The 57,671-nt window shown below is 67.3% G+C and carries 42 protein-coding genes and 2 tRNA genes (1 of these 44 running past the window's edge); 20 read left to right on the forward strand and 24 right to left on the reverse strand.

What is annotated here, in order from left to right:
• The first annotated feature begins 396 nt into the window (after positions 1-396).
• Entirely contained in the window at positions 397-1,638 is a 1,242-nt protein-coding gene (locus tag CAP_RS06855; RefSeq protein WP_044237580.1) for an IS110 family RNA-guided transposase, read from the forward strand.
• 64 nt (positions 1,639-1,702) lie between these two features.
• Here the strand turns inward: CAP_RS06855 and CAP_RS06860 are convergent, their stop codons facing one another.
• From CAP_RS06860 to CAP_RS06870, 3 genes are all read right to left on the reverse strand, one after another.
• On the reverse strand, positions 1,703-2,773 hold the full coding sequence (locus CAP_RS06860; RefSeq protein WP_052374368.1) for a serine/threonine-protein kinase: 1,071 nt from the start codon (positions 2,771-2,773) through the stop codon (positions 1,703-1,705).
• Positions 2,774-2,832: 59 nt separating this feature from the next.
• Positions 2,833-3,276 (reverse strand): hypothetical protein, encoded by a 444-nt coding sequence (locus CAP_RS06865; protein ID WP_044237583.1) that lies wholly within the window; start codon positions 3,274-3,276, stop codon positions 2,833-2,835.
• Between the two features lie 145 nt (positions 3,277-3,421).
• Positions 3,422-4,996: an aldehyde dehydrogenase family protein gene (locus CAP_RS06870; RefSeq protein ID WP_044237586.1), complete on the reverse strand. Its 1,575-nt coding sequence runs from the start codon at positions 4,994-4,996 to the stop codon at positions 3,422-3,424.
• A gap of 206 nt (positions 4,997-5,202) precedes the next feature.
• Between CAP_RS06870 and glgB the strand changes: the two genes are divergently transcribed.
• The 3 genes from glgB to CAP_RS43885 all read left to right on the forward strand — a co-directional run bounded on the left by glgB (position 5,203) and on the right by CAP_RS43885 (position 10,191).
• Positions 5,203-7,623 carry a 1,4-alpha-glucan branching protein GlgB gene (gene glgB, locus CAP_RS06875; protein WP_156040578.1) on the forward strand — a complete coding sequence of 807 codons (2,421 nt, stop codon included), beginning with the start codon at positions 5,203-5,205 and terminating at the stop codon, positions 7,621-7,623.
• Positions 7,624-7,722: 99 nt separating this feature from the next.
• A complete protein-coding gene (locus tag CAP_RS06880; RefSeq protein WP_052374370.1) occupies positions 7,723-8,511 on the forward strand; it encodes an SMI1/KNR4 family protein in 789 nt (262 codons plus the stop codon).
• A gap of 141 nt (positions 8,512-8,652) precedes the next feature.
• On the forward strand, positions 8,653-10,191 hold the full coding sequence (locus CAP_RS43885) for a serine/threonine protein kinase (RefSeq protein WP_052374372.1): 1,539 nt from the start codon (positions 8,653-8,655) through the stop codon (positions 10,189-10,191).
• On the opposite strand, the gene CAP_RS06890 is transcribed toward CAP_RS43885, so the two are convergent.
• From CAP_RS06890 to CAP_RS06905, 4 genes are all read right to left on the reverse strand, one after another.
• On the reverse strand, positions 10,178-10,843 hold the full coding sequence (locus CAP_RS06890; protein WP_044237590.1) for a hypothetical protein: 666 nt from the start codon (positions 10,841-10,843) through the stop codon (positions 10,178-10,180). The genes CAP_RS43885 and CAP_RS06890 overlap by 14 nt on opposite strands.
• Positions 10,836-11,567, reverse strand: coding sequence for a translation initiation factor IF-3 (infC, locus tag CAP_RS06895; RefSeq protein ID WP_081864639.1), 732 nt, complete (start codon positions 11,565-11,567; stop codon positions 10,836-10,838). The genes CAP_RS06890 and infC overlap by 8 nt, the downstream gene beginning before the upstream one ends.
• Before the next feature lie 340 nt (positions 11,568-11,907).
• Positions 11,908-14,001 carry a threonine--tRNA ligase gene (gene thrS / locus CAP_RS06900; RefSeq protein WP_081864640.1) on the reverse strand — a complete coding sequence of 698 codons (2,094 nt, stop codon included), beginning with the start codon at positions 13,999-14,001 and terminating at the stop codon, positions 11,908-11,910.
• Positions 14,002-14,077: 76 nt separating this feature from the next.
• A tRNA-Val gene (locus tag CAP_RS06905) sits at positions 14,078-14,149 on the reverse strand.
• Positions 14,150-14,441: 292 nt separating this feature from the next.
• Here CAP_RS06905 and yajC point away from each other — a divergent pair.
• From yajC to CAP_RS06945, 8 genes are all read left to right on the forward strand, one after another.
• A complete protein-coding gene (yajC, locus tag CAP_RS06910; protein ID WP_044237594.1) occupies positions 14,442-14,882 on the forward strand; it encodes a preprotein translocase subunit YajC in 441 nt (146 codons plus the stop codon).
• 48 nt (positions 14,883-14,930) lie between these two features.
• Positions 14,931-17,105, forward strand: coding sequence for a protein translocase subunit SecD (gene secD / locus CAP_RS06915; protein ID WP_044237596.1), 2,175 nt, complete (start codon positions 14,931-14,933; stop codon positions 17,103-17,105).
• 25 nt (positions 17,106-17,130) lie between these two features.
• The gene (gene secF / locus CAP_RS06920) at positions 17,131-18,372 is read left to right on the forward strand and encodes a protein translocase subunit SecF (RefSeq protein ID WP_044237599.1); all 1,242 of its coding nucleotides are present in this window, start codon (positions 17,131-17,133) and stop codon (positions 18,370-18,372) included.
• A gap of 117 nt (positions 18,373-18,489) precedes the next feature.
• Positions 18,490-20,274, forward strand: a complete 1,785-nt coding sequence (gene recJ, locus CAP_RS06925) for a single-stranded-DNA-specific exonuclease RecJ (RefSeq protein WP_044237601.1) — start codon at positions 18,490-18,492, stop codon at positions 20,272-20,274.
• A 65-nt stretch (positions 20,275-20,339) separates the two neighbouring features.
• Positions 20,340-21,119: an ABC transporter ATP-binding protein gene (locus CAP_RS06930; protein ID WP_044237603.1), complete on the forward strand. Its 780-nt coding sequence runs from the start codon at positions 20,340-20,342 to the stop codon at positions 21,117-21,119.
• 32 nt (positions 21,120-21,151) lie between these two features.
• Positions 21,152-22,255, forward strand: a complete 1,104-nt coding sequence (locus tag CAP_RS06935) for an MlaD family protein (protein WP_231511185.1) — start codon at positions 21,152-21,154, stop codon at positions 22,253-22,255.
• Positions 22,256-22,380: 125 nt separating this feature from the next.
• Positions 22,381-23,580, forward strand: a complete 1,200-nt coding sequence (locus tag CAP_RS06940; protein WP_044237608.1) for a pyridoxal phosphate-dependent aminotransferase — start codon at positions 22,381-22,383, stop codon at positions 23,578-23,580.
• Positions 23,581-23,637: 57 nt separating this feature from the next.
• Positions 23,638-23,712, forward strand: a tRNA-Val gene (locus CAP_RS06945).
• Positions 23,713-23,809: 97 nt separating this feature from the next.
• Here the strand turns inward: CAP_RS06945 and CAP_RS06950 are convergent.
• Entirely contained in the window at positions 23,810-24,724 is a 915-nt protein-coding gene (locus tag CAP_RS06950) for a hypothetical protein (protein WP_156040559.1), read from the reverse strand.
• Positions 24,725-24,893: 169 nt separating this feature from the next.
• The gene (locus tag CAP_RS06955; protein ID WP_044237613.1) at positions 24,894-26,435 is read right to left on the reverse strand and encodes a TIGR02266 family protein; all 1,542 of its coding nucleotides are present in this window, start codon (positions 26,433-26,435) and stop codon (positions 24,894-24,896) included.
• Between the two features lie 225 nt (positions 26,436-26,660).
• Here CAP_RS06955 and CAP_RS06960 point away from each other — a divergent pair, with 225 nt between their 5' ends.
• Positions 26,661-27,068 (forward strand): PilZ domain-containing protein, encoded by a 408-nt coding sequence (locus CAP_RS06960; protein ID WP_044237616.1) that lies wholly within the window; start codon positions 26,661-26,663, stop codon positions 27,066-27,068.
• A gap of 122 nt (positions 27,069-27,190) precedes the next feature.
• Here the strand turns inward: CAP_RS06960 and CAP_RS06965 are convergent, their stop codons facing one another.
• The 6 genes from CAP_RS06965 to pilB form a co-directional block, all read right to left on the reverse strand.
• Positions 27,191-28,966: a tetratricopeptide repeat protein gene (locus tag CAP_RS06965; RefSeq protein WP_044237618.1), complete on the reverse strand. Its 1,776-nt coding sequence runs from the start codon at positions 28,964-28,966 to the stop codon at positions 27,191-27,193.
• A 92-nt stretch (positions 28,967-29,058) separates the two neighbouring features.
• Entirely contained in the window at positions 29,059-30,207 is a 1,149-nt protein-coding gene (locus CAP_RS06970; protein ID WP_044237620.1) for an OmpA family protein, read from the reverse strand.
• Positions 30,204-30,488 (reverse strand): DUF4398 domain-containing protein, encoded by a 285-nt coding sequence (locus tag CAP_RS06975; RefSeq protein WP_231511186.1) that lies wholly within the window; start codon positions 30,486-30,488, stop codon positions 30,204-30,206. Before CAP_RS06975 ends, CAP_RS06970 begins: the two co-directional genes overlap by 4 nt.
• Before the next feature lie 347 nt (positions 30,489-30,835).
• Positions 30,836-31,516: a transcriptional repressor LexA gene (lexA, locus tag CAP_RS06980; protein WP_044237625.1), complete on the reverse strand. Its 681-nt coding sequence runs from the start codon at positions 31,514-31,516 to the stop codon at positions 30,836-30,838.
• A 165-nt stretch (positions 31,517-31,681) separates the two neighbouring features.
• Entirely contained in the window at positions 31,682-32,824 is a 1,143-nt protein-coding gene (locus CAP_RS06985) for a type IV pilus twitching motility protein PilT (RefSeq protein WP_044237901.1), read from the reverse strand.
• A gap of 29 nt (positions 32,825-32,853) precedes the next feature.
• Positions 32,854-34,551 carry a type IV-A pilus assembly ATPase PilB gene (gene pilB, locus CAP_RS06990; RefSeq protein ID WP_044237627.1) on the reverse strand — a complete coding sequence of 566 codons (1,698 nt, stop codon included), beginning with the start codon at positions 34,549-34,551 and terminating at the stop codon, positions 32,854-32,856.
• A gap of 98 nt (positions 34,552-34,649) precedes the next feature.
• On the opposite strand from pilB, the gene CAP_RS43890 reads away from it, so the two are divergent.
• Both CAP_RS43890 and CAP_RS49965 read left to right on the forward strand, forming a co-directional pair.
• On the forward strand, positions 34,650-35,864 hold the full coding sequence (locus CAP_RS43890; protein ID WP_052374374.1) for an FHA domain-containing protein: 1,215 nt from the start codon (positions 34,650-34,652) through the stop codon (positions 35,862-35,864).
• Positions 35,865-36,172: 308 nt separating this feature from the next.
• The gene (locus CAP_RS49965; RefSeq protein WP_156040560.1) at positions 36,173-37,237 is read left to right on the forward strand and encodes a serine/threonine-protein kinase; all 1,065 of its coding nucleotides are present in this window, start codon (positions 36,173-36,175) and stop codon (positions 37,235-37,237) included.
• A 1-nt stretch (position 37,238) separates the two neighbouring features.
• On the opposite strand, the gene CAP_RS07010 is transcribed toward CAP_RS49965, so the two are convergent.
• On the reverse strand, positions 37,239-37,547 hold the full coding sequence (locus CAP_RS07010) for a hypothetical protein (RefSeq protein WP_044237636.1): 309 nt from the start codon (positions 37,545-37,547) through the stop codon (positions 37,239-37,241).
• A 263-nt stretch (positions 37,548-37,810) separates the two neighbouring features.
• On the opposite strand from CAP_RS07010, the gene CAP_RS43895 reads away from it, so the two are divergent.
• Positions 37,811-41,155, forward strand: coding sequence for a hypothetical protein (locus tag CAP_RS43895; protein ID WP_052374376.1), 3,345 nt, complete (start codon positions 37,811-37,813; stop codon positions 41,153-41,155).
• 52 nt (positions 41,156-41,207) lie between these two features.
• Here CAP_RS43895 and CAP_RS07020 read toward each other — a convergent pair whose 3' ends face one another.
• The 8 genes from CAP_RS07020 to CAP_RS47665 form a co-directional block, all read right to left on the reverse strand.
• Entirely contained in the window at positions 41,208-43,403 is a 2,196-nt protein-coding gene (locus CAP_RS07020) for a M3 family metallopeptidase (protein WP_044237639.1), read from the reverse strand.
• A 55-nt stretch (positions 43,404-43,458) separates the two neighbouring features.
• The gene (locus CAP_RS07025) at positions 43,459-44,952 is read right to left on the reverse strand and encodes a PPC domain-containing protein (RefSeq protein ID WP_044237642.1); all 1,494 of its coding nucleotides are present in this window, start codon (positions 44,950-44,952) and stop codon (positions 43,459-43,461) included.
• Positions 44,953-45,315: 363 nt separating this feature from the next.
• Positions 45,316-46,947 (reverse strand): L-glutamate gamma-semialdehyde dehydrogenase, encoded by a 1,632-nt coding sequence (pruA, locus tag CAP_RS07030; RefSeq protein ID WP_044237910.1) that lies wholly within the window; start codon positions 46,945-46,947, stop codon positions 45,316-45,318.
• A 66-nt stretch (positions 46,948-47,013) separates the two neighbouring features.
• Entirely contained in the window at positions 47,014-48,300 is a 1,287-nt protein-coding gene (locus tag CAP_RS07035; protein ID WP_052374377.1) for a bifunctional metallophosphatase/5'-nucleotidase, read from the reverse strand.
• Positions 48,301-48,615: 315 nt separating this feature from the next.
• Positions 48,616-50,019: an amidohydrolase family protein gene (locus tag CAP_RS07040; protein ID WP_052374379.1), complete on the reverse strand. Its 1,404-nt coding sequence runs from the start codon at positions 50,017-50,019 to the stop codon at positions 48,616-48,618.
• 146 nt (positions 50,020-50,165) lie between these two features.
• Positions 50,166-51,710 (reverse strand): oligosaccharide flippase family protein, encoded by a 1,545-nt coding sequence (locus tag CAP_RS07045; protein ID WP_231511187.1) that lies wholly within the window; start codon positions 51,708-51,710, stop codon positions 50,166-50,168.
• Complete coding sequence (locus CAP_RS07050; protein ID WP_044237645.1) at positions 51,707-52,924, reverse strand: glycosyltransferase family 4 protein; 1,218 nt, start codon at positions 52,922-52,924, stop codon at positions 51,707-51,709. The genes CAP_RS07045 and CAP_RS07050 overlap by 4 nt, the downstream gene beginning before the upstream one ends.
• Entirely contained in the window at positions 52,924-54,102 is a 1,179-nt protein-coding gene (locus CAP_RS47665; RefSeq protein WP_044237648.1) for a glycosyltransferase family 4 protein, read from the reverse strand. The genes CAP_RS07050 and CAP_RS47665 overlap by 1 nt, the downstream gene beginning before the upstream one ends.
• A gap of 96 nt (positions 54,103-54,198) precedes the next feature.
• On the opposite strand from CAP_RS47665, the gene CAP_RS49970 reads away from it, so the two are divergent.
• The 4 genes in view from CAP_RS49970 to wecB are tightly spaced (at most 50 nt apart) and all read left to right on the forward strand, a layout consistent with a single transcriptional unit that may run on beyond the window.
• Positions 54,199-55,023: a class I SAM-dependent methyltransferase gene (locus CAP_RS49970; RefSeq protein WP_156040563.1), complete on the forward strand. Its 825-nt coding sequence runs from the start codon at positions 54,199-54,201 to the stop codon at positions 55,021-55,023.
• The gene (locus CAP_RS43905) at positions 55,023-55,742 is read left to right on the forward strand and encodes a class I SAM-dependent methyltransferase (protein ID WP_052374383.1); all 720 of its coding nucleotides are present in this window, start codon (positions 55,023-55,025) and stop codon (positions 55,740-55,742) included. Before CAP_RS49970 ends, CAP_RS43905 begins: the two co-directional genes overlap by 1 nt.
• A 19-nt stretch (positions 55,743-55,761) precedes the next feature.
• Entirely contained in the window at positions 55,762-56,652 is an 891-nt protein-coding gene (locus tag CAP_RS07070; protein ID WP_044237651.1) for a glycosyltransferase, read from the forward strand.
• A gap of 50 nt (positions 56,653-56,702) precedes the next feature.
• Positions 56,703-57,671, forward strand: the 5' portion of a protein-coding gene (gene wecB, locus CAP_RS07075) for a non-hydrolyzing UDP-N-acetylglucosamine 2-epimerase (RefSeq protein ID WP_044237920.1). It continues 150 nt past the right edge of the window; 969 of the gene's 1,119 nt are visible here — the first part of the coding sequence; it begins with the start codon at positions 56,703-56,705; the stop codon falls past the right edge of the window.

Below are 57,671 nucleotides of genomic sequence, written 5' to 3' on the forward strand. Positions count from 1 at the left end.
TTGGGCGCCCAAGTCGAGTCTAGTACTCCGTTTCGCAAGGTGGTCCCGGGTCCTCGGCTCGGCGTTCGAGCGAAGCAACGGGGGTAGCGACCATCGGGAGCGTAGGGACCGAAGGTCCCTGCTCCAGGGTACGCAGTACCATCGGGAGCGTAGTCTCGAATGGAGGCTGCGCCTCCACAGGGCCCGAGGAAAAGCGTTGAGGTGGCCGGGGCGGTAGACTCGGCGTTGCCGGCTACCAAACCCGACCACCCCAACGATGGGTAGCACCTCGCAGCGTAGTCTGGGTCCGGCGCGACGAATAGAGCCATGTAGCAGCCACGGTGCAAGCCGTGGTGAGCACGTAGAGCAGGATGTTTCTCATCGTCGCGTCCTTTGCGGCCGGAGCAAGGAGCACCGATGGACCTGTTGCATCCCGTGGCCGCGGGTATCGATATTCACCGAGACACGCTGGTAGTCACCATCCGCAAGGCGGAAGGTTCGACGAGAGGTTGGAAGGAGACACGCACCTTTGGCACCTTCGCCGACGACCTTCAGGCGTTGGTGGACTGGCTCAATGAGCATGAGGTGCCGCTGGTGGCCATCGAGAGCACGGGCGTGATGTGGAAGCCGGTCTACCGGCGCCTGAGCGCACCGGGCTCGCGGACGGTGTGGCTGATCAATCCCAACCACTGCAAGGCCGTTCCAGGTCGCAAGACGGACGTCAAAGACAGCGAGTGGCTCGCGCAGCTCGTGCAGTTTGGGCTGGTGATGCCGAGCTTCGTGCCGGACTGCGCACAGATGCAGTTGCGGGAGCTGGTGCGGCTGCGCAAGCAGCTGGTCAACGACCATAGCCGGCAGACCAACCGCATCATCCGAGACTTGGAGAGCCATGGAATCAAGCTGTCCTCGGTGCTCAGTGACGTGATGGGCAAGAGCGGCTACGCCATGGTCAAAGCGCTCCTGTCAGGGGACAAGAGCCCCGAGCAGATTGCGGACTTGGCGCGAGGCAAGCTGCGGAGCAAACGTGCGCAGATCATACGTGCGGTGAGTGCGACGCTGGACGCTACGTCTCGCTTCACGATTGGGGTTAAGCTTGCGTTGCGCGAGGGGTTGGACGAGCAGCTCAAAGCGCTGGACGCGCACATCGAGCAGCTCCTTGAGCCGATGCGCAAGCAGGTAGAGCAGTTGCTCGAAGTGCCTGGGCTGCAACGGACCATCGTTGCCGCACTTCTGGCAGAGATCGGGCCCGACATGAGCGTGTTCCGTTCGGCGGATGCGCTTGCCTCGTGGACCGGTCTCAGTCCCGGTAACTGCCGCAGCGCAGGCAAAAACCGGGACGTTGGCTGCCGCCGAGGAAGCCACTGGGTGCGGATCTTTCTGACCCAAGCCGCCTGGGCCGTGTCACGTAGCCGCAAGACCTTCTGGGGGCGCAAGTTCGCGACGCTGGCGGCACGCACCGGCCGTAAGCAGGCCATTGTCGCCATCGCCCGCAAAATGCTGGTGGTCATCTATTACATGCTGCGGGATGGACAGCCGTACCGTGAACTCGGCGCGAGCTACACGCCTCCGGCCCAGGTCACCTCCAGGATCCGCTACCACATGACCCAGCTCCGCCAGCTCGGCATCGACATCTCGCTCACGGGACCGAAGGCAGCCTGATTCTGAGAGGTTAGCGTTCTTTTCAGAGCAGGGACCGAAGGTCCCTGAGCCAGGGTACGCAGTACTAGGGCGGGGGCTGCTTGCCGAGGACGCGGTAGTAGTAGCCGGCGGTGTTCACCGCGAAGGGGGTCTGCGGCGCGTAGAGATCGGGCTCGTGGATGGGGGCGAGGGCTTGCGGTGGGCCGGCCGGGTGGGTGATCCGTTCGAGGTCGGCGACGAGCGCGCTCATGGAGGGGTAGCGGTTCTCCAGGCGCTTGCGCAGGGCCTTGAGGATCACGGCCTCGATGCGGGGGGCGATGCCTTCGGTGCCGAGGGCTGGCGGGGGAGGGTGGACGAGGAACTGGTGGGCGAGCAGCTCGCCGTCGCTGCGCATGGTGAAGGGGATGCGGCCGGTGAACATCCGGTACATCACCACGCCGAGGCCGTAGACGTCGGTCCTGACCTCGGCCGAGTCGCCGACGGCTTGCTCGGGTGCCATGTACTCGATGGTCCCCACTGCCATGCCGGCCTGGGTGAGGCCGCGGAACTCGGCGAGGCGCGCGAAGCCGAAGTCGACGACCTTGGCGGTGTGGGGCGCTCCCTTCTCGCCGATGAGGAAGACGTTCCCGGGCTTGATGTCGCGGTGGATGATGCCGGCGCGGTGGGCGGCGTCGAGGCCCGAGGCGATCTGGATGAGCAAGGGGATGGCGAGGGCTGGGGTCATGACCTTCTCGCGGCGGAGCCAGTCGGCGAGCGACTCGCCGGAGAGGTACTCCATGACCAGGTAGGGGGCGCCGTCGTCGCGCAGGCCCACGTCGAGGACCTTGAGGACGTTGTCGTGCACGATCTTGGCGCCGGCCGTCGCTTCGAGCATGAAGCGGGCCTTCTTCATGGGGTCCTTGAGGTGGCGCGCGTTCAGGAGCTTGACGGCGACGGGATCGCCGGTGGTCTTGTCCTGGGCGAGGAACACCTCGGCCATGGCGCCGGCGCCGATGAGGCCCCGCATCTGGTAGCGTCCGCCGACGATCTGGCCGACCTGCTCGGTGGGCTTGACCCGGATGCGGCGGATGTCCGGCCTCTCGGCGAGCTGCGCACCGTCGTGGGGGCAGAAGCGGTGCTGGTCGTCGTACCGCCGGGAGCAGCGAGGGCAGAGCATGGAGGTGCTCTTCCCGGATATCCCTTCGAGGCTTGGTTGCGCAAGCCTCGAGGCGGTGTTCAGTGCTCGTCGACCCCGGTGGTAGGCTCTTCGAGATCGTCGGCGGCCGCCGCGACCTGGTTGATTAGATCGTCGAGGACGTCGACCGTGAGCGCGACGAGGGGGAAGGAGTAGAAGAGTTCGTAGACGTCGTCGCTCGTGAGCGCGAGGGTGGCGACGGCGAGGTCTTCGTTGAGGCGGATGGCCTCCTCGAGGTCGAGCTGCTCGCGGCGGCACACCGTGCTGCGAAAGACGATCCAGGGGGCGTCGTCGGAGCGGTGGAAGAGGGAGACGCGGACCTGCTGGCTGCGCGGGGTGTCGGCCCAGAAGACGGTGGTGGCGAACCACCCCGCGCCGTCGGCGTCGAAGGCATAGCGTTCACGGGCGTGCGCGTAGAGGGCTTCCCAGGTGGGGAGCGGCTCGTTCCCGTCGCGTTCTTCGCTGTCGTGGTCGGGTCGGTCCATACGGGGAGGTGCGAGGGGTGGGACGCAGGTGAGGCGCGTGGGTTCAGGGATGGTGTGCGTCGCGTGTGTTGGTTGCGTTGCGTGTATTGCGTGCGTTGCGTGCGGCGGCGCGAGAGGTGCGACGCGGCGCAACGCATGCGGGGCGCTAGAACATGTCGCCGATGCGGCGGAGGATGTTGCCGCTGGAGAAGAGCGCGCGCAGGCCCTTCTTGAACCACTTGTAGGAGGTCTCGCTGTACGGATACCAGAGCGGGTCCTTGCCGGTCATGCGCACGCGGTCGGTGCTGATGTGGCGGACGTCGCACATCTCGCGGAGGGAGTCCTCGCCGAGGACCCGGCCGAAGCCGCTCTGCTTGATGCCGCCGAAGGGGGTCTCGGCGGTGCCGCCGTTCGAGAGAACGTCGTTGACGAGGACGCTGCCGGCCTGGACGCGCTCGGCGAGGCGGTGGCCGCGGTCGCGGTCGGCGGTGAAGACGTAAGCGTTGAGGCCGAGGTGGGACTCGTTGGCGAGCCGGATCGCCTCGTCCTCGGAGTCGACCTGCATGAAGGGGACGACGGGGCCGAAGATCTCCTGGGTCATCACGGTCATGTCGTGGCTGCAGCCGGCGAGGATGGTGGGCTCGAAGAACTGGCCCTCGCCCTTGCGGCGCTTGCCGCCCACCTTGAGGGTGGCGCCCTTCTCGAGCGCGTCCTTGATGTGCTTCTCGGCGACGTCGATCTGGTGGGGGAAGATGATGGCGCCGACGTCGACGAAATCCTTCGAGGGGTCGCCCTGGCGCAGGCCGCGGGTGATCTCCACGGCGCGGTCGAGGATGCGGTCGTGGACCTGCTTGTGGGCGTAGACGCGCTCGACGGAGATGCAGACCTGGCCGGCGTTGGAGAAGCCGCCGAAGACGATGGCCTGGGCGGTGCGCTCGATGTCGGCGTCGGCGCAGGCGATGAGGGGGGCCTTGCCGCCGAGCTCCATGACGCAGGGGATGAGGCGCTCGCCGCAGGCGGCGGCGACGCGCTTGCCGGTGGAGACGCCTCCGGTGAAGACGCAGAGCTGGATGCCGGCGTCGATGAGGGCCGCGCCCGTGGGGCCGTAGCCGGTGACGACCTGGAAGACGTCCTCGGGCAGGCCGGCGCCGTCCCAGACTTCCTTGGCCTTGAGGGCGATGAGGGGGGTGACTTCGCTCGGCTTGAGCACGGCGGCATTGCCGGCGATGACCGCGAGCAGGACGTCGCGGAGCGGGAGCTGGAAGGGGTAGTTCCAGGGGGAGATGACGCCGATGACGCCGCGGGGGCCGTAGTGAAGGAAGCTCCGGCGGTGCTTCATGAGGTGAAGCGGTACCTCGCGGGGCGCGAGCGCCTGAGGCGCGACCTTGGTGAAGAAGGTGGCGATGTCGGCGACGACCATGACCTCGTGCAGGAGCGCCTCGTGGCGGGGCTTGCCGCACTCGCGGGAGAGGAGGTCGATGATCTCGTCGGCACGGTCGACGATGGCGTCGCGGAACCGGAGCACGCGCTCGCAGCGCTCCTCGATGGAGAGCGCGCCCCAGGCCTCCTGGGCACGCTTCGCCCGCGCGACGATGGCGCGGACCTCGTCGGGGCCCATGTTGGGGGCCTCGCCGAGGAGCTCTCCCGTGGCGGGGGCATAGCTCTTCACTGTCGCGCTGCTCTGGCCGTTGGGGCCCGCCCCGTTGCCCTTGACCACTTGCTCGCTCGTCACCTGGCCCATGCTCGTCCTCCCGCTTTGATGCGGCGCGGCGCCGCCGGGCGACCCTAGCCCGGGTGGGGGGGATCAGCAATGCGTGCGCGTCATCGGCAGGGTCAAAGGCAGGGTGACGGGGCGAGGGAGGCGTGCACGCTGGGGGAGGGGAGGGTGACGACCCGGGGAGAGGGCGGTATAGGCGCTGCAAGACAGGCGCTGAAGAGATGGCGGAGATGGTGGATCAGCAGGAGATCGCGCGCGTCGCCGAGGTGGAGCACCAGGATCCGCACCGGATCCTCGGGGCTCACGAGGAAGGGGGGGGCGTGGCGGTGCGCGTCTTCCGGCCGGGCGCCACGGAGGTGGTGGTGCTGCCGGAAGACGCTGGGGTGGGGGCGCGGCCCGCGCAGCGCATGCGGCGCATTCACGACGGCGGGGTCTTCGAGGCGCACTTCCCAGGGGTCTCGGGGCGGTTCCGGTACCGGATCGAGGTGCGTTACGGGGAGCAGGCCTTCACGCTGCACGATCCGTACTCGTTCCCGCCGGTGCTCGGGGAGGTGGATCTGCACCTCGTGGCCGAGGGGACGCACGACGAGGTGTACCGGCACCTGGGGGCGCAGCCGCGGGTGCTGGAGGGGGTGCAGGGGACGTCGTTCGCGGTGTGGGCGCCCGCCGCGCGGCGGGTGAGCGTGGTGGGGGACTTCAACGGCTGGGACGGGCGCCTGCACGCGATGCGGAGGATGGGCCACGGGGTGTGGGAGATCTTCGTGCCAGGGGTGGGCGATGGGGCGCTCTACCGGTTCGAGATCAAGACGCCCTCCGGCGCGCACGTGCTGAAGATCGATCCGTACGGGCGGAGCATGGAGCTGCGGCCGCAGAACGCGTCGCGGGTCACGGAGAGGCGGTACGCGTTCGCGGACGAGGCATGGATGGAGGCGCGGCGCGCGGGGGATCCGCAGCGCAAGCCGATGAGCATCTACGAGGTGCACCTCGGGTCGTGGCGGAGGCTGCCAGGGAAAGGGCAGGATGGGGGGCGGAAGCGGTGGATGACCTACCGGGAGCTGGCCGAGGTGCTGCCCGACTACGTGGCCGACTTGGGCTTCACCCACGTGGAGCTCTTGCCGGTGATGGAGCATCCGTTCGACGGCTCGTGGGGCTACCAGGTGGTGGGGTACTTCGCGCCGACGAGCCGCTTCGGAGAGCCCGACGATCTGCGCTACCTCATCGATCGGTTGCACCAGCGGGGGATCGGGGTGCTGCTCGACTGGCCGCCCGCGCACTTCCCGAAGGACGCGTGGGCGCTCGGGCGCTTCGACGGGACGGCGCTCTACGAGCACCTCGATCCGCGCCAGGGCGAGCACCGGGAGTGGAAGACGTTCGTCTTCAACTACGGCCGGAACGAGGTGCGCAATTTCCTCGTGGCCAGCGCGCTCTACTGGCTCGACGAGTTCCACGTGGATGGCATCCGGGTCGATGCGGTCGCGTCGATGCTGTACCTGGATTACGGATCGAAGGGCCCAGGAGACTGGCTGCCGAACCGGCACGGTGGCCGGGAGAACCTGGAGGCGCTCAAGTTCCTGCGCGAGCTGAACGACCGGATTCACGCGCGCTTCCCGGGGGCCGTGGTGTGCGCCGAGGAGTCGACGTCATGGCCGGCGATCACCGGGGCGACGTACCTCGGTGGGCTCGGGTTCGACTTCAAGTGGAACATGGGGTGGATGCACGACTCGCTGAACTACTTCAAGCAGGACCCGGTCTTCCGCGCGTTCCACCACCACCTGCTGACGTTCGGGATCATGTACGCCTGGTCGGAGCGGTACCTGCTGCCGCTCTCGCACGACGAGGTGGTGCACCTGAAGAAGTCGCTCCTGTCGAAGATGCCCGGCGATCACTGGCACATGCTGGCGAACATGCGGCTGCTGTACGCGTACATGTGGGCGCACCCGGGCAAGAAGCTCCTGTTCATGGGGGGAGAGCTGGGGCAGCTCAGCGAGTGGAGCGAGAAGAAGGAGCTGGACTGGGGTCTGCTCACGCTGCCGGGGCACACGGGGGTGCTGCAGCTCTTGAAGGATCTGAACCGGGCGTACCAGGGGTATCCGGCGCTCCACGCGCTCGACGATCAGCCCGTGGGGTTTCGCTGGATCGACGCCAACGACAGCGCGCAGAGCGTGGCGTCGTTCATCCGCTACGGTGAGGGAGCAGGGCGGCCGGAGGCGCCCCGGGGGATACACGTGGTGTTCGTGGCGAACTTCACGCCCATGGTGCGGAGGGGCTACCGGATCGGTGTGCCGCGCCGGTGCGCGTACCTGGAGGTCGTCAACACCGACGGGGCGGTGTACGGGGGGAGCGGGGTGGGCAACTACGGCCGGGTCGAGGCGGAGGCCGTGCCGTCGCACGGGTTCGCGCAGTCGCTGGTGCTGACGCTGCCACCGCTGGGGGCGCTGTTCCTCGTGCCGGAGCGCGACGTGACGGAGGAGGAGAGCGCGGCGATCGAGGCGCAGGAGGCGGCGACGCGGGCGGCAGAGGCCGAAGCCGCGCGGCTGTCGGGGCCCTACGCCGAGCCCTCCGAGGACGCGCTGGCGCTCGCGGGCGAGACCGGGGCGGACGAGCCTGCCGACGATGAAGGCGACGCGGGAGGCGGGGCAGGGGAGGGATAGGAGCGGTCCGTGCGCGAGGTGGGTCAGGGCGTACTGGCGGCGCGGGGTGAAGCGCTGGTTTTTTGCCCGGTACAGGGGCCCATGCCTAGGTTCCCCGCCATGGAGTGGCTCGACGCGATCCGCAGCATCCGTGCGCTCAAGCTGGCGCTCGCGCGGAGGGACCCACGGCGCGGGTTGCCGGTGGCGCCTCCGGGTGGGGCGTCGGAGGAGGCGATCGCTTCCGCGGAGCGGCGCATGGGGATGCGGCTGCCTCCGAGCTACCGTGCGCTGCTCGCGATGCACGATGGCTGGCCGCAGATCTTCGGGGCGACGGGGCTGCTCGGTGTCCTGCCGCTCACCCGCGGGGCCTACCTGGGGGTGGCGCAGATGATGATCGAGGAGAACGAGGGCGCGGCTCGGCCCGAGAGCGCGCAGGGGGCGGGGGGCGTGGCGTCGCCGCGCGAGATGGCCGTCGAGGGAGGGCGGGGGCAGGGCGAGGGAGATGGCGCGCGTTCACGGGGGAGAATGCGCGCGGCGGGGCTCGTGCCCTTCGGGATCGACGCCGAGGCCGAGACACTGTTCGCGTGGGACCCGGAGTCGGTGCGCGCGGATGGCGAGATGGAGGTGGTGGTCTGGATGAGCGGGCTCGGGATGCGGCTCGGGAGCTTCCCGGAGTTGCTGGAGCTGCTCGTGGACATGCTCGCGGCCGAGCTGGAAGTGAACGTGGACGAGGGAGACGCCGCGGCCCTCAGCGTGACACCGGTGCCTCCGTCGAGCCACGTGAGGCAGGTGGGGGGGGCGGCGAGCGGCCTTGCGCGGTCGCCCTCACGGGTGGGGCAGGGAGCACCGCCGCCCCTTTCTCTCCGGCCGGCTCCTCGGCCCGCGGCGCGGACGGCGTTCCTCGGCTGAACCAGGGGGGCGGCGGGCCGTCCTTCAGCGCGTCCGGGCTGCCGCCCGAGTCGTACGGGGGGTCGCTCCCCGCAGGCGGAGTGCCAGCCTCGTGACCCCTGATTGGGCGGATGACGCCGGTCGTGGTGTACTAGGGACCGCATGACCGACCCCCACCAGCAACAGCGCTACCGGGTCATCGAGAAGCTCGCTTCCGGCGGGATGGCCGAGGTGTTCCTCGCGGAGAGCGCGGGGATCGAGGGGTTCAAGAAGCAGGTCGCGATCAAGCGCGTGCTGCCGGCGCTCAGCGAGAAGAAGCGGTTCATCGCCATGTTCCTCGACGAGGCGCGCCTGTCGGCGCACCTGTCGCACTCGAACGTGGCGCAGGTCTTCGACATCGGGGTCGGCGACAACGCCTACTTCATCGTGATGGAGTACGTCGATGGCGCCGATCTGAAGGCGATCATCGAGTGGATGAAGAAGAGCGGGCGGCCGATTCCCACGGAGGCGGCCGTCTACATCGCGGCGAAGATCTGCGAGGGGCTGACCTACGCGCACGAACTCAAAGGATCCGACGGTCAGCCGCTCAGGGTCGTGCACCGCGACATGTCCCCGCCCAACGTGCTGCTCACCAAGTTCGGTGAGGTGAAGATCGTCGACTTCGGCCTCGCCAAGGCGACCAGCCAGCTCGAGAAGAGCGAGGCAGGGATCATCAAGGGCAAGTACAGCTACCTGTCGCCCGAGGCCGCGGAAGGGCTGGATCTGGATCACCGGGCCGACATCTTCGCGGTGGGGATCATCCTGTGGGAGATGCTCACCGGGAAGCGGCTCTTTGCCGGAGAGAGCGACTTCCAGACGGTGAAGCTCGTGCAGAAGGCGGAGGTGCCGCTCGCCTCGGCGAGCAACAAGGGGGTGCCCGCGGAGATCGATCAGATCATCACGCGATCCCTCGCGCGGGAGCGTGACAAGCGCTACGCGTCCGCCCGCGAGTTCGGCAAGGATCTGTGGGACTTCCTGTTCCGCTTCGGCCGCAGCGTGAGCGCTTTCGACATCGCCGAGCTGGTGCGCGGTGCCATGAGCATGCGCAAGCGCGCCCCGGCGAGCGCGCAGGCGTCGCTCATCGACAAGCTGATCGAGGAGACCTTGCTGGAGTTCACCTCGCTGCAGAGCGAGGAGGAAAAGTCCCTGGTCGGAGTGCCCGAGGAGCCAGCAAAGCTGCCTGGGTTCTACGACATCAGCACGTGGGCCGACGAGGTGGGTGGGGATCAGGAGAGCGCGCGGAGGAACGCTCAAGGTGAGGAGGCGGGGAACTCCGAGGCGGTCGAGGGGGGAGGAGCCCAGCAAGGGATGCCTGCGTCGGCGCCGATGCCGCTGGTGGCGCGCCGGGTTTCGGAGCGGCCGCCGGCGAGGTCGGAGCGGCCGCCGGCGAGGTCGGAGCGGCCACCGGTGAAATCGGAGAAGCCCAGCACGGGGCATGACGACGCTGCGGGTGAAACGCCGGAACCGGAGCTGGAATCGGCTGTCGCCGCGAGACGACGAGAGGGTGTGCAGAAGAAGCGGACGGCCGCGGTGCCGCAGGCGGCAGCGCCCCTGGCCGCCGTGGCAGAAGGAGGTAGCGGGACCATGAAGGTGCTGCTGCTCCTGGCGACCCTCGCCATGCTGGCGGCGGGGGCTTACTTCGGGGGGGTCATTCCCCACTAGGGGGGCGCAGACGCGGTAGCTCCACGGTGACCTGGATGGGCTGGTCGCCACGCCAGACCACGGCGCCGAGCATCGGCGCACCCGCACGCAGCGCGCCCACGACTGCACCGATGACGGTGCCCGCGGACAGCGCCGGGGCACCGGAGATGTGGGTGAGCACGTCGCCATCGACGAGACCCGCCCCGAACTGGCTCACGCCCTGGAGGGTGAGGCCTACGGGTCTGGGGTCGCGGGCAGGGGTGGGGGTGCCGGTCGGTCTCGCTCCGCTGCGCGCAGCCCGGAGGACGGTGTCGACGCGGATGCGCAGTCCGCGGGTCTTGCCGGCCGACTGCTGTCTCGCACTGGGGGCCCGGGCGGCGGAGGCATGACGAAGCGCTGAGGCATCCGCCTCGGGTGGCTCGTCACGCACCGGCACAGGAGCCGGCGCGTCGAGGTAGACGGCGAAGGGTGACGGCGAAGGGGTTCTCCAGGCCTCGACGTGCGCCGTGAGGCCTGCGAGCTGAATGGCGCCTCGTCGTCCGAGGCCGTCGGCGAGGGCGCCCGTGGCGAGGGGGAGGAGCAGGAGAGGGGCGACGAGCGCGGCCACCAGCGAGAAGCGCAGCCAGCGCTGCGCTCCCTTCGCCAGGACGCGTTCGTCGCGCGCTTCAGCCACCCGCCTCGTCGTCGTCGTCGTCGTCGTCGTCGTCGTCGTCGCTGTCTTCGAGCTCCTGCTCGAGCTTCTCCAGCTCTTCATCCTCGGTCGTGACCGGCGGGGCAGCGCGTCCCTCCTGGATGGCCTTCTGGCGTGCCCTCTCGGCCGCCTGGCGCGCTTGCTGGACCTTCTGCATGACGGCGGGTTTCGGCGCCATGATGAGGGTCATCGTCCGCTGCTCCATCATCGGACGCACCTCGACGTTCGCGACCTCTTCGAGGGTCTTCACGATCCAGTCGAGCTGCTCCTGTGCCTTCTCGGGATGGGTGATCTCACGTCCGCGGAAGCGAACGGTGAATTTCACCTTGTGGCCCGCGGTGAGGAACCGGTGCGCGGCCCGAGCCTTGAAGTCGAGATCGTGGTCGTCCGTCTTCGGGCGGAGCTTGATCTCTTTGATCTCGACGACGCTCTGCTTCCGCTTCGCCTCGCGGGCCTTCTTCTTCTCGTCGTACTTGAACTTGCCGAAATCGAGGATCTTGCAGACCGGAGGCTCGGCCTTGGGGTTGACCTCGACGAGATCGAGCCCCTTTTCCTGCGCCCGGCGTAGCGCTTCGTTCGTCGGCATGATGCCGAGCATCTCGCCGTCGTCGCCGATCACGCGGATTTCCGGGACGCGGATGCGCTGGTTGATGCGGATCTGAGGTCCCCGCTGGGCCTGCCGAGGGTCGAAGCGTCTCATCGCCATGTGGTGTTCCGTTGCCTCCTTGATCTCCTGGTGTTCACGATATCTGCACGACGACCTCGTGGTCGTGGGCTCTCTCGGTCGTGCGTCGCGCGCGTCGCGCGAGGTCGCCGGAGGCCGGTGTGCGCTGTCCTCTTCAGGCCAATGTCGCCCGACTCGCTGCCGTAGGCAACGGCGCCGGCATACCAGCCACTCCGGGAGCGTTCCCTCTGCCGGTCAGGAGAGGGTCTCGGACCGGGGAGGGGAGTACCGTGAGGCTGGTCAGCCTGGCGGAATGGCGGGGGATGGGCGGGCTGCCTGTTGCTGCGGTGCGGCATCCAGCGCGGTATGGCGCTCGGAGCCCTCACGCGGGGCGGGCTGACTTCTGCAGGCGGGGCGGGATCGCCTCGGCTTGGAGCTTGTCGGCGAACTCTTCGAGGAGCATGGCGCCGAGGTCCTTGTTCAGGTCCCTGGAGCGCGGGGCGACCTTGCGCTCTGCGGCCTCCTTGTCCCCGACGACCACGACGTAAGGCACGCGGAGGAGGCGGGCGTTCCGGATCTTGGCGCCGAGCTTGTCAGAGCTCGTGTCGGCCCGGACCCGCAAGCGTCGGCTACGGAGCATCGCGACCACCTCGTCGGCGTACTCCGCCTGCTTCTCGCTCACGGTCACCACGACCGCTTGCTCGGGGGCGAGCCAGACGGGGAATGCTCCTGCGACGTGCTCCAGGTACACGGAGAGGAAGCGCTCCAGGGAGCCGAGGATGGCGCGGTGGAGCATCACGGGCCGGTGAGAGATGCCGTCGGAGCCGGTGAACTCGAGGTCGAAGCGATCCGGAAGCGCGTAGTCGACCTGGATGGTGCCGAGCTGCCAGCTCCGACGGAGGGCGTCCTCGACGTGGAACTCGAGCTTGGGGCCGTAGAAGGCGCCTTCCTCCGGTGCGACCTCGAAGCGGAGGTTGGCGCCCTTCAGCGCCTCGGCCAGCGCCGACTCGGCCGCGTCCCACTGCGCATCGCTCCCGATCCGCTTCTTCGGCCGGGTGGCCAGCTTGATGTCGACCTTCTCAAACTTGAAGGCGGCGTAGACCTCCTGGAGCAGGTCGAGGAAGGAGGCGATCTCGGACTGGATCTGGTCGGGTGCGCAGAAGATGTGGGCGTCGTCCTGGCAGAAGGAGCGCACCCGCGCGAGGCCATGGACCACGCCTCCGCGTTCGTAGCGGTGGAGCCTGCCGAAATCGGCCACCCGCCAGGGCAGCTCTCGGTAGCTGCGACGGCGCTGCCCGAAGATCAGGCAGTGGCTCGGGCAGTTCATCGGCTTCTGGGCGAGCTTCTCCAGCTCGCCGAGCTGCTGGATGACCGCTGCGTCACGCGCCGTGTCGGCCTCGCGGTACGCCTCGCCCTCTCCCCCGACGCCGAGCCGCAGCGCCATCCGGGCCTGATCGAGGTACTCCGCCGTCACCGGCAAGTACATGTTCTCGCGGTAGTTGGGCAGGTGGCCGCTGGTGTCGAACAGCTTCTTGTCGAAGATCTGCGGGGTGATGACCTCTTCGTAGCGGTAGTCGACGTAGAGGTCCCGCACGTAGCTCACGAGCGCGTTGTAGACGAAGGCCCCTCGCGGCAGGAGGAAGGGCATCGCCGGGGCGTACTCGTGGAACATGAACAGCTCGAGCTCTTTGCCGAGCTTGCGGTGATCCCGCTCCTTGGCCTCGGCGATGAGCTTGAGGTGCGCTTCCAGGGCCTTCTGACTCGGGAACGCCGTCCCGTAGATGCGCTGGAGCATCGGGTTGCGCTCGTCGCCGCGCCAGTAGGCGCCGGCCACGCTGACGAGCTTGATGGCGGCGAGGTACGAGGTGTCCGGCACGTGCGGGCCCTCGCAGAGGTCGACCCAGTCACGCGCACCATCGCTGTGGTGGTAGAGCGAGACGTCTTCTCCGACGGGGATGGCGTCGATGATCTCGCGCTTGTAGGTCTCACCCATCCCGGCGAAGAGCTGGTGAGCCGCCTCGCGGTCGACGAGCTCGCGCCGGAAAGGCTTTCCAGCGGAGATGATCTCGCGCATCTTCGCTTCGATCTTCTCGAGATCGTCGTCGGTGAACGGGCCCGAAGGCCTGTCGAAATCGTAGTAGAAGCCGGCTTCGATGGCGGGCCCGATGGTCACCTTGGTGCCCGGGAAGAGCCGCTGGACGGCGTCCGCCATGACGTGGGCCGTCGAGTGCCGGATGATGCGCAGGCCCTCGGGGTCGGAGGTCCTGATGGGCTCGACCTTGACCGAGGGATCGCGCTCGAAGGGCGTGTGCAAGTCGAGCACGCGTCCCCCGACCCGAGCACCCACGATGGTCCGATCCTTCGCGAGGAGGTCGGCGAGGACCTCACGCGCGGTGACACGGACATGCTGGCCGGCGGAGCGGCCCTCCACCAAGGGCTGCGAACTCCCTGCGGGAGCATTCTCGTCGGAGGCCATGGAGCTGTCTGTTACGAGACCAGGGATGTGTTGTCACCCGGGCAGAGGCCAAGGTTCATGAAAGAAAGCTATTCTGTAGGCACGGCCGGTTTCGAACCGGCGACCCCTACCGTGTCAAGGTAGTGCTCTACCACTGAGCTACGTGCCTGCCCGTCCCGAAGGAGGAGCGCGTCCGTACCAAGCGGGGATGATCATGTCAAGGGATTGGTTCGCACGGCTGCGGTTCGAGGCCTGAGAAGGGCGGGTCGGGACCTACGGCCAGAGCGTCCTGCGCACGCCCACCAGGCTTGCGCGACCCTCCGATCCCCGGTATGGAGGCGGGCCTCGTATCGGCCGGGCTGCACACGGAAGAGCCGCGTTGCAGGACTGGCACCCCGGATCGGATGGCCGCCCGGAAGGCTGGGCGGAGCCCCGAGCGGGGCGAAAGGGACTCGTCAACCGTGGCAAGCTCATACGGATTCCAGCCGACCACTGCCCCCGGGCGCGAAGGCGCGCCGGTCGAAGGCCAACCGGCGGCTCCCCCCGGGGATCAGGCGCCCCCGGCGGCCCCCCCCGGTCTGGGTGGCGGGGCGCCGATGATGGTGATGTTCGCGCTGACCCTGGTGTTCCTCTTCGTGATGACGAGGAACCAGAGCAAGCGGCAGAAGCAGCTCGAATCGAGCCTGAAGTCGGGAGACCGGGTGCTCACCCAGTCCGGGCTCGTTGGTAAGATCGTCGAGATCAACCCGAATACGGGGCGGGTGAAGCTCGAGATCGCGCCTGGCGTGAACGTGCAGATCCTCAAGACCGCGATCCAGGGCGTGGACGGCGGTGAGACTCCGGCAGAGACGAAGGACAAGGCCGCGGAGAAGGTCGCGGAAAAGGCATCAGAGAAGAAGTAGTCCGCTTTTAGGCACCAGGAATCTCGGCCGTCCCATCGGCAGCACCCCATGCTCCACAACATCCTCCAGTTCGGGTTCGCCGGCATCGCCGGCCTGTGCCTCCTCGGCGCCTGGCTCAGCCGGGCGAAGCGCGGCGCGCTGCTGTGGGCCGCGGTAAGCGCGGGCGCAGCGGCTATCTCTGCCCACTACTACGTGTTCTGGTCACTGGCGCTCTTCGCGCTGGTGATCCCCTGGGCGCTCCTGTGCGCGGGGCCGTGGATCGACATGGCCTGGAGGGTGAAGGCGGGCCTCACCCTCTTCATCGCGCTGGGCTCGGTGCTCTGCATCTACCCGACGTACCACGACGAGCGTCACGGCCGGGAAGAGCACACGGGGATCTCCTCGGAGGAGCGCGCCGAGCTGGAGACGAAAGCCCAGCGCGGCGAGCTTGGCTTCGGAGACTTCCTCCGCGCGAACATCCCGTTCCGCCTCGTGCGTGGGCTGGATCTGAAGGGTGGGCTGCGGCTGGTCTACACGGTCGACGTGGACGAGGCGATCAAGGACAAGCGGGATCGCTACTACGACGATCTGCGCGTCAAGCTCGCCACCCTGATGGGCTACCACCAGGGTGAAGCGCGGCCCACGGTCGAGGAGCTGCAGAAGCTGCAGGAGAAGCTCCGGATCGAGAAGGCGCGCGACCGCGCCGACACGATGACCCTCATCTTCAAGGATCGGGCCGACTCCGAGAAGCTGACCGACGAAGCGCTGCAGCAGTTCAAGGCGGAGATGCAGGTCCTCTGGTCGAGCGACCTGAAGACGGCGACCTTCCGGATCCGGGACGAGGTGGAGAGCCAGATCCGCGAGCGCGCGGTGTCGCAGGCGAAGGAGACCGTGGAGCGGCGCGTGGACGCGCTCGGCCTCAAGGAGGCGGGGGTCACCACCCGAGACGAGGACATCATCATCGAGGTGCCCGGCGAGGACGAGCGGGCCTTCGACGAGATCCGCGACATCATCAGCCAGACGGCGCGGCTTGAGTTCAAGATGGTCGACGACGACTCCGACTTCTTCGAGCCGATCGCGCGCTCGCAGAAGCGCGAGGACCTCCCGAAGGGGCTCGACTTCCGCATCGAGAACGCGCCCATCGGTCCGAACAAGACGAAGCCCAACTACTACGCCCTCATGCTGCGCGGTGAGCACGAGGACATGCGCGATGCCCTGAAGCGGCTGCAGGACTGGGTGGCCACCCTGCAGGTGCCTCAGGACAACGAGGTGGGCTTCAGCAAGTACGTCGAGTACGACGAGGAGAGGGACGTCTTCGAGGAGATCGGCTGGCGGACCTACTTCCTCTTCAGCAAGGCCGAGGTCACCGGCGACATGATCCGTGACGCCCAGGCGGTCCCCGATCAGGGCGATCGCGGCATGGGCGGCTGGTACGTCCGGATGGAGCTCACGCCGGTCGGCGGCGACCGCTTCGAGGAGATCACCGGGAAGAACATCAAGCGCCGCTTCGCCATCATCCTCGACGCCAAGGTCGAGAGCGCGCCGGTGATCCAGACGAAGATCCCGGGCGGGATCGCGACGATCACCATGGGCGCAGGTGACGTGCAGCAGCAGCTCGAGGACGCCCGCAAGCTGGAGCTGGTCCTCCGCTCGGGGGCGCTGCCCGCGCCCATCTCGCTGTCGAACGAGCAGCGCATCGGCCCGACGCTCGGCCGCGACGCCATCAGCGAGAGCTTCAAGGGCGCCATTGGTGGCGGATCGCTCGTCCTGCTCTTCATGCTGGTCTACTACCGGCGCGCCGGGGTCATCGCGGACTTGGCCGTGGTGTTCAACCTGTTCCTGCAGGTCGCGGTGCTGGCCATGTTCGGTGCCTCGATGACCCTTCCCGGGATGGCAGGGCTCGCGCTCACCATGGGCATCGCCATCGACGCCAACGTGCTCATCAACGAGCGCATTCGCGAGGAGCTGCGCGCGGGCAAGAGCCCTCGCGCGGCAGTGGATGTCGGCTACGACAAGGCCTTCAGCGCGATCCTCGACGGACATGTGACCACCTTCATCACCGGTCTCATCCTCGCCCAGTACGGCACTGGCCCGATCAAGGGCTTCGCCATCACCCTCATCATCGGTATCGCGGTCAGTCTGTTCACGGGTGTGGTGTGCACCCGGCTGATGTTCGACTGGGCAGTCCGTCACCGGAAGGTGAAGAAGCTGTCCGTGGGCATCAAGACCCCCGCGTCCGTTTAACGAAGCCAGCGATCCAGGGACCGACATGGAACTCATCAAGCCTGGCCGACAGTACGACTTCATGGGCAAGCGCTGGCTGTTCATCGGCTTCAGCGGGATCTTGCTCCTCCTCTCGATCTTCTCGTTCATCAAGCCGGGTCCCAAGCTCGGAACCGACTTCAAGGGCGGGACCGAGATCGAGGTGGCCTTCACCGCGCCGGTCTCGGCGAGTGACGTGCGCGAGGCCATCGAGCAGGGAGGTTTCAGCTCTCCTGACGTGGTGGCGGTGAGCGATCCGGCCAACCCGAATCGCTACCTCATCCGGGTCCAGGACGTCTCCGCGCTGGGGGATGCCCAGAAGGGGAAGATCACCGCGCAGCTCTGCCATCCTGACGAAGGCACGCCGCTGCCCGCGGATCGCTGCCCGGTGCAGCTACAGGCGCACGAGGTGAAATTCAGCCCCGGAGGCGACAAGATCGCCGCGCGCTACGAGGTTGCTCCGGATCTCGAGGGGATCAAGAAGCAGCTCGCCGGTGTCGAGGGGGTCGCGCTCAGGGAGGGGGCGAACAACCCGGTGCTCGTGAGCGAGCGCGACCACAAGGTGGAGATTTACCTCAAGTCGAAGGGCGACCAGCTCATGGACGTCCTCCGCAGTTCTCTGGGCGCGGACAAAGTTCCTGCGCAGGCGCTGCGGGTCGAGTGGATCGGACCCAAGGCGGGTGATCAGCTCCGCGATTCGGCGATCAAGAGCGTGCTGGTAGCGCTGCTCTTCATCATGGCGTACGTGGCCTTCCGCTTCGACGTGCGCTTCGCGCCCGGTGGCATCATCGCGCTGATTCACGACGTCGGCATCGCGCTCGGCGCGATGGTGATCACGCAGCGGGAGATCACCCTGTCCACGGTGGCTGCCTTGCTGACCATCGTCGGCTACTCGATCACCGACACCGTGGTCGTCTACGACCGCATCCGCGAGAACCTCAGCAAGCACCGCGACAAGACCTTCGCGGAGATCATCAATCTCTCGATCTCCGAGATGCTGGGACGGACGATCCTCGTCTCGTGTGCGACGGCGCTCTCGCTGGTCATGTTCTTCATCTGGGGTACGGGGACCCTGAAGGACTTCGCGTTCACCCTCGTGGTCGGCATCGTCGTCGGCACCTACTCCTCGATCTACGTCGCTGCGCCCCTCACCGAGTGGATCGACCGGCGCTTCTTCAAGGGAAGCTCTTACAAGCGGAAGAAGGTCAGCCGGGTGCGCGCTGACAAGCGTGCCGACGCGGTGGTCTGAGCGACCATTGCGGTAGGCAGGCGTCCCTTCTCGAGCTGACGGGAGCGTGGTGACGCTCCTCCGGGTCGTCCCTCGCGCCTGTGGACTTCATGGGCGCCTCGGTGTACGCGCCCATGAATGGCTCAAGCCTCCACTGACGCGCTCCCCTGGCAAGAGCGGTCGGAGCCGGTCTCGCTGTCTCCGGGAGGGGGGACGCCACGGACGCCCTCTGGTTGGACCGCCGCGCCCCCGCGTGATCCGGGCGCGGCTTCTCCCGCTGCCATCTCGCTCGCCCGTGATCTCGGGCTGTCGATCACGGTCGCCGACATCCTGCATCGGGCGGGTCGAGGGGCTGACGAGACCACCCGGCGGTTCCTCGATCCTCGGCTATCGCACCTCACGCCCCCCGAGGCGATGGCGGATCGTGAGGTCAGCGCGGAGAGGATTGCGCGGGCCGTGCGTGCGCGAGAGCGCATCGCCATCTTCGGGGACTACGACTGCGATGGCATCACCGCCACGGCAGTCCTGACGGGCATTCTCCGGGCGCTGGGCGCAGAGGTCGTGCCTCTTCTGGCGACGCGTACGGAAGGAAGTTACGGCCTGTCCATGCGCGCCCTTGCCCGTATCTCCGCGGCAAGGCCATCCCTTCTCATCACGTGCGACTGTGGATCCAGTGATCATGAGCGGCTCGCCGCAGCGCGCATGCAGGGCATCGACTGCATCGTGATCGATCACCACCTGGTCCCGGACGAGCCTCTGCCGGCCATCGCATTCCTGAACCCACACCGTGCGGAGTGCGGGTTCCCCTACAAGGGGCTCGCGTCCTGTGGTCTTGCGCTCTCCGTCGGGGCTGCGGTGCGCAAGAAGCTCGGTGTCCCGCTCGATCTGCGTCCATTCCTGGATCTCGTCGCGATAGGCACCATCGCTGATGTTGCCCCGCTCGACGGGGACAACCGCGCGCTGGTCCGGGCAGGCTTGGTGGTGCTGCAGGGTGGGGCACGACCGGGGCTGCGGGCGCTTGCAGGGATCGCCAACATGGATTTCAGCCGCGGGCTCAGCGCAGAGGATGTCGCCTTCCGGATCGCGCCTCGGCTGAACGCTCCCGGGAGGCTCGGCGAGCCTGACGTCTCGCTGGAGCTGTTGCTCGCCCAGAACGCGATCTCCGCGTCGGCGCTGGCTGCATCGATCGAGCAAGCGCAGATGCAGCGACGCGCGATTCAGGAGGAGATGCTGACCGTGGCGTTCGCGGAGATCGAGCGCAATGGCTACGGGCGGGATGCGGGGATCGTCCTTGCGCAACCTGGCTGGCATCCTGGCGTGGTCGGGATCGTGGCGGGGCGCATCGCTTCACGCCTGGGAAAACCCACGGTGGTGATCGCCCTCGAAGGCGCCTCGGGCCGAGGCTCGGTGCGCGGCCCTGCAGGTGCACGGTTGTACGATGCCCTGGTGAGCTGTCGTCACGAACTCGTCGGCTTCGGTGGGCACCAGGCGGCAGCAGGGGTGGAAGTGCGCGCCGACAAGGTCGGTGCGCTGCGCGAGGCCTGGTGCTCCGCATGGACCTCGCTGGGAGCACCCCCTGCGGTGCTGGAGATCGAGGCGACGGTGCGGCTCGACGATCGCGATGACCCCGGGGCGGTGGTGGCCGATCTGGAGCGCCTGGAGCCTTGTGGCGAGGGAAATCGCGCTGCGAGCGTGATGCTGGCCGATGTGAGGATCGGCACCGCGAAGGCCGTCAAAGGTCACCTGAAGCTGGAAATCGCGTTGCAAGGGCGTGAGATCAGCGCGTTCGGGCTGGATCTCGGTGACCTCGCGACCCGTCTCGCGGGGACCCGCGCCAGCCTGGTAGGGCGCCTTCGCAGGGACACGTGGCGGGGGGGAAATGCCGTCGAGCTCCGGATCGAGCGTGTCTCGCCCTGTGGATGAGAGTTGGAGGGACTGTGGTTGCCAAGGGTTTCGCGGGGCTCGGAGCACGTGATAATGCTTCGCCCGTGGTCGAGCCGCTGATCCGGTTCTCACATGTCCGCAAGGCCTTCGGGCCCAAGACGATCTACCGGGATCTGAACCTCGACATTTTTCCCGGCGAGACGATCACGGTGATGGGCGGCTCGGGCGTCGGCAAGAGCGTCATGCTCAAGCTTCTCATCCGGTTGCTCGAGGCCGACAGTGGGTCGATCTCCTTCCACGGAGAAGAGATCACGCGGATGTCAGAGCAGCAGATCGGCGAAGTTCGTCGGCGCATCGCGATGCTCTTCCAGGGAGGAGCGCTGTTCGACTCGATCTCCGTGGGCGAGAACGTGGCGTATGGGTTGCGGGAGCACTTCCGCGAGACCATGACGGAGCAGCAGATCGCCGAACGCGTGGACTGGGCGCTGTCCCTGGTCGGCCTTCCGAAGATCGAAGCGATGCGCCCGGCGGATCTGTCGGGGGGCATGAAGAAGCGCGTGGGTCTCGCCCGCGCCATCGCCGTCCAGCCCGAGGTGCTGCTCTACGACGAGCCGACCACGGGGCTGGATCCGATCAACACGGAGCGCATCAACCACCTCATCCGGGGGCTCAAAGGGGCGCTGAAGGTGACCAGCATCGTGGTGACCCACGACATGAAGAGCGCCTTCTCTATTTCGGACCGCATGGCGATGGTCTACCGCGGCGAGATCATCGCGGTGGGAACACCAGACGAATTCAACCGTTCCAAAGATCCGCGCGTCTCTGACTTCATCCACGGCACGGCGCCGGTGAACGAGGACGTCGAGACGCTTCTCCGCGCGTGACGAGCTTCTAGGAATCACGCAAGATGGGTGCGATGCGACGCTCACGTGAGCTCAAAGTCGGCTTCTTTGTGCTGGCTGGCCTGTTCTTCACCGGGCTGGTGGTCTTCCTCATCGGCGACGAGCGGCGCCTCTTCAACCCGTCCGTCGAGTACCAAGCGCGGTTTGCAGACGTGCAGGGACTCAAGGCGGGGGCTCCGATCCGCATGGGAGGCATCGACATCGGCCATGTCGATGAGGTCGGGTACGGCAAGGATGCACGGGACACCACGATCTACGTGACGATGAAGATCGTCGAGACGGAAGCTGGTCGCATCCGGAAGGACAGCACCGTCAAGATCGCCACGAAGGGGTTGCTCGGCGACAAGATGATCGAGCTCTCGAAGGGGGAGGCCACCGAGGCACTGCCCCCGGGGAGTGAGATCACCTCGGAGGTCCCCAAGGACATGCTGACCGCGGTGGGGGAGATGGCCGTCAAGGCCGAGGGGGCGCTCGACAACATCGAGCGCGCCTCGGCGAGCCTGGCGGATGAGCGGCTCCACGACGACCTGCGATCTGCGGTGGCCTCGATGAACCGGGTGTTGAATCAGGCAGCGCAAGGCGAGGGGTACGTGAACCGGGTGTTGACGAACCCGGAGGAGGCAGAGCGTATCTCTCGCGCGGTGAGTGGGTTGGAGCGCGCCGGCAACGAGCTGTCGTTGACCCTCCGCGAGGTGCGGTCGATCGTTGGACGCGTCCAGAGCGGTCCTGGGTTCGCGCATGACGTGATCTATGGCGATGGGCCCAGGAAGGAGATCCAGCAGTTCGGTGCTGCCGCCGAGGAGGTGGGGGTCACCCTGCGTGGCATCCGGGAAAGCGACAGCCTCGCCCACGACGTACTTTACGGGGGTAAAGGCGATGGCGCCGAGGCGCTTGCCAACGTGACGGCAATCACGGCCGATCTGCGCGGCATCATGCGTGACGTGCGGGCGGGGAAGGGGACTCTGGGAGCGCTGCTCGTGGACCCCTCGATCTACGAGGACATGAAGGTGCTGCTGGGGAACGTTCAACGCAACGATGTGCTCCGGGCTCTCGTTCGCTACTCCATCAAGCAGGACGAGAAGGCTCCAGCGGCCAAGCCAGTCGTCACCTCGCCTTGATAGGCCTCTGGCACGCCCCGCCTGCACATGCGGTCACTCCAGGGACGTGAGGAGCGCAGGCCTCCTCCACAGTACGGGATGTCCTCTTGCAGCCATGCGCTGGCCCGCCTATCCAAAGGTGGCCCATGTCCAGGAAGCTAGCTGAACGTCTCTCGTCGGTCGCTCCAAGCGCGACGCTCGCCATGGCTGCAAAGGCCGGGCGGCTACGCGCGGAGGGTCACAAGGTTTTTCCCTTCAGCGTTGGCGAGCCGGACTTCATCACCCCGGCACACATTCGTGAAGCTGCCAAAGCAGCCCTGGACGCCGGCGCGACCCACTACACGCCGGTGACCGGCACGGCAGAGTTGAAGGCAGCCATCTGCGCGGCGACGGAACGGCACCGTGGATGGCGACCGTTGCCAGGGCAGGTCACGGTGAGCTGCGGCGCGAAGCACGCTCTGTTCAACCTGGCTGTGTCCCTGTTCGAGCCAGGTGACGAGGTGCTCATCCCTGCGCCGTACTGGGTGAGCTACCCCGAACAGGTCCGTCTGGTAGGCGCGACGCCGCGGATCGTCGACACCACCGAGGAGCAAGGGTTCAGGCTCACTGCCGAGGCGCTGAGTGCGGCGCTGACGCCGCAGGTCAAAGCCATCATCCTGTGTTCGCCTTCCAACCCCACGGGGTCAGCTTATACAGCAGAGCATCTCGCGGTCCTTGCAGATGTACTCAGGCGACATGATTGCTGGATCATCATGGACGAGATCTACAGCGACCTCGTTTATGACGGTTTCCGTCACGTCACGCTGCCCTCCATCGCCGAAGATCTCGCGCCACGGCTCATCATCGTGGATGGCGTGAGCAAGACCTACGCAATGACCGGGTGGCGGATAGGCTGGAGCATCTCGCCGATCGAAGTCGCGAAGGCGCTGGATGTCGTGCAGGGGCAAAGCACGACCAACGCGGCTGCCGTGTCCCAGGCAGCGGCGGTTGCGGCGTTGAACGGGCCGCGCGATGACATCCATGCGATGCGTGCAGCATTCGGGCGGCGGCGTGACGTCATGGTGCGCGCGCTGAATGCCATCCCTGGCGTGCGCTGTCGCATGCCGGAGGGCGCGTTCTACGCGTTTGCAGACTTCCGGGCGCTGCGCGGGCGGTCGTTCCAGGGTCGTGTCCTCGCCAGCGACATCGAGCTTGCGGATTTCTTCCTCGAGCAGGGACACGCAGCGACCGTGGCGGGGACTCCGTTCGGCGCTCCGGGGTACCTGCGCCTGTCCTATGCATGTGATGAAGCAGATATCGAAGCGGGCATTGCCGCCATCCGACGTGCGGTGGAGATGCTTGACTAGGACGATTCGACCGGCTAAGAACGCCAGACATTGAGCGATGCGGCTGAGCCGCACGATGGGCGCATAACTCAGCGGTAGAGTGCATCCTTCACACGGATGAAGTCGCAAGTTCGAATCTTGCTGCGCCCACCATCAATCCAGGCTGTTGCCGAGCTTCAATGAGCTTGTGTTCAACAGCGTGCTCCCTGAGCGCCGATGTCGTGACTGCCACTGCCTCAGTGGCACCAGGTCACTGTCCGTCGCGGCGCAGCTCGATTTCCTGGATGGCTGCCACCGTCTCCGCGTAGACGGAACTGCACGGTGTGCAGCGGCTCAGATTGAGGAAGCCACACTTCACGGGCTTCTTGATGGGATTGAGGTAGTGCAGCGCGCGGACGTCGCCTTGCTGACGGGCTCTGTCGATGAGTGGCTTGGTGGGGCAGCGCTTCATGCGTCGAAGATCGTCGGCGACGAGCAACGCCTTCGAGGCGAGGCTCCGGACGCCTTCTTCCGCGAGGAGGGTGTTCGCGCGTTCCACGGGGTGCTTGCCCATGCCTGGGTTGATCGCGATCTCGTAGAGCAGATCGGGCCCATGGCTGCCCATCCGCTTGGCGAGGAGATCGAACGTTACCGCCGCCAGATCGGGCGTGGCATTGGCAGCTCGAAGCAAGAGCGGCCGCAGTTCGGCATTGGCCGCTTCTGTGGGTGCAAGCTCGAAGAGACGCTTCAGCGTCGTCAAAGCGGCCATCAAGCTGCTGCGCTCGCGTCCTTGCGTGAGCGCCAGCGCTCGAAGAACTGTCGGATCCTTGGGGAACCGCTCCAACAACGCAGCGAGCGCGGGGACTCCTGCTGCCTGAGCGGCTTCGAGCTCTTCTGGGGTCGCGGTGATGCGCGGCGGAGGTTCAGGCGTCCGCTCCGCGCCTGATGCCTCGCCAGCCGACGGAGGGGTCTCCGGCGACGCTGAAGCGGGCGGCGGAACCACTTCGAGAGCCTGAACAGCATCGGGGCTGCGCAGCGCTACAGCACCGCAGACGATGATGATGGTGGCGACGAGCCCGGTGGTTGCGAGGGCGGCGGGGCGAGGGATGATGGCGCTGCGCCCCTTCGTGTGCTGCGGGCCGGTCACGGCACCCACCGAAGGCTCCGGGCGCCGTGCATCAAGCATCGTTTCTGCTGTTGCGGCTTGGTGGTACGCAGTCGGGAGAGGCGCCCGTGCCGAATCAGGGTCGGGTGCGCCGCTCATCACGTCCGACTATAGGCGGCCCGCGCCCCGCGGCAATGCGCAGCGGGGGACGCGGATGGCGCGAAGGCAGGGCCGGTTCGCGCGTGCATGCCTAGTAGACGTCATCTTCCTTGGGCTTGGGGGCAGGTTTCGGAGCGGCCGGCTTGGGCGTCGGGGGCTTCGCCGCCGTCGCCGTGGGCTTCGGCTCCGCGGTCGGCGTCTCCTTGGGTGCTGCCGAGGTCGCGGCGCTCGCGCTGGGGGTAGCGCTCGGTACCGCCGTGGCAGCAGCGGAGGGTGTTGCGGAGGGTGTTGCGCTGGGAGCAACCGCCGCGGCGGTGTCCGCAGTGCTCGGGACAGGCTGGGCCGCCGTAGGTGTCGGAGCCGGGGTGGGTGCGGGCGGCGGCGTGGTCGGCTTCGCCTCGACCGGACGCGTCGTCGCCGGAGCAGGAGGCGTCGGCGGGGACTCCTCTCCGCGGGTGAAGAAGAGAATCCCACCCACGACTGCCACAGCAATGACGACGAAGGCGATGATCTTCCCTGAACCGCCGCCCTCCTCTTCCTGAGCCGCGGCGAGCGCCGGCTTGGCTGCCGCCACGCGGTCTTCGGTCTTCGGCTTCGTGGAGGCCTTCTTCGGCCGCTCGTCGACCGTTTTTACCTCATCGCGAGATGGCTTCTTCTCGGACGCCTTCTCGGCGGTCTTTTCCGCACTCTTTTCGGGCGTCTTCGCAGCGGCCTTGGGCTTCGGAGCAGGCTCGACGTCTTCCTTCTCCTCTTCCTTGGCAACCTTGGCCGGCACCACCTCGGGTTCGGGCGCCTTGAGCACCTCTTTGGGGTCGCTCTTGGCTGCCTTCGGCTCGGGGGGGGCGATCTCCTCCTTGGCTTCGGTCTTCTCTTCCTTCTTCGGCTCAGGAGCGATGAGCGGTTCCTCCTTCGAGGAGAGATCCTCAAGAGAGGCACCGGCCTCCGCAAGCGCCTGCGCGAGGAGCTCCTTGGCCTGCTTCATCATCGTCCGCTCTTCGGTCGGCGGCATCTCCTTCTCGGGCTCGGTCTTGGGGAAGAACGACCCTCCGTCGTCCTTCGACTCCGCCTTCGGCGATGTCACAGCCTCGACCTTGCCGGACGCTCCGATGCTTCCGAGCCCGAGCATCGTGGATGCGCGCTTGACGTTTGCGGCCTTCGCGGGCGGGGCATCCGATTTCGTCGTGGTTGCTGCAGGCGCCAGTGCCGCGCCCTCGCCTTCGACGTCGCCGTCGCTCTCCGTGGGGGTGTTGCGCTGCTCTCCGCCACCCGCCTCGAACGCAACTCCCGCGTTCTGGTTCTGCTCGACGATGCGAGAGATGAGCGCCTTCGACTTGTCGTCGATCTTGATGAACTTGACCCCCATGCCGGAGGAGAGTGCGTCGTTCGCCTGCGTCGGCTCTCGCTTCCAGACCACCCGGCCTACGCCTGCGATCACTGCCTGCTCGTCCTGGAGGCGGATCTCGAACTTGAGCAGGGTCCCCGGTGGGAAGGGCGACGGCGTCTTGATGAAAATGCCGCCGCGGCTCACGTCTTGCGCATGGTGCTCAATGAACTCGTCGACGGTGGCGCTCTTGTAGCGCACCGTCATCGACAGCACCTTCGCTCGCGGATCTTTGCGTGTGTCCTGGGCCATGAAGGTAGAACTCCGAGCTTCTCGACTCGCTCTTAACAGCAGTCCGCATGTTAGCCATGGATCGTCCCGAGGCCCAAAGGCTAACGAGCGTCATCTGCGAATACTGTCCAGGTGAGCGGGGGGGAACCCCTCAGCCAGGCCTCGGGCCGCTACCCGTTCTGCTGGTCACCCCGACCGACCTGCCGCTCCCCCATGGTATGGTCCGACCCTGGAGGCTCCGGTTCGATGGCCGCTCGAGACCACTTTCGTGCCCACCCTCGGCGCCGTGTCGAGATGGTTGCGATGCTTCGGGACCGGCAAACTGCCGACGAGCAGCCGGTCGTCGTGCGTGACCTGGGACTGGGTGGTGCTTGTGTGGAACTCGATGAGCCGCGGCCGTCCTACGAGCCAACCATGGCGCCTGGATGGTCTGGTGCCGGGCAGAGCCTGGGGGCTGTGCTGGAGCCCGAGGCAGCGGTGACCATCGAGCTCACCGCGCCAACGCTCTGGGATCCGCTGCCGCTGCGCGGCCGGGTGGCCTGGGTCCGTCGCGCTTCGTGGCGTACGAGGGTCGGTGTGCGCTTCGACCATCACGATGCGGCCACGCTGTTCGCGCTTTACGAGCTGCTTGGATCGTTTGCCTTCGAGGTGTAAGCGCGAACGGCCCTCAGGGTCATCCCCTCTGGGACCTCGTGCTGTGCTGCGGGGGTTGGGGACCTTCGAAGTCCATGCTGCCGACGCCGGCAGCGGGCTTCGGATGCTCCCGAAGACGGACTCTAGAAGGCGAAGACTGGACCGAGCTGCGGCGCGATGACGACGCCAAAGGTCGGGACCATGAACATGAACTTGAGCTCTGCAGCGACCCCGATGTTGTCCGTGATCCCGTAGATCGCGCCACCACCGAGGCCGATGAAGTTCAAGCCCGTGATCTGGTAGGCGTTCAGGTCGCGTACGGCACGGGTGCCAGCAGGGCAGGTTCCCTCGCCACCGCCGCCCACGAGCTGCCCCTCCGTGTCGCGGTAGTCGCAGACGCTGACATTCACGGACGCATTCACCTGCGCGAGCCCGCCGCCCACGAAGGCAAACGGAATGAACTTGCGTTTTGCGAGGGTACCGTCGCCGAACATGGCGCCGATGCGGAGTTCCGCATGGAGGGGCAAGTACGGATTGGCCTGTGCGTGGGGGTTCTGCCCCGGCGCATCCTCCGTTCCACCTTCCCATGCCCGGGGCGCGACCTCCGAACCCGGAGAGCCGCCAAATGCGTAGCCCACCCGCAGACCTGCCGTCAGTGCAACCTTCGGGGTGATCTGCAGAAGGTGACGATCGTACGAGAGCAGTGCCCTCACTCCTGCGACGCCGAGGCCACCCTGGATCCCGTTCGTGCCCGCAACATCTGCAGGTTGGCCGTAAAACTGCGCGTCATTGTTGGAGTAGAAGCAGACGTACGAAGGGTCGTCGCCTGAGCAGACTCCCTGTTCCTTGCCGCTGATGAGCAGGAGGTCGAGCTGCCCCCACACACCGATCAGGTTCTTTTTGCCCGTCGATTTCTTCTCGGTGGGCGTCTCGGTCCCCTCTTCGCAGGTGCCGTTGAGGCAGATCAGGCCCGAGGAGCACTCCTGGGTCTCCTCGCAGCTCGACCCCCACGACTTGTCGCCTCGGCTGCCGCCATCGCCCTTGCCGCTCGGGCAGCCAGGTAGCCCAGGAGGGCAGTCTTCCTTGGCCGCGCACTTCTGGGGAGGCTTCCTGCCGGGAAGCGAGGGCGCTTCGTCGATCTCGTTCTTGATCGACACTTTGTAGGGGACCTTGAGCGAGCCCGCAGTGCCGACCGGATCCCCGGCGTCATCCTTGGCGATGATGTAGTAACGCAGGTCCCCGGTGGTGGTGACGTCTTCGCAAGGGATCTCGACACCCCAGCCGTCGCCAACCTGCTGCATCTCGGCGGACTTCCACTTCTTCGAGCCGAACGGCTTGTAGCGGATGCCAACCTTCGTCGCGCCGACCTCCTCGGGGATCTCGATGTACACCGGGACCGGCGTGTTGATGGCCTGCTCGGCGATGGGGGTGTGCGAGATGTCCCCCTCCGGCTTCTTCGCGGCAGTGGGGTCGTCTCCGCCGTCACCTTCGGGTGTTGCCGGTTTGGGAGCGCCGCTACCGGCCTCTTTCTGAGCGTCCTTGTACGCCTTGGCGAGTTCGGGCGTCGTGAGCGCATCGATGAGCGCTGCCTTGGGATCTGCCTTCAACGCAGCGACGAACTCGGTCTTCGCCTCATCGAGCTTGCCCGCCCCGCCGTACACGGTCCCCAGGGCGATGTGCAGCTTGCCCAGCACCTTCTCCGTGCAGCCATCCTTGCCGCACTTCTTGAGCGCGTCCTTGAGCTTCTTCTCGGCCTTGTCGAATTCGACGGCGAGGTAGTCCTCATCCATCGCCTGGTCGTGAAGCTTCATCGCCTCTGCGTCCTTCTCCCCGGCTGCATCGGCGATGGCCGGCAGTCCAAGCAGGGTCAGGGAGGCGATGGCGATGGCGATGCGCGCACGAGATGAACGAAAGAGCACGGGTCGAGACCTCTAGCAGGGGGCAGGGGAACGAGCGAGATACGCGGCCTCTTCGGCCGGAGGGGGCGGTGGCCCGGGCAACGGAGGAGCGGCTAAGGCGAACCCTCCGTGCGGACGAACTGGACGCGACGGTTCAAGGCGCGGTTCTGGTCCGTCGTATTCGGCACAATCGGCTTCTCCATGCCGTAGCCCTTCGACGTCAACCGAGTCGCATCGATCCCCTTCGCGACGAGATACTTCTTCACCGAGGCAGCGCGCCGATCGGAGAGCGACTTGTTGTAGGCAGGGGCGCCCTTGTTGTCGGTGTGACCCTGGATCTCCAGCTTGATCTTCGGGTTCTGCTGGAGGACCTCGACCACCGCGTCCAGGATCAGGAAGCTCTCCGAGCGGATCTTGTCCTTGTCGAACTCGAAGTGGATCTGCTGGGTGATCTTGATCTCCTTATCCGTGACGATCACCAGGCTCGGCTTCTTGGGGCAGCCGGGCTTGTCACCCCCCTGAACGCCAGGCTCGTTGGGGCACTGATCCTCGATGTCGACGACCTTGTCTTGATCGTTGTCTGGCTCGGGGCAGCCGTCGGTGTCTTCGTAACCGTCCGGATCCTCCGGATCGTTGATGCAGATCCGGCCTGTCGCGTCCTTGTCGTTGGTGTCGAGGATCCCGTCGAGGTCGTTGTCGATGTCAGGGCAGCCATCCTCGTCGAGGTAGCCATCCTTGTCCTCCGGGTTGAGGACACAGGAGTCCTTGGAGTCCGGGATGCCGTCGCCATCCGTGTCGGGATCATCCGGGCAGCCGTCGTGATCCTCGAAGCCGTTGTAGTTCTCGGGCTCGCACCTGCACTGCTCCGTCTCCTCGGGATCGAGCAGGCCGTCGCCGTCGCAGTCCCCGGGCTTCGGCGGCGGCGGTGCTTCTTCCTCGATGAAGCCGCGCTCGGCGCATTTGGTGGGAGGTGACAGATCATACGCGGCATGCGCGTTGGACTTGGCGATGCTCAGGTGATCGTTCGCCCGTGCAAAGAAGCCCTGATCCAGCTCGATCTCTGCGAACGAGAGGTGAGACTTGGCCATGGCCAGCTCGCGCGGCGCGCAACGCAGGGCCCCGTTGCGCTGCGCTTGTTCCGCGATCTTTGCGAGCCCTTCGATCTCCCCGCGCATCTTCGGGACCTGCGAGCATCCCGCTGCGGCCGCGAGGATGACCAGAGAGAGCTTCGCGACGTGCACGCCCTTGTTTCGCCGGCTCATCGGCCTGCGCCCTCGTGTGCCTGCTTGGACAGGGTGATCGCCTTGTCGGCGTACTCCGAAGCAACGTCGGCGAGGTCGATCGCGTCACCATAATCGGCGACGGCGGCTTCTTCCTTGGCCTTCCACAGGTGCTCGCGCGCGTAGTAAAACTCGTAGGGCGCGTACTTCTCTGCGCCGAGCGCCTGCGCCGTTTCGAGTCGACTCTCGGCCGAGCTCGCCGTGAACGCGTAGATGGTCCCGCCGCAGCCGCTGGAGAGCATTGCTGCGAGCGCTACGCTCACCACCAACCAAGTCCTGAACTGCCGCCCGTGCGTCTTCACGATCGCGTTCTTTCTGGAGCGGACCCCTGGGACCGACCTACAACGACGCCAGGGACGCTACCAACTGCCACGTTCGGCCGTCAACGGGCTGAAGGGGACAACAGCAGTGGATAGATTTTGGAGGCAGAACGCGCGAAGGAGCGCCCCCTCGTGCTCCCCGTGGTTGAAGCCGAGCTGGGGCCTTCTCCAGCGGAAAAGCTCGCGGTCGCCGGGGGACCTTCGCCATCAACCCGCAGCCGGTTCCTGTTCAGTTCCTGCTTGAGGAGGCCTTCTGTGGCCTCTCCTGGGGGAGGGAAGGCGCTGGCGGCTCAGAGGCGCCTGTAGACGCCGACGACCAGCCCAAGAAGCATCGTGGGCCTGAAGTCACTTGAGCGTACCAGGATCGGGGCCATGGACGCGTTCGCCGGCTGGAACCGGATGTAGTCTTTCTCCGGGAAGTAGTACTTCACGGTGGCCTCGTCGCCGATGAGCGCGACCACGATGTCGCCGCGCTGGGCCGTCGATTGCTTGCGCACGAAAATGTAGTCGCCGCTGAAGATGCCGGCTTCGATCATCGAGTCGCCTGTCACCCGGAGGCCGAACACCTCGCGGCCGCCCCGGATGAGCATCTTGTCGATACGAACGGTATCGAGGATGTGCTCCTCGGCCAGAAGCGGCAGCCCGGCTGCAATTCGACCGACCACGGGGATCTCGATGATCTCACCCTCCTGGTCGTTCGCTGGAAGGCCCTCCAGCGCCGTCTCACCTTCGAGCATCTCGCCCCGCATGCTCGACGGCATGTCTCGCGGCTTGAGCGCCCGAGACTTCATGTCCTCGCGCGTCAGATAGCCTTTCCTCTCGAGCGCGCGCAGATGGTCGTTTACTCCGTTGGTCGAGCGGATGCCCATGTGCGCGCCGATCTCTCGTAGCGTGGGCGGATAACCGCGCTCCGAGATCGACTGCCGGATGTAATGAAGAACCTGCTGCTGCCGATCGGTGAGCCCTTGCATCGACTGCAAACCCTACTGAACAGTTGGGTAGATGTCAAAAAAGTGTGGGCTGCCTGAGATCTACATCGGGATCGTACGCTCCAAGACGGCTCTCCCCGGCCGGTCCAGGACGACGCATGGCGGCATCGCTGCCTTGAACGGCAGGGAACTTGGCAGCAGAGGGAATCAGGACACCTTGCCAGCGGAAGAACGGCCCGGGGTGGAGTTCTTGGGCTGGTCGATCATCGTGCGCAGCTCATCGGGATCAGCGGACGCAGAGAGCGCGTCCTCCAGGGAGATGATCCGGCGCTGGAACAGGGCTGCGAGTGACTGGTTCATGGTCTGCATCCCGCTCCCAGCCTGACCCACCTGCATCTGCGAATACACCTGGTGCAGCTTGTCTTCGCGGATCAGGTTCCGGATCGCTGCATTGGGAATCATCACCTCCATGGTCATCACGCGCCCCGGTCCGCTTGCGCGAGGCAGGAGGAGCTGGGTCATGACCGCCACCAGGGTGAAGGATAGCTGCTGCCTCACCTGGGACTGTTGATGGGGTGGGAAGACGTCGATGATGCGGTTGATCGAAGAGATCGCGGAGTTCGTGTGCAGCGTTCCGAACACCAGGTGGCCTGTTTCGGCGATGGTCAGCGCTGCCTCGATGGTCTCCAGATCGCGCATCTCTCCGATGAGCACCACATCCGGGTCCTGACGCAGCGCGTGGCGCAACGCTTCCTTGTAGGAGATCGTATCGGAGCCGAGCTCGCGCTGGTTGACGATCGAGAGTTTGTGCGGATGCAGGTACTCGATCGGATCCTCGATGGTGAGGATGTGCAGCCGCTGCTCTGCGTTGATCTTGTCGATGACGCTCGCGAGGGTGGTCGTTTTTCCGCTACCCGTCGGACCGGTCACCAGCACCAATCCTCGTGGTCTCGAGGCGATGTCGAGCACGACGGCCGGAAGACCGAGATCCTCGAAGCTCAGGATCTTGAACGGAATCTGTCGAAATGCCCCGGCGACCGCGCCTCGTTGCACGAACAGGTTGGCGCGGAAACGGGCGAGCCCCTTCATTCCGAAGGAGAGATCGAGCTCGTTTTTCTGCTCGAAGATCCCCCGCTGCTCATCACTCAGGACCGAGTAGCAGAGCTGCTTCGTTTCGGGCGGGGTGAGCGGGGGCAGCTTGAGAGGAACGATCGCGCCGTCGATGCGCAAGAGCGGTGGCGTACCGCTCGTGATGTGCATGTCGCTCGCGCCCTTGTCGACCATGGCACGCAGGAGCTGCTGGAGCGTGTAACGCAACCCGTCCGGCGACGGCTGCGCCGTGGTGGTCATCGACGTAGCGCTGGGATCGTTGCTCATCGTCAGTCACCCATGGTGACGCGGCCGACCTCTTCGGTGGTGGTCACTCCCGCGAGGATCTTCTCGATGCCGCTCATGCGCAGGGTGAGCATCCCGCTCTTGATCGCGCCGGCCTTGAGCTCTGCGGTAGAGGCGCCCTGCAGGACCATCTCCTTCAGGTGGTCGCTGAAGCGCATCACTTCGTAGAGTGCGACGCGGCCGCGGTAGCCGCTCCCGTTGCAGTTCTTGCAACCGGTGCCCTTCATGAGCTGCGCACGCGCCACCTGCTCCTCGGTGAACCCGAAGTCCAGGAGCACTCCTGCGTCGACCTTGAAGGGGGCCTTGCATTCACCACAGATACGACGCGCCAGGCGCTGGGCCAGCACCAGGTTGACGCTGGCCGTGATGAGGAAGGGCTCGACGCCCATGTTGAGCAAGCGCGAGATCGTCGCCGGGGCGTCGTTCGTGTGCAGCGTGGAGAGCACGAGGTGTCCGGTGAGGGCGGCCTTCACGGCAATCTCGGCCGTCTCGAAGTCGCGGATCTCGCCGACCATGATGATGTCCGGGTCTTGTCGGAGGAAGGAGCGCAGGCTCATTGCAAAGTTGAGCCCGATCTCGTCGTGCATCTGCACCTGGTTGATGCCCGGCAGGTTGTACTCGACCGGGTCTTCGGCGGTGCTGATGTTCACGCCGACCTTGTTCAAATCGCTGAGCGCGGAGTACAGGGTGGTCGTCTTGCCGCTGCCGGTGGGACCGGTGACGAGCACCATCCCCCAGGGCTGTCCGATCGCCCACAGGAAGTCCGCGAGCGGCTTCGGATCGAAGCCGAGCTTGGCCATGTCGAGCTGGAGGTTCGACTTGTCTAGGAGCCGCATGACGATCTTTTCGCCCCAGATCGTCGGCAGGACGGAGACACGGAAATCCATCTCCCGGCCCTTGCCCATCTTGAGCTTGATGCGGCCGTCCTGGGGGAGCCTGCGCTCCGCGATGTCGAGCGAGCTCATGATCTTGAGGCGGCTCGCGATCGCCGCCTTCAGCTTCATCGGCGGCTGCATCTCCTCCATGAGCACGCCGTCCACGCGATAGCGCACCCGGAGCGCCTTCTCGTAAGGCTCGATGTGGATGTCGCTTGCGCCTTTCTTGATCGCGTTGAGGAGGATGGCGTTGACGAGGCGCACCACCGGTGCCCCCTCGGCGGCCCGTTCGAGTTCGAGGATGTTCTCCTCGTCCTGCTCGACCGCGTAGCCGACCTCCTCTTCCTCGAACTCGCTGAGCACCTCTTGGTACGAGGAGCCGACATTGTAGGAGCGCTCGATGGCCTCGGTGATCCCCTGCTCGGAGGCGACCACGGGCTCGACGTTGAAGCCCGTGAGGAACTTGATGTCGTCGATTGCGTGCAGGTTCGTCGGATCGGCCATGGCCACGACCAGCGACGAGCCGCTCTTGGAGATGGGGATGATCTTGTGCTTCTCGCACACCTCCCTCGATACCAGCTTGGTCACTTCCGGATCGATCTCGTACTCGGCGAGGTCGACGGCGGGGACGCGGTACTGTGCCGAGAGGAAGTTCGTGATCTCCCCGTCGGAGATGTAACCGAGCTTGGCGAGGGCATAGCCAAGGTTCTTCCCGGATTTTCGCTGCTCGTCCTGAGCCTGACGGAGTTGCTGGAGGCTGATGAGTTTCTCGCGGACGAGAAGCTCTCCGAGTCGGTTAGTAGACATCGATTCTCCGGATCCTGCGGGCACCCCTCGGGGGAGTCAACGAGGAGTCTCGCTCTGCGTTGGGAAACGCGACGGTTCGGGGGTAGGATCCATCGTACGTGGGACTCTTCGAGCGGTTCGGCTGGGGCCGAGGCGACGGGCGGCGCAAGGCCGAGGCGAAAGAGTTGGCCGGAGATCTGGCGGCCGCTGTGGATCTCTACATCGACGCGGAGCTACACGACGAGGCGGCGCGGGTGCTCCTGCTTCGTGCCGACGCGGAGCAGGCGCCCGAGCGACGCCTTGCCTTTTGCGCGGCCGCTGCGCGCACCGCCACGAGCCCCGACATGGTGAAGGGCGCGCTGCGCCGCAAGGCTTTGATGACCTTCGACCTGCTCGTGGGGCGCGGGGTGTCTGCGATGCGGAGCGAGGTGCTCGCCGTCGCGCAGGAGCTTGAACATTCCGGCGAACCCGAGCGTGCAGCGGACGCCTATGCAATGGCCGGGGACCAGGAGTCCGAGGCCCGCGCGCTCGCCGCGGCCGGCGCCATCGAGAAGCTCGAAGAGCGGCTGAGGGTGTCGCTGACCGAGGCGCGTTCGGTCCGCGAGCGCGCCGAGGTGCTCTCACGCATCAGCGACCTGGATCGTGTGGCCGAGCGGCGCACGGCGCTGGCAGAAGCGGAGCGGTGGCTCGCCGCTCATGTGGACGAGCGCGTCGCGGACGCTGCCCGTGCCATCCGAGCCCGGCTGCTTCGCGGGCCCATCGTCGATCTGGAGGTGCAGGGGACGACACGACGCTATGCCCTGGGAGACGAGGTGACCCTCGGTCGAGGCGATGCGACCATTGTCATCGCCTCTCGAGCGATCAGCAGGATACACGCGCGCCTGCGTCGCGGGCCCGAGGGCGCGATCGAGATCGAGGATCTGGGCACCCGCAACGGCACCACCATCGCTGGCGCCCGCCTCTCGGGCCCCCTGCGCATTGGCGGGGAGGTGCAGGTGCTGCTTGGAGGAGAGGTTCCGTGCAGGCTCACCCCACTCCAGGAGGGAGGTTGCGAGGTGGAGCTCGCAGGCACACGTGTGGTGGCGCCCCTGCAAGATCTTGCGGTGGGGCCGTGGCGGCTGCGCTGCGAGCGTGTCGGGCCTCTGTGCCTCGTCGTGCTCACGACCCCGCCCGGGGCCGACCGACCCTATCTCCAGGGTTACCAGCTCGCCGCAGCGGTGGAGCTCGGTACAGGGGATGCGATCGCCAGCGCAAGGGGCGGTGAGGTGGTTTTTCGTGTCCCCGGCGGAGCGTCGCCCACGGGCGTCGAGGCCGGGCAGGACCGTTTCCCGTGAGCGTGTGGAGTCGCATCCGTCAGCTCTTCGGAGAGACCCCTGCAGATACCTGCGAGAGGGAGCAGGAGCTGCCTCCATCCGAAAGTGCGGAGGGAGCGACGACGACTGCGGCAGCTCGACGCGCCGATCCGAACGCGAAATCGTCATCTCCAGGCGTGCTCACGTCTTCCACCTCGCCTGTCAGCGGATCACCCCCGGTCGATGACATCCTCCGGCTTCGTCAGAGCGGCACGGGTGGGGGACCCTCGGTCGAAGATTCGATCGCAATCCTGAGGCGACTGCGCGGCACGCTCCGGGAGACGGAGGCCGTGGCAGCGGTGCTGGGCGCCATCGCCGAACATCCCATTGCCGATCCTGTTCGCGTGGCCTGCGCCGACATTCTCGCAGCCCGCGGCGATGAAGCTGGTGCACTGCAGCTCCTTGAGGGAGGGGATGGGCCTGCGCGCGCGACACCCGTCACCTCCACGCCTGGTCTGATCCTCGTCGCGGATCTCCTCGCGACCCAGGGACAGCTCCCGCGTGCGCTTGGCACCATCGAACGGGTGCTGGCGCGAGAGATTGATGCCCCGGGAGCGCTGGAGCGGCATCAGCGCTGGCGAGCGGCTCTCGGCACGCCGCGACCTTCTGCGGGCAGACTGGACGAGGCGACCCTCCTCGCACCCACTGCCCGGAGCGGCCCATTCAAGGTCATGCGCGAGGTGGCGCGCGGTGGGGCAGGTGTCGTGTACGAGGCCGAGGACGAGCTGCTCGGTCGGAAGCTCGCCTTCAAGGTCTATCACGCCCGCACGACCGAACGTGGACACCTGGACCGTGAGGCTCGCCTCGCTGCAGCGCTCTGGGGTCCAGGTATCGTGAGGATGCTGGATGCGGATCCGGCAGAGGGATGGATCGCGCTGGAGTGGGTCGCCCGGGGCTCGATCCGCGACGTGCTGCGAGGCGGCGACGCGACCCTGCTCTTCCCGATCGAACGGTGGGCGCGGCCGCTCGCGCAGGCGCTCGCACGCGTACATGCGCATGGGTACGTACACGCCGACGTCAAGCCAGCCAACGTCCTGCTCCGACAGCCCTCTGAGCCGCTGCTCGGCGACTTCGGCATCGCTCGTCCGCGTGGCGCTCCCTATGACGGTGGCAGCCCTGGGTACATGTCACCCGAGCGCCTGGCTGGCCGTGCCAGTGATCCGCGTGATGACGTCTACGGCTACGCCCGTGTCATCGAGGACGTGGTGGTGCGGTGCGAAACGCTCATCGCGGGCGGAGCCTCCTTCGCCTCGCACAACGAGCTTGAAGTCTGGCGCACGCTCTCTTCTCGCTGCCTCGGTCCAGATCCTGAGCGCCCTGCCGATGGCGCGGCACTGCTGGAAGCCCTGCCCTGACCTACTCTTCGCCCTCACAGGCGGTCACACAGGCGGTATAGTTGTTGTCCGCCGGTTCCGGCAGGTAGCGGAAGAAGTCGTAGATGTCCTGGCAGCGCGCCTCGATGGTGCACTCGGCCGCGCACTCAATCTCGCCGCTACATTCCGGCTCGCTGCCCTGGTAACTATTGCTGTCGCCCCCGAGACACTCGTCGATCCGAGCTGATGCTTCCTCGCAGGTATCACCGCACCCGACCAGCGCCGCGGCGAGGCCGAGGAGCAGCGCGCCCAGGGCTCTGTATCTGGGGCTCGTCCCGGGTCCACGGAGCATCGATCGTCGCGAAGGGCAGGGGGCATGACCATCGTGAGCGTAGGCACCAGCGGCCTTTGAAGCCGGGGTACGCAACACTGGCATGGCCTTCATGCCCGCTGCGGGCGACGCGTTTCTGCGGTCCAAAGCCGGCACTTCGTAATCCGAGCAGCGCCGACCCGTCAAGGGCGTCGGCATGAGCTGCTCTGGACACCCCGCTCTCCACACGAGCCTGATAGATTGCTGCCGACCATGACGATCTGTCCGCACCAGGGGGCCGCCTGATGCGCCTCGCGCTCGTCGCCACGCCAGCGTTGCTCTCCGATCAGAGAGCTGCTCCTGGGGCTCTCGACGGCGACTTGATCCGCGCCCGTCTGCCGCTTGAGGACACGGGCTTTCGGACCATTGACCTGGATCCCAGCCGTGATCTCGCCGAGCAGCTCGACCAGCTCCTCGCTGAGCACACCGCGCGCGGAGCGCCACCCGGGGACGACAGCACCCCCGCCGCGATCCTGTTCTACGCTTCGACCGTCGTCGCCCTCTCCACGGAGGGGGAGCTATTTCTCTGCGTCGATCCGGCGAACCCGGGCGTCGGTGATGCTCTGGCGGACATCGCTGCCGTCTTCGGTGCGCATGCCTGCGGGCGGGTGCTGTTCCTGATCGAGTGTCATCATCCTGCGTCTCCGGAAGACCCCTTTGCGTCCGCCACGGTCGTTGCTGCTGCCAAGCAGGCTGTGAGTGGACAGCACCCCGACATCTCACTCCTCGTCGCCGCTCACCCCATCGACACGGCCCATGCCGACATGCCTTCGGCGTTTACCCGCGCTTTCGTCGAGGAACTCGACAACGGCGATCTGGACCTTGGCCTCACCGCCGGCGCCGTCTACGCGCGCATCCAGGAGAGCGAACGCTTGACCGGCGTCGTCCCCTGCTCTGCATGGGCGAGAGGCCAGGGGGCCTTCCCACTCTTCGCCTCGGGTCCAGGCCTGGAAGCGCTGGACGAGGACGAAGCCGTCCGTGATGCTGCGCGCTCTAGCCTGGTGGAGATCGCCATCGCCACGGGGATGGACCTGGGATCCCAGCCCGCGCTTCCTGGGGAGCCCACGGAGGTCATCACCTCGGCCGAACACGATGGCGAACCGGCTTCACCGGAGGGTGCGCCCGAAGCGAACGCCGCCGGGGCGGATACACCACACGACGCAGACCTCAGCCCTCACGCCAGCGAGGCGTCGCCCAGCGCGCCAGAGACTGCTTCTTCGCGTGCGCCCGATCCGTCACGCATCTCGGTGTTGCTCGACGATGAGCCTGTCTCGAGCAAGGCCCTCGTCGCCTCGCCCACACCACCGCCTCGCGCGCCCGATCCGTCGCGCATCTCGGTGCTGCTCGACGACGAGCCCGTCTCGGTGACGGGCCCCTCCGTCTCTCCGACACCCAGCGCCCCTCCTCCCAAGCCCTCGTACAGCGCGCCTCCTGGACCCTCGTACAGCGCGCCTCCCCCCCGTGCTTCCTGGAGCGCTCGTCCTCCTGCAGCGTCCCGAAGCGTTCCGCCTCCCGCGCAGGGGGGGAGCAAGCCTCCTTCCTGGGCACAAGCGCTTCAGGCGTCGGGCGGAAGCGTGCCTCCTCCGGGCTGGAGTGCCCCTCCCGTCGCCTCGCCCTATGGCCCAGCGGAGCAGTACCTGAGTGAAGGCGAGCGCCTCATCGCGGAGGGGGATCTCGACGGCGCGCTCACCGAGTTCAAAAAAGCCCTCGCCGTACTCGGGCTCGGCCAGAAGCGTGAGCGTGCCGAGGTGCACGTGCGCATCGCCGAGGTCAGATGGCGCCAGGAGCGCCGGCGTGAAGCCATCGCTGCCTTCGAGAAAGCGCTCCAGATCATCCCCGAGTACCGGCCTGCCCTGGAGGCCTTGATCGTCCTCAATGTCGACGAGCGTGACCTCCGGGGCCTTCACGCGGCAGAGGAGCGATTCCTCGCGCACGTCACCGGTGAAGACGAGCGTTTCCAGCACATGATCCAGTTCGCCGAGCGCTGGCAGAGCCTGGCCGAAGATGCTGAGCGGGCACGCGTCTACTACGAACGAGCACGGGCCATCCGCCCGGACGACCTTCACGTGCTCCGGACGCTTCGGCGCTTCTACGAGACCGCGGGAGCCGTCGACGACGCCATCGCGACCCGCCGACGCATCGCGGAGGTCACCGAGGAGCCTTCGGAGAAAGCGCGCGAGTACTTCGATCTCGGCAAGTACCTGCTGGACGACCTCCGCGAAGAAGAGCGCGGCATCCGCATGCTCGAAGTGGCCCTGGAGAGCGATCCAAGCCTGCTCGAACCCCTGGCGTTGATCGCCAAGATCTTCGCCGATCGCCAGGAGTGGGGCCAGCTCGAGCTGGCTTACCGGCAGATGCTCGGCCGCGTTGTACGCATCCCCTCGGCCTCGGTGCGCCGCGAAGTGCGCTGGGAGCTGAGCCGCCGCCTCGGCTTGCTCTTCCGTGATCACCTCGAAGACCCGGTCTCGGCGCTCAGCGCCTTCGAGAGTGCCCTGGAAGCCAGGCCCGACGACATGCCTACCCTCCTCACCGCCGTGGACATCGCCCGCTCCGCCGGCCGCCTCGACCGCGCCGCCGCGCACCTCGCCTCAGCCGTCGTCCTGGAGCCGGCGGACGCCAGCCTGTACCACCAGCTCTTCGAGCTTTACCAGAAGCTCCGGCGACCGGATCAGGCATGGGCTGCCGCGAGCGTGACCACCGACCTCGGGGAGACCGAGGCGCGCGAGCGCTTCGTCTTCGAGGAGCACCGCCCTGACGGCATTCCTCGCTTCTCACGCACGCTCCGGGCCACGTCCTGGGAGCACCTCTTTCCCGCGGATCGTGAGCGTGCGGTGGACGCCGTGCTCTCGGCCATCACGGATGCCGCCATCGAAGCGCGCCTCGCACAGCGCACCCAGAGCGGCACCCTTCCCCAGCTCGATCCGCGCACCCGCCAGGATCCTCAGCAGAGCACGGTCAGCGTCGTGCGCAGCTTCGCCTGGGCGAGCCATCTGCTCGGCATCTCCGCGCCCGCCGTCTACCTGCGCGAAGACGCTCAGCTCAACCTGGCGGCTGTCATCGCGGATCATCCCGCCGTCATCGCTGGCGCGGGCGTCCTCCGTGGTCGCAGCATGCCCGATCTCGCCTTCCTGATCGGCAGCCACCTCACCTACCACGTCGGCGCTCACCGGCTCCTGCTCTCGTATCCCACGATCGACGAACTCGCTGGCTGTTTCCTCGCTGCCGTCAGCCTCGTTCGCCCCACGGTCCCCATCCCCCCCGCGCTGGAGGAAGCAGCGCGGACCCTCGCGACGGAACTCGACACGCGCGTCCAGGGGGCCGAGCGTGACCGACTCCAGGCCGCGGTCCTCGCCTTCGAAGAGGCCGGAGCGCGCGCCGACCTCGCCCACTGGGCAGGCGCCGTCGAGCGCTGCGCAGCGCGCACTGGCTATCTGCTCTCCGGTGATCTCGCCGTCGCCGTACGTCTCATCCGTGCCGAGAGCACAGGCCTCCTCGCCCCGGAGGAGACCATCGGCGATCTCTATGCGTTCACCGTCTCCGACGCCTTCCACGCGCTGCGTACCGAGCTGGGAATCGCCATCCAGCCCTGACGCACCCCCTGAAGCGCGCGGAGCGGTCAGGGCGTCCGGTTTGCGCTGGCGCTCAGTCCTTGCCTTGCAGGTAGCCGATGTATGCGTCGGGGCTCGGCTCTCTCCCCAGGAATCGACGCACCATCTCCTGCTCGTCCGTGCCGCCACCCCGTGACAGCACCTCGTCACGCCACGAACGCGCAGTCGTCGGGTTCAGCAATCCTTCCTTGCGGAAGCGGGTCAGCACATCGCGGGACAGGCTGAGCGCCCACTGGTAGCCGTAGTACCCGGCGTCATAGCCGATGAGGTGCCCGAAGCTCGACTGGAAGTGGGTCCCCTTCACGTACTCGAACGAGTCGGTCGATCGCTGCACCTCCTCGACCACCTTCGTCGAGTCCCCCACCGGATCACGGCTATGCAGCTCCTGGTCCAGGAGCGCGAGGAAGAGCTGCCGCTGTGTTCCCAGGGCACGTCCGAAGCTGCGCGCCCGGGTCATGGCCTGGAACATGTCCTCCGGGATCTTTGCGCCGGTCTGGTGATGCCGCGCGAACAGGTCGAGCACCTCGCGCGACCATGCCCACTCCTCGAACATCTGGCTCGGTGCTTCCACGAAGTCTCGCACGGCTGCCGTCCCCGAGAAGGCCGCGAGCTCCGACCTGGTGAGCATGTCGTGCAGCACATGGCCGAACTCGTGGAAGAACGTCACGACATCCTCGTGCGACATCAGCGCGGGTGCCGCGGCAGCCTCGCCCTTCGCGGGGGGCACCGGCTTCGGGAAGTTGCACTCCAGGGCTGCAATCGGGGTCTGCCATCTCCCGTCGTCCAGCCGCTTCGCCGTTCTCATCGTGAACATCGCAGCGTGCTTGTACTTGTCGGGACGTGAATACAGATCCAGGTAGAACTTCCCGATGACCTCCCCGCTCTTGGCATCGAGCACCTCGTACGCTTCCACGTCCGCGTGCCAGGCCTTCGCGGGCACCTGCTGATACGTGAGCCCGTACATCCGCGAGGTGATGTCCAGGAGGCCCTTCTTCACGGCGCCGATCTCCAGGTAGGCAGACAGGGCCTGAGAGTCGAACGAGTACTTCTCCTTGCGGACCTGATCTTCGAGGTAATACCGCTCCGACGGTGCGAGCTTGTCCGTCTTCTTTCCCCCGAGCTTCACGTGCTTCTTCATCAGCTCCGCCATCTCGGCCGTCGCGGGCTCCTTGAGGGCGGCGCGCACCTTCTCCAGGAACTCGCGCACAGCACCGCTCGTCTTGGCCATGCGAGGCTCGATGGCGTAGTCCGCCCAGCTCTTGTACCCGAGCAGCTTCGCCTTCTCGGCGCGCAGCGCGAGGAGCTTCTCCAGGAGCTTGACGTTCGCGTCGCCTCCCTTGTTCGTGAACAGCTTCCACAGCTCGAGCGCGCTCTTTCGATCCTTCGAATAGGTCACGAAGGGGAAGAAGTCAGGGTAATCGGTGGTGATCTCGACCTTCCCGTCAGAGCGCGGCGCGTGCTTCTCGACGTATTCCTTGGGAAGTCCTTCGAGTGATTTCGGCGCTACCTGGATGGATGCCGTTGCAGAGGCCAGGTTCGACATGAAATCTTGCCCGATACGGGTGATCTCCGCATTCAGCTCCCGGAGCCGTGCCTGCTTGTCGGCAGGGAGCTCCAGGCCATTGCGGCGGAAATCGCGCAGCACGTCGGAAAACAGGCGCGCCCGCTCACCCTCGAGCTTTTCACCCTTCTGTGCGTAGGCCTTGAGCACCTCCGCCACGCCACCGTCCAGCCACATCGCGGTGGTCAGCGTGTCCGTCTTGGGCTCGCACTTCTTGGCGGCCTCGCGCACGGAGGCTTCCGGATGCGCCACGCTCATCAGGTAGGGAAACTCGCCCCCGTTGTTGATCTCCAGGAGGGCGTCATCGAACTGGCCGACCGTGTTTGCCCACGTCAACGCTGCAGCCGGCTTCCCTTTGAGCGCCTTGATCGCGTTCAGGTGCTCCTGTGCCAGCGCGAGGTGGTCTTCGCAGAGCTTGGTGACGCCTTCCGCGGTCATGCCCACAGCGACAGGATCGTGTTCCGGCTTGCCCGCGGGGGTGGCTGTCGCCTTGTCGGTGGACGTGCTGGCGGCTTGCGGAACTTCGCTCTGGGGGGCCGGTGGGGTCACGGGCCCCTGTGCAGCGCCGGAACCGCACCCCGCCGCCATGAAGGCGACGGAAAGCAGCAGACGAGAGGGAGCGATGACGGAGGAAGGAACGAGGAGGGACAAGGCCCGACGGCGCCGCATGGGGCCGGCTATAGCACGCCCAGAGGACGACGCGCGTGGGCCTTGGTGGTGCCGATCAGGGGTCCTGCGCCACGGGGTTGAGGTAGACGGCGCAGCGGTAGAACCGGCTCAGCACGGCGGCATCGCCGGCGCTCCCCGCGGAGACATGGAGGAGCAGCTTGTTGAGCTGGACCGTGGCGGGAATGCTGGCCGAGTCGATCTGCACCGCCTCGGCTTCGGTCTCGGTCTGCTTGTGGTTCGCGCTCAGGCTGGAGCCATTGCCATTCAGCACCTCGACGGTGAGCTGACGAACTCCGGAGCCCAGCCGCTGGGCGCCGCAAACCACACTGACCGTCCAGTCCGCGGGATTGTCGAGGATGACCTGGGGGAGGGTCAGGGAGAAGTAATCCTGGTCCTGTGGATTCCCATCCGCGAGCTGACCATCGACGAAGGTTTCGAGAGCGCCGTTGTCTTCTTCCAGAGTGAGTTCCTCTGGCGTCACCGGCCCATTGTTCCCGTCCTCGTCGGTCTCCAGGGTATTCGAGTCGTGGCGGATGTGATTGATGAAGTAGAAATCGTTCAACCCCGCGGCGGTGCCGGGATGCTTCACGTACAGGTAGTACTGCTCTCCGGCCGTGAGAGGGGGCGACAGCTCACCACCGAGCGCGCCATTGACGGATGCGACGACCCCGCCGCTGGAATCGACGAGGGTGAAGTCTCCCACGGGGGACGTCGAGCCGTTCCCCTGGATGCCGCCAGGGTGAATCTCGAAGGCGCCGACCAGTGCCTTCCCATCCTCCGCGGCGGGGTCGGCGGGGAGCATGAACGAGTACACGTCGACGTCGGTCATGTCCGCGAACGTGCCGTAGACCTGGGTGACGTAATAGGCAGTTCCGCTGGGCGCGAGGAGGTACTCCAGCGGGGTTGCCGTGGCTTCGTCTCCGTTCGGCTCCGTGTCCTGAACGATGCTCTCCTGACTCGGGTCGATCTCGCCCAGGGCCAGGGCATAGTCGAAGTTCTCGATGGCATCGACGGAAGAGCAGCCTCCGGAGAGGCCATTCAACTCGAGCCACTTGTTGCACTCCGTCACGCGGATGTAGTAATCGCCATCGGCGGGCAGAATGGTCTGGATCTCGCTGTCGTTGGAGTTCCGGAGCACCGGATCGTCATTTTCCGCGATCTGGTTCTGGTCCGCGTCGAACAGCGTGATCACCAGGTCAGGGTAGGCGATATTGAACTCGCCCCCATCCGGCTTCGCGTCGGTGAAGATGGCGAGGGCCTGCCCCTTCGTCCCTGTGAACCGATAGAAGTCCACATCGTCTTCAATGGGTTCGAGGGTCGCCTGGATGCCTTGTTCCCCGATGACGAGGTCTTCAGCCTCCTCGAAGCTGTTGTTCCCGTCTCCGGTGCTGCTACCGCCGCCACCACCCGTGTTGGACCCGGTGCTGCCGCCGGCGCCGCCGCTGCCACCGCTGCCGGGACCATCGTCGCTCCCGTCGCCATCGCAACCCGGAGCGGCTGCCGCGATCAGTCCTGCTGCCAGCAAACCCAAGAAGAACGTCGACTTCATGGAGCCTCCACTCACTTTCAAAATCTTCCCCGGGCGTGGAACCGCGGGGAAGCTCACCAAGGATGTTTCGGTAGGACTATCCCGGTCACCGGGAGGTATCAAGCGCAATGAGGTCGCTCCGGCCGCCGAAGCATGATCCGGACAACGGGAATTTGGGCTGTGAGCACGAGGGGTTGCGTCCACCCTGTCGACCTCGCCGACCCTGCAACGCACGCGCGCTCCCGCCCGATTGCCGCTTCGGTGTCCAATTCGATGATCCTCCGGTCAGGGAGAGCCCCATGGCTCGTGAGGGGAAAAGCCCGGTGCCGACATGGAGGATTCAGCTGCTGCGGAAGGATTCAGGAGCGCGCCCGGGCCGCGCCCTCATGCTTCCTGCATGAAGGAGTAGTCCACCACCCGCGGTGGATCGAAGGTCTCTTTCACCACCCGCGGAGATACCCAGCGGAGCAAGTTGAGCGCGCTGCCCGCCTTGTCATTGGTTCCGGATGCCCTCCCTCCGCCGAACGGTTGCTGCCCGACCACCGCGCCCGTGGGCTTGTCGTTGATGTACAGGTTGCCCGCGGCGAACCGCAGCGCACCCATCGCCTGCTCGATGAATCTCCGATCCTGCGCGAAAATTGCGCCGGTCAGACCATAAGGCGAGCCCTCATCGCATTGCTTCAGCGCCGCCTCCTCCTCGCCGTCTGGATAGACCCACACTGCCAGAACCGGTCCGAACAGCTCGTCCCGCATCAGCGCGTGGCGTGGCTCTTTCACCTCGATCAGCGTCGGCTTCACGAACCACCCAGCCTCACTCGGGGCCTCCCCTCCGGCCACGAGGGTGCTCGCGGCATCGGTCCTGGCCGCCTCGATCCGCGTCGACAGCCGCTTGTGCGCGCGCCCATCGATCACGGCGCCCATGAAGTTCCGGAAATCGGCCACGTCGCCCATGCGCAGCCCGTCCATCAGGCCGACCAGCCGATCCTTCAGCGCTGGCCAGAGCGACCGCGGCACGTACGCCCGGGAGGCTGCCGAGCACTTCTGCCCTTGGTACTCGTAGGCTCCTCGCACCAGCGCCACCGCGAGCGCTTCTACATCGGCGCTCCGGTGGGCGAACACGAAGTCTTTTCCGCCGGTCTCTCCCACGATGCGCGGGTAGGTCCTGTAGCGGCCCACGTTTTCCCCGATCCGCCGCCACAGGGTCTGGAACACCTCCGTGGAGCCGGTGAAGTGCAGCCCTGCCAGATCCTCGTGGTCGAGACAGGCGTTCGCCACCTCCTCCGGCGGCCCCATCACCAGGTTGATCACCCCGTCGGGCAGCCCCGCCTCCCGCAGGATGTTCATCACGAAGTGCGCCGACAGCAGCGCATTCGCTGACGGCTTCCACACCACCGTATTGCCCATCAGCGCCGGCGCCGTGGGCAGGTTGCCGGCGATGGCCGTGAAGTTGAACGGGGTCGACGCAAACACGAACCCTTCGAGCGGGCGCGGTTCCTGGACGTTCCACGTCCCGCGGCTGCTCCCCGGCTGCTCCGACGCGATCTGTCGGGCGTAATGCACGTTGAACCGCAGGAAATCGATGAACTCGCAGGCAGAATCGATCTCGGCCTGGTACGCCGTCTTGCTCTGTCCGAGCATCGTCGCCGCGTTCAGCGTCGGCCGCAGGCGGGTGCTCAGGATCTCGGCGGCCTTGAGGAACACGGCTGCGCGCGCGGTCCAGGGCAGCGACGCCCAGCCGCGGTGTGCCTTCCGAGCGGCCTCGATGGCGCGGCCCACGTGCTCGGTCCCGCCCTGGTGGGCGCGTGCCAGCAAGAGGTCATGCCGGTGTGGCGCTCTCACATCCTGCAGGTTCCCCGTGCGCACCTCCTCCCCGTCGATGACCATGGGAATGTCCAGGGTCGTGGCCGTGAGGCGCGCGATCTCCGCCTTGAGGGAGGCGCGTTCAGGCGTCCCGGGAGCGTAGGTGCGGATCGGCTCGTTCTCGGGGGGCGGCGGCGAGACAATGGCGTCGAGCATGGCGCGGAGCATAGATCACCCGCGCCAGCGACGCCTTCATGGTCCGCGCATCGGCGGCTCAGCGCTTCACTTGAGCTTCTTCTCGAGCGGCTCCTTCTGGGTCGTCTTCTGCTGCTGCAGCCACTCCGTCACGGGGGTCCGCCAGTCCATGCCCGTCTCGGTCGGCTCCGGATCCGCCTGCTGAAGCTTGAAGTCGTCGCCCCCGAAGTAGAGGTACTCCACCGTGGCCACCTTGTAAGTCGCGGCGAGGTCGAGCGGCTTGCCCCCGATCTTCCAGGTCTTGCCCTCCTTCGTCGCCCCGGAGACCACCGCCTCGGCGTTCTCCAGCGCGGTCTGGAGATCCGCCCCCTTCACATCGAGGAGCAGCACGCTGTTGTCGAACGGCATCATCGTGTAGACGCTCGCCTTGCTGATCGGCCCAGCAGGGAGCGCCTCCACGCCCTTCTTGTTGATGAGCGCCACGTCCACCTTGAGCTGCTCGCGCCAGGCTCGCGTGACGATCATCTTGCTCGCCGTCACCCCGTCCACGCCCTTCTCCGTGTGCCCGATCTCCTCACCGAGCACCCCGTCGAGCTTCTTCTTCCAGGTCCCCACGAGTTCTGCGAGCTTTGGCTCCGCGGGCCCATCGACCACGTCGACAGCCTTCGCCTCGACCCCGGTCACCCGCTCCTTCTGCGGCTTCGAGAGGTCAATGGTCAGCTCGGCGCGCGCATACTGCGACAGCCGCTTGTCCGGAGCGAGGAGCGTCGCCCCTGCCGCGCGGTCGTCGAAGGTCTTGTCGCAGTTTGCCCCGCCGACGAACGAGATCTTCCAGTCCGCGTGCTTCTCCAGCAAGGGCTTCAGCTTGTCCGGGCACTCGTGCGCGATCACCACCACCGCGTCCGCGCCCGCCTTCCACGTCGCCGGAACCACCGAGGCGAGCGTCTCCTCGATGGGCTTGAACTCCAGCCCGTAGAACCTGTCGGCCATGGCGCGGGCCTTCGTCCCCGGAGAGCTGAGCCCGATGATTCCGATCTTCGCCCCGCCCCGCTCCACGATCTGGAAGGGCTTCATCTCCAGGTTCTTCCACTCGGGGTTCTGCACTTCCACGTTCGCGCCGAGGTAGGTCACCTTCGCGGCTTCGCGGTTCTTGGCGAACTGCTCGCGCCCGAAGTCGAGATCCTTGTTCCCGAACGCCGTGGCGACGTACCCCATCGACCCCATGGCTTCCGCCATCGGCTCTCCCTGGAACAGGGTCGAGATGGGCGAACCCGAGAAGCTGTCACCACCGGACAGCACCAGCGTCTTCTCCTTGTCGCAAGGCTTGGCGATCCCCTGCGGCCCGGTGCAGTGCGCCTCTTTCGCGAGCCACATCCCGAGCAGCTCGGCCGCACCCCCCCCGCGATTTGCCGTCCTTCTTCTCCGGCAAGAGCCAGCCGTTCTCGTCGGCCGTGTAGAGCACCGTGACCTTCACGGGCGCGGCGGGCGCTGCGGCTGCGCTGCCCGAGGGACGCGCGCTCGTCGCACCGGTGGGTGTGGGGGCTGGCGGCTGCTCACAGCCTGCGCCCAGGCACGCAGCCATGGCGGTCGAGGCAACGAGGGCGTGAAAGCGAGGGCGGCTCGAACAGATCGGTGCGTTCACGGGGCGCAGTCTTCCGCAGGGACCGCCGCGGGGGCAAGGGGTTTAGCTCAGGGGGTGAACGACGTCACGGGCCCTGCCACCTGCCGGCCCCGGCGCCACACCGCGTGGATCCGGTCGGCGTTGCCGATGTCCTGCGTGGGATCGCCGTCGAGCACCACCAGGTCACCGAGCTTCCCTGGCGCGATCTCCCCCCGATCGTCGAGCTTCAGCAGCGCTGCTGCTTCGCGCGTGGCGATGGTGATCGCCTGCACTGGCGAGAGACCCGCTTGCACCATCAACCGCAGCTCCCTGTGCTCTGCGAATCCCGGGATGCGCAGCGGGTTTGCCCCCGAATCCGTCCCGAAGCCGATGTGCACCCCTGCATCGTGGAGCGCCTTCAGGTTCCGGAGGTTCATCTCCAGGCTCTTCTTCGCGGCAGCCACGGCTGGCTCGGCCAGCTTCCTGGCCCGCCACGCCGGATCGTCGAGCTGTGCCTTCAAGCCAGGCTGCACCGCGTGCTGGAAGAAGGGCTCTGCCATCCAAGAAGGCCGCTCGGCGTAGAGAAATGTCGCCTCGTCGAGCTCCAGCGTCGGCACGTACCATGTGCCCCGCTGCTTCATCACCTCGATGAACGCCGCATCGACCGGCACGTCCCGCACCCCGTGCGCGATGATGTCGACCCCCCCTTCGGCCAGCGCCTTCGCGTCCGCGAGGTAATAGATGTGCGCCGCCACCCGTAGACCCTGCTGGTGCGCCTCCTCGATGACCGCCCTCCAGATGGCCGGATCCATCTTCCCCGGCATGCTGTGGTTGAAATCGTCGATCCAGACCTTCACCAGGTCCGTGCCCCGCGCCTTCTGCTCACGCACCACCTGCCGCGCCTTCTCCGGCGTCTCTGGCCGATCGACCTGGCCGGCCCCTGCCTTGAGCATCGCCTGGGGCGGCGCCCCGTCCGGCATCCCCACCCCGTGGTCGGCGCCGAGGAGGTCTGCTCCCTCGACCTTTCCGGCGCGCATCTCCGCGCGCAGTGGGTAGAACACCTCCGCGACGTTCACCCCGAGCGAGGTCACGGTCGTCACCCCGTAGGCCTGGTACTGCTGGAGCTGCCGCAGCACGTTGGCGCGCGTGTAGTGCGCGGCCCCCTGTTCGGCCCCGCTCGTCTGACCCACGTGGGCATGGTCTGCCACGAGGCCTGGCATCACGGTCTTCCCCCGCAGATCGATCACCTTCTCCCGCGCGAACGAGGGCAGCGCATCCATGGGGCCGACCGCGACCACCCGCTCTCCCCGCAGGACGATGGTCGCAGGGTCCACCGGCGCGCCGCCGCGCCCATCGACGAGGCGCGCCCCCCGCAGCACGGTGATCGTCTCTGCCTGGGCTGCGGCTGGCGCGGCTGGCGCGGTGCCGCACAGGACACCGCACAGCACGCCGAGGGTCACCCACGTTGACGCGACGGATCCGGGCGCCTTCATGGCCAGACTCTTCGACCCCGCAGCCGCTCTGTCAACCGCGCATGAGCCACCGCGCATCGAGCCACTGCGCATCGAGCCACCGCGCACCGCTCGCCCGCGCCTCGCCCGACCACCACGCAGCACGCACGGAGCGTGCCCGCGTCTCCTCATCCTTGCTTCTTGCGCAGCGGCTCCAGCCTCAGCCACCGCGCCACGAACGCCTGATCCTCCGGCGCGATCACCCGCGCCACCCGCGCTGCCAGCAGGTACAGCCCCGCATATACCGGCGCTCCGACCCCCAGCAGCACGGCCGGGTGTAGCCGCGGCCCGAGCGCGATCATCGCCGCGGCCACCGGCACCCCTGCCACCACCGCCGCGGCTGCGGTCCGCCCGTAGTGGCTCCACGGGAAGATCCCCGCGAGGCCTACCCGGCCCACCCGCTCGATCCGCACGCAGTAGTAGACGATCATCGCCACCTGCGTCAGCACCGCCGCGAGGGGTGCGCCCATCATCCCCACAGTGGGCAGGAGGATCAGCGCCGCCACCACGTTGAACACCATCCCCATGACCTGGGTCCGCAGGATCATCTTCGTCTCCCCGAACGCCATCATCATGATCCCGAACGCGGTCACCCTGAGCGGGAGCAGCGCCCCGTAGATCCTGAACGGCAGCGCCGCTCCCCGGTAGGCCTCCCCGTAAAGCACCACCATCAGCGCCTCGGCCCCGAGCAGGAGGAACACCGCCACGGGCAGCATCACCAGCGTCGTCTTCCGCACCCCTGCGTGCCACAGCCCGATCGCCTCACGCGCCCCTGCCTCCCGGCTCTCCCCGCGCTGGAAGTGCTCCACGAGCTGCGGGAGCATGCTCGACGCCACCGTGTACGGAAGGATGCTCACCAGCGGCAGCTCCTGCGAGCCGATCGCGAACTCCGCGAACGCCGAGGCGCTGAAGAACAGCCCGACCACGAACTTGTCGAGCTTCTGGTTGAACAGACCCGCGAACCGACCCACGGCGAGCGGCGTCACGTACGTCATCTGCGCCCGTATCCCCCCTGGGAACGGCGCCGTCTCCACCCCCGGGAACACCTGCCGGTACACCCGGTACGACAAGAGCAACCGCAGCGTCGTGGTCGCGTTCTGCCCCACCAGGATCCAGGCCACGTTCCACCCGAGCGCTGCGGGGACCAGCGTCGTCACCGTCCCGAGCAACGTCACCACCAGCGAGATCCCCGCCGAGGCCCGGTGATGGTTCGTCGCGATGAAGAGGTTCCCGAACACGCTCCCCGGCAGCCCGATCATCGCCGTCACCCCCACGAGGAGCAGGAGGATCGTCAGATCGTCGCGCCCGCCGAGGAACAGCCCGGGGCTCAGCGACAGCGTGGCGAGGAGCAGCGCCACCAGCGCTCCGAAGCCGAACAGGATCCCCATGCTCTGTCGCACCAGCCCCTTGAGCTGTGCCGTCGAGAGCTGAGGCGCGAAGTACAGCAGCGACTCGGGGATGTAGAACAGGGCGAGGTCCCGCGCCGTCGTGTACAGCATCATCACGAACGCCAGCGCCCCGTAGCTCGCCTTCGGGATCAGCCGCACCATCAGGATGCCCTGCGCGAGCCCGATGAACGTGGTCACGAACTGACCTCCCACGATCATCCCGATCCGGTCGGCGAGGGACGTCTTCGTCTCCTGCGCCACCACCCGCCCTGCGCCCTCGCTCATCTCTGCGCGCCTCGCTGTGCCGCCGCCCGGTACGCCCCCTCGAACCTGTCGACGCACGCCTCCCAGTCCGCCACCTCCCGCGCCCACGCCGCTCCCTGGCTTCGCAACCTCGCCGCGAACTCGCCGTCCGTGAGCAGCCGGTCCAGCGCCTTCACGAGCGCCGCGTGGTCTCCTGCAGGCGTGAGCAGCGCGTTCTCTCCGGTCCCGAGCAGCCCCCGGTAAGCGGGCAGATCCGTCGCCACGAGCGGCACCGCCATCGCCAGGAGTTCACAGAAGGTCGACGGGAACCCGTCCACTTCCAGCGCAGACACGGCGGCGTCGCACAAGGCGTACAGCCCTGGCAGCTCTCCATAGGCCGACGGCGGCGCGAACCGGACCTGCTCCCGCACCCCCGCGGCTTCCGCCACGGCCTCCAGCCGCGCCCGATCTTCTTCTTCGCCCGCGCGCCCGTAGAGCTTCAGCACCAGCACGCCACCCTCGGCCCACCGGCTCTCCGCGAACGCCCGCACGATCCGGTCGGCGTGGTAGTGCGGCAAGCACTGCCTCGGGCTCAGGAGCACCTTGCTTCCCTCCGGCAACCCGAGCCGCGCCCGCCACACCCCCGAGGCCGCAGCCGCGCGACTCCGGTCGAACGCCCCGAGGTCTGCCCCCCACAGCACCAGCGACGCGCTCACCTCCGGCGCTTCGAGCCGCGCCCGCCGCTGCTGCGCCTTCTCCAGGAGCGGCGCACTGTCCGCCGTCAGCGCCGACGCCCCGCACAGCACCTCGTCCACGCCCTGCCTGTACGACGCGGTCCTCGGGAAATCCTCGTCGTTCAGGTCCGACCCCCACGCCGTCGCCACGTACGGTGGGCCTCCGCGCATCCGTGCCCACAGCCGGTACCGCGGCCGCAGGTAGTTCAGGTGCACCACGTCCACCCCCAGCGACCGCACCGCCCGCCGCGCGAGCCACGCCTCGATCGCCCCTGGCCACCGTGGCCGTTCGAGCACCACCTCCTCGCACGCTGCCCCGTGCTCCCCGCGGATCGTGGCGGCCACCCCGGGGGCATCCGCGACGATCACCCGGTGGCCACGCCGTGACAGCGCCGCCCCCAGCCGTCCCTGCTGGGGCGCCGTCGGGTCTCCGCAGAGCAGCACCGTCAGCCGCGTCGCTGGAGGCGACGGAGGCGACGGAGGCGACGGAGGCGACTCTCCCTGGAGCCTCTCCTCCGCCATCACGCCGCGACGCCTGCCGCGCCCCGCGCGCTGTGCGCGATCGCCGCCCGGTACATGTCCACGAAGCGGTCGACGCACACCTCCCAGTCCGCCGTCTCCCGGGCCCATGCCATGCCCCGCACCCGCAGCCGCGCCGCGACCTCCTGGTCTCCTGCCAGCCGATCGAACGCCTTCACCATCGCCCCCTCGTCGCCCGGCGGCACGAGGAGCGCCCGGTCCTCGTGGGCGATCAGCCCCTGGTACGCCGGCAGGTCCGTCGCCACGAGCGGCACACCCAGCGCCAGCAGCTCGCAGAACGTCGAGGGCCCGCCGTCCACCTCCAGCGCCGACACCGCGACATCCGCCATCGCGTAGAGCGCGGGCAGCTCCTGGTACGGGCACGCGGGCGCGAACCGCGTCACCTCCGCGATGCCCAGCTCGGCGACGAGCCTCGCGAGCCGCGCGTGATCCTCCGCCTCCTCCTTCCGGCCGTAGAGCTTGATCACCAGCACCCCCGCCTCGCGGAACCTGCTCGCGGCGAAGGCCCGCGCGATCCGGTCCACGTGGTAGTGCACCTTCGGCTGGCGTGGGCTTAGCACCACCTGCTTTCCCGCCGGGATCTGGAGCCGCTCTCGCCACGCGGCGGCGCCAGCCTGCGCCTTCTCCGCGTCGAACGTCTCGAGATCCACCCCCCACAGCACGATCCCGCTCGGCACCTCTGGCGCACCGTGCTGGCCGTGCCGTCGCTTCGCCTTCTCCAGAAGCGGCGCGCAGTCTGCCGTCAGCGCCGAGGCGTGCTCCAGCACGTGGGTGAGCTTCCGGGCCACCTCCGGCGGCTTCGGATACACCTCGTCGTTGAGGTCCGTCCCCCAGGCCGTCGCCACGTACGGAGGGCCTCCGCGCATGCGCGACCAGATCGTGTGCCACGGCCGGATGAAGTTCAGGTGGACCACGTCCACCCCGAGTGTCCGCACTTGCTTCCCTGCCCAGAGGCGCTCCACGGGCTCGGGCAAGAGCGCGCGCCGCACCCGGATCTCCTCGCACGCGGCCCCGTAGTGCTCCCGGATCTGCGCCGCCACCACGGGCGCGTCGCACAGGATCACCCGGTGCCCACGCCCGTGGAGCGCTGCACCCAGACGCGCCTGCTGGGTCGCCCGCGGATCCCCGTGCAGGAGAACGGTCAGCGGCGCTCCGGACATCGCCGGCCCGTGTACCCCAACGCGCCCCGCACTGCAAAGCGCTCCCGCGCCCCTTCTCTGGCGGCGGACCTCGCATCGTGGCAGCGTGCCCCGCGCATGACGGCCGAGAGCCATCAAGCGGCGTTCTACGACCGGCACTGGGAGCACACCAGCACTGCGGCGGACCCGCACATCGTCGCCAAGGGGGACCTCGTCCTCCGGCTGGTCCCGGCCGGCGTCCGCACCATCGTCGACATCGGTTGCGGTGACGGCTACCTCACCCACCGCCTCGCCGAGCACCACCAGGTCACCGCCGTCGACCGGAGCCAGGTCGCCCTCCAGCGCCTCCGCCGCCTCCGCGCGCCCGACCTCGCCGGCGTCATCGAGGCGAGCGCCGACGCCATCCCCCTCCCGGATCGCGCCGCCGATCTCGTCTTCTCCAGCCAGATGCTCGAGCACCTGCCGGAGGACGTCCTCCGCGGCGCCGCGCGGGAGATGCAACGCCTCGCGGACAGGCACCTCCTCGTCACCGTCCCTCACCGCGAGACCCTCCGTCGCCGCTACGCCCGCTGCAGCGCCTGCGGCCTCGAGTTCCACATCGACGGCCACCTCCACGCCTTCGACGCCGCCGCCCTGGACCGCCTCTTCCCCGACTTCGAGCGCGTCCACACCGAGTTCGCCGGTCCCCTCGAACCGCCCGCGTACACCTCCGTCGAGTGGCTCCGCCAGCACCTCTGCCGCCACTGGTGGATGTGGGACAGCCTCAAGATCGCCTGCCCACGCTGCGGGGAGACCTCGCTCCGCAAGCCCCGCCGTGGCCCCCTCCGTCGCGCCGCCGAGCGGGGCCTTGACCGCTTCACCGAGTTCTGGAGCCGCCGCGAGGGCCGCGTCCCCGAGCCCTACTGGATCATCACCCTCTACCGCCGGAAAGCTTCCACCTGATGGGCGAGTTCGACAGCGACCTCGAGGCGATCAAGCGCCACTACCTGGAGCGCTTCCTCCCGACCAGCCCCTGGGCGTCGCTCATCAACCACCAGCCCTACCTCTACCAGCGCCAGCGCCAGCGCCGCCTCCGTGAGACCCTCCTCGCCTGCGGCTTCGGCGCGGCCGAGCGCCTCCGCGACCTCAAGGCCCTCGACATCGGCTGCGGCGCCGGCGGCAACCTCGCCTGGCTCGCCGATCTCGGCGCTGATCCGGCGAACCTCACCGGCATCGATCTCCTCGAACCCCGCGTCGACGTCGCCCGCGCCCGCTTCAAGGGCATCCGCTTCCTCGCGGGCGACATCGTAGAGACCGACGTCGGCGGCCCCTACGACCTCGTCATGGTGCTCGCCGTCCTCACCAGCGTGGTCAACCCCGCCTTCAAGCGCCGCATCATGGACAAGGCCCTCTCCCTCCTGAAGCGTCCTGGCGGGATCCTCTTCGTGTACGACGTCATCACCCCGCGCCCCGTCCCTGGCACCCCCGACTACCAGTGCCTCACCTTCGACGAGCTCGACGCCTACGTCGCCCCCCACGCGCTCCGCTATTTCCGGCGCGACCTGCTCAAGCCCCGCCTCGCCAACCGCCTCGTCCCTCGCTACGGGGTCGGGGTCGCCGAGATGGTCCAGGCCCTCGGCGTCTTCAACATCGACGGCGCCTTCGCCTACGCCCGGACCTGACGCCGCCCTCTCTTCCAAGATGAAGCGCCCGATCCTCACGATTGGCATCACCTGCTACGCCGAGGGCGACTGGCTCCGCGAGTGCTGGGAGAGCCTCCTCGCCCAGACCGATCCGCGCTGGGAGGCCGTCCTGGTCATGGATGGCACCGAAGACCGCCGCACCATCGAGGTCTTCGACTCCCTCCAGCACCCTCGCCTCCGCAAGGAGCGCCTGCCCGAGAACCGCGGCCCGTATCCCACGCGCAACCGCGCCTTCGAGCTGACCGAGACCCCTTACCACCTCTACCTCGACGGCGACGACAAGCTCCCGCCCGACGCCGTCTCCCGCATCCTCGCCACCATCGAGCGCCGCCCCGACGCGGGCGTCATCTACGGCGACTACCAGCTCTTCGGCGGCTACACCGCCATGTGGCGCTACCCCGAGGTCGTCGACCCCGACGCCTTCCTCACCTCCCAGGTCCTCCCCGCCGGCAGCGTCTACAAGAAATCTCTCTGGGAGCAGCTCGGCGGGTTCGCGAGCGAGCTTGCCCGCGGCAACGCCGACTACGACTTCCACATCGGCGTCCTCGAAGCTGGCGTCCCGGTCGTCCACCTCGGCGGCGTCCTCGTCCTCTACCGCGTCGGCCACACCGCCAAGGTCTCGTCGAGCTACGCCCTGCGCTACCACGAGACCCACGAGATCATGGTCAAGCGCCACCCCCGCTTCTTCGCCGACCCGAAGCGCCGCGAGCGCTTCCTGGCCAACGGCGAGCGCCGCGCCGCCCTGGCCCACAAGGCCGCTGGCAACCTCCCCCGCGCCACCGAGCTGGCTCGTTCCGCCATGCGCCGAGGTCTATGGCGTGACAGCGCCCTCTGGCCCCTCGCCCTCCCGCGCCCCTGGCGCCGTCGCTCCTCCTCCGACGGAGGGTGATGAACGCGCCTGGTGTTCGCGCGACGCTCGCGGCATCATCGCAGGTCACCATGATCCTCCTCATCGCCGCGACGCGCCCCAACTTCATGAAGGTCGCCCCTGTGCACCGCGCCCTGCGTGCGCGCGACATCCCGGTGCGCCTCCTCCACACGGGCCAGCACTTCGACGCCAGCATGAGCGACGTCTTCTTCCGTGACCTCGGCCTCCCCACCCCCGACGTCCACCTCGGCGCCGGCGGCGGTTCTCACGCCGAGCAGACCGCGTCGATCCTCGTCGGTGTCGAGAAGGACCTCCTCCAGAACCGCCCCTCCATGGTGGTCGTCGTCGGCGACGTCACCAGCACCCTCTCGGCTGCCCTCGCCGCGGCCAAGCTGGGCATCCCCGTCGTCCACATCGAGTCGGGTCTTCGCTCCCGCGACTGGACCATGCCCGAGGAGATCAACCGCATCCTCACCGACCAGCTCTCCGACCTCCTCCTCACCCCCTCGCACGACGCCGCGCCCAACCTCAGGGCCGAGGGCATCCCCGAGGAGCGCATCAAGTTCGTCGGCAACATCATGATCGACTCCCTGCACTGGTCGCTCCGCCACCAGACCGACGTCCTCGCGCGCCTCGGCCTCGAAGCCCGCAACTACGCCGTCGTCACCCTCCACCGCCCGGCCAACGTCGACACCGCCGAGAAGCTCCGCGAGACCCTCGACGCCGTCGAGGCCATCGCCTCCCGCATCCCCTCCATCTTCCCCGTCCATCCCCGCACCGTGCAGCGCGCCGAGACCTTCGGCCTCGCGGCCCGCCTCCGCGACATGAAGGGCCTCAAGGCCATCGAGCCCCTCGGCCACCACGACTTCGTCACCGCCATGGCCAACGCCCGCCTCGTCGCCACCGACTCCGGCGGCATCCAGGAAGAGACCACGGCCCTCGGCATCCCCTGCCTCACCATGCGCCAGGGCACCGAGCGCCCCATCACCGTCACCGAGGGCACCAACATCATCGTCGGCCTCGACGCCGCGCTCATCGCC

The organism is Chondromyces apiculatus DSM 436 (genome assembly GCF_000601485.1).
Taxonomy (GTDB): domain Bacteria; phylum Myxococcota_A; class Polyangia; order Polyangiales; family Polyangiaceae; genus Chondromyces; species Chondromyces apiculatus.

Excerpts from the sequence above, each read along its gene's own strand:
- CAP_RS47665 (WP_044237648.1), bottom strand. The coding sequence starts at position 54,102 with ATGTCCGGAGCGCCGCTGACCGTTCTCCTGCACGGGGATCCGCGGGCG.
- CAP_RS06960 (WP_044237616.1), top strand. The coding sequence starts at position 26,661 with ATGGCCGCTCGAGACCACTTTCGTGCCCACCCTCGGCGCCGTGTCGAG.
- CAP_RS43885 (WP_052374372.1), top strand. The coding sequence starts at position 8,653 with ATGACCGACCCCCACCAGCAACAGCGCTACCGGGTCATCGAGAAGCTC.
- secD (WP_044237596.1), top strand. The coding sequence starts at position 14,931 with ATGCTCCACAACATCCTCCAGTTCGGGTTCGCCGGCATCGCCGGCCTG.
- CAP_RS06855 (WP_044237580.1), top strand. The coding sequence starts at position 397 with ATGGACCTGTTGCATCCCGTGGCCGCGGGTATCGATATTCACCGAGAC.
- pilB (WP_044237627.1), bottom strand. The coding sequence starts at position 34,551 with ATGTCTACTAACCGACTCGGAGAGCTTCTCGTCCGCGAGAAACTCATC.
- CAP_RS07040 (WP_052374379.1), bottom strand. The coding sequence starts at position 50,019 with ATGAAGGCGCCCGGATCCGTCGCGTCAACGTGGGTGACCCTCGGCGTG.
- CAP_RS07020 (WP_044237639.1), bottom strand. The coding sequence starts at position 43,403 with ATGCGGCGCCGTCGGGCCTTGTCCCTCCTCGTTCCTTCCTCCGTCATC.
- CAP_RS06860 (WP_052374368.1), bottom strand. The coding sequence starts at position 2,773 with ATGCTCTGCCCTCGCTGCTCCCGGCGGTACGACGACCAGCACCGCTTC.
- lexA (WP_044237625.1), bottom strand. The coding sequence starts at position 31,516 with ATGCAAGGGCTCACCGATCGGCAGCAGCAGGTTCTTCATTACATCCGG.
- CAP_RS07070 (WP_044237651.1), top strand. The coding sequence starts at position 55,762 with ATGAAGCGCCCGATCCTCACGATTGGCATCACCTGCTACGCCGAGGGC.
- CAP_RS07045 (WP_231511187.1), bottom strand. The coding sequence starts at position 51,710 with ATGAGCGAGGGCGCAGGGCGGGTGGTGGCGCAGGAGACGAAGACGTCC.
- CAP_RS06870 (WP_044237586.1), bottom strand. The coding sequence starts at position 4,996 with ATGGGCCAGGTGACGAGCGAGCAAGTGGTCAAGGGCAACGGGGCGGGC.
- CAP_RS43895 (WP_052374376.1), top strand. The coding sequence starts at position 37,811 with ATGCGCCTCGCGCTCGTCGCCACGCCAGCGTTGCTCTCCGATCAGAGA.
- CAP_RS07010 (WP_044237636.1), bottom strand. The coding sequence starts at position 37,547 with ATGCTCCGTGGACCCGGGACGAGCCCCAGATACAGAGCCCTGGGCGCG.
- CAP_RS06865 (WP_044237583.1), bottom strand. The coding sequence starts at position 3,276 with ATGGACCGACCCGACCACGACAGCGAAGAACGCGACGGGAACGAGCCG.
- CAP_RS06955 (WP_044237613.1), bottom strand. The coding sequence starts at position 26,435 with ATGGCCCAGGACACACGCAAAGATCCGCGAGCGAAGGTGCTGTCGATG.
- CAP_RS06985 (WP_044237901.1), bottom strand. The coding sequence starts at position 32,824 with ATGACCACCACGGCGCAGCCGTCGCCGGACGGGTTGCGTTACACGCTC.
- secF (WP_044237599.1), top strand. The coding sequence starts at position 17,131 with ATGGAACTCATCAAGCCTGGCCGACAGTACGACTTCATGGGCAAGCGC.
- CAP_RS06880 (WP_052374370.1), top strand. The coding sequence starts at position 7,723 with ATGGAGTGGCTCGACGCGATCCGCAGCATCCGTGCGCTCAAGCTGGCG.
- CAP_RS06970 (WP_044237620.1), bottom strand. The coding sequence starts at position 30,207 with ATGAGCCGGCGAAACAAGGGCGTGCACGTCGCGAAGCTCTCTCTGGTC.
- recJ (WP_044237601.1), top strand. The coding sequence starts at position 18,490 with ATGGCTCAAGCCTCCACTGACGCGCTCCCCTGGCAAGAGCGGTCGGAG.
- CAP_RS06950 (WP_156040559.1), bottom strand. The coding sequence starts at position 24,724 with ATGCTTGATGCACGGCGCCCGGAGCCTTCGGTGGGTGCCGTGACCGGC.
- CAP_RS07050 (WP_044237645.1), bottom strand. The coding sequence starts at position 52,924 with ATGGCGGAGGAGAGGCTCCAGGGAGAGTCGCCTCCGTCGCCTCCGTCG.
- CAP_RS07035 (WP_052374377.1), bottom strand. The coding sequence starts at position 48,300 with ATGTGGCTCGCGAAAGAGGCGCACTGCACCGGGCCGCAGGGGATCGCC.
- pruA (WP_044237910.1), bottom strand. The coding sequence starts at position 46,947 with ATGCTCGACGCCATTGTCTCGCCGCCGCCCCCCGAGAACGAGCCGATC.
- thrS (WP_081864640.1), bottom strand. The coding sequence starts at position 14,001 with ATGGCCTCCGACGAGAATGCTCCCGCAGGGAGTTCGCAGCCCTTGGTG.
- infC (WP_081864639.1), bottom strand. The coding sequence starts at position 11,567 with ATGGCGATGAGACGCTTCGACCCTCGGCAGGCCCAGCGGGGACCTCAG.
- CAP_RS06940 (WP_044237608.1), top strand. The coding sequence starts at position 22,381 with ATGTCCAGGAAGCTAGCTGAACGTCTCTCGTCGGTCGCTCCAAGCGCG.
- CAP_RS43905 (WP_052374383.1), top strand. The coding sequence starts at position 55,023 with ATGGGCGAGTTCGACAGCGACCTCGAGGCGATCAAGCGCCACTACCTG.
- CAP_RS07025 (WP_044237642.1), bottom strand. The coding sequence starts at position 44,952 with ATGAAGTCGACGTTCTTCTTGGGTTTGCTGGCAGCAGGACTGATCGCG.
- CAP_RS06935 (WP_231511185.1), top strand. The coding sequence starts at position 21,152 with ATGCGACGCTCACGTGAGCTCAAAGTCGGCTTCTTTGTGCTGGCTGGC.
- CAP_RS49970 (WP_156040563.1), top strand. The coding sequence starts at position 54,199 with ATGACGGCCGAGAGCCATCAAGCGGCGTTCTACGACCGGCACTGGGAG.
- glgB (WP_156040578.1), top strand. The coding sequence starts at position 5,203 with ATGGTGGATCAGCAGGAGATCGCGCGCGTCGCCGAGGTGGAGCACCAG.